General features: G+C 72.9%; 60 protein-coding genes (2 of these 60 running past the window's edge). 43 read left to right on the forward strand and 17 right to left on the reverse strand.

The window, feature by feature from the left end; genetic code table 11:
• A protein-coding gene (locus ACE3Q3_RS00290) for an FxsA family protein (protein ID WP_374440055.1) crosses the window boundary here: on the reverse strand, positions 1-459 show its 5' portion. Its footprint begins 48 nt before the window's first position; the window shows 459 of its 507 coding nt (coding positions 1-459); its start codon is at positions 457-459; its stop codon lies beyond the left edge, outside the window.
• A 109-nt stretch (positions 460-568) separates the two neighbouring features.
• Between ACE3Q3_RS00290 and ACE3Q3_RS00295 the strand changes: the two genes are divergently transcribed.
• From ACE3Q3_RS00295 to ACE3Q3_RS00345, 11 genes are all read left to right on the forward strand, one after another.
• Positions 569-1,288: a Tim44/TimA family putative adaptor protein gene (locus ACE3Q3_RS00295; protein WP_374440058.1), complete on the forward strand. Its 720-nt coding sequence runs from the start codon at positions 569-571 to the stop codon at positions 1,286-1,288.
• A 4-nt stretch (positions 1,289-1,292) separates the two neighbouring features.
• Positions 1,293-2,507: a murein transglycosylase A gene (locus tag ACE3Q3_RS00300; protein ID WP_374440061.1), complete on the forward strand. Its 1,215-nt coding sequence runs from the start codon at positions 1,293-1,295 to the stop codon at positions 2,505-2,507.
• 54 nt (positions 2,508-2,561) lie between these two features.
• Positions 2,562-3,341, forward strand: coding sequence for a (Fe-S)-binding protein (locus tag ACE3Q3_RS00305; protein ID WP_374440063.1), 780 nt, complete (start codon positions 2,562-2,564; stop codon positions 3,339-3,341).
• 5 nt (positions 3,342-3,346) lie between these two features.
• Positions 3,347-4,765, forward strand: coding sequence for a LutB/LldF family L-lactate oxidation iron-sulfur protein (locus ACE3Q3_RS00310; protein ID WP_374440065.1), 1,419 nt, complete (start codon positions 3,347-3,349; stop codon positions 4,763-4,765).
• Complete coding sequence (locus tag ACE3Q3_RS00315) at positions 4,762-5,505, forward strand: lactate utilization protein C (protein WP_374440068.1); 744 nt, start codon at positions 4,762-4,764, stop codon at positions 5,503-5,505. Before ACE3Q3_RS00310 ends, ACE3Q3_RS00315 begins: the two co-directional genes overlap by 4 nt.
• Before the next feature lie 79 nt (positions 5,506-5,584).
• The gene (locus ACE3Q3_RS00320) at positions 5,585-6,031 is read left to right on the forward strand and encodes a Smr/MutS family protein (RefSeq protein ID WP_374440071.1); all 447 of its coding nucleotides are present in this window, start codon (positions 5,585-5,587) and stop codon (positions 6,029-6,031) included.
• A 23-nt stretch (positions 6,032-6,054) separates the two neighbouring features.
• A complete protein-coding gene (locus ACE3Q3_RS00325) occupies positions 6,055-6,522 on the forward strand; it encodes a PqqD family protein (RefSeq protein WP_374440073.1) in 468 nt (155 codons plus the stop codon).
• Positions 6,519-7,577 carry a hypothetical protein gene (locus ACE3Q3_RS00330; protein WP_374440076.1) on the forward strand — a complete coding sequence of 353 codons (1,059 nt, stop codon included), beginning with the start codon at positions 6,519-6,521 and terminating at the stop codon, positions 7,575-7,577. Before ACE3Q3_RS00325 ends, ACE3Q3_RS00330 begins: the two co-directional genes overlap by 4 nt.
• Entirely contained in the window at positions 7,574-8,338 is a 765-nt protein-coding gene (locus tag ACE3Q3_RS00335) for a glycosyltransferase family 2 protein (protein ID WP_374440078.1), read from the forward strand. Before ACE3Q3_RS00330 ends, ACE3Q3_RS00335 begins: the two co-directional genes overlap by 4 nt.
• On the forward strand, positions 8,335-9,051 hold the full coding sequence (locus ACE3Q3_RS00340) for a glycosyltransferase family 2 protein (RefSeq protein WP_374440081.1): 717 nt from the start codon (positions 8,335-8,337) through the stop codon (positions 9,049-9,051). The genes ACE3Q3_RS00335 and ACE3Q3_RS00340 overlap by 4 nt, the downstream gene beginning before the upstream one ends.
• Entirely contained in the window at positions 9,048-9,473 is a 426-nt protein-coding gene (locus ACE3Q3_RS00345) for a helix-turn-helix domain-containing protein (RefSeq protein ID WP_374440084.1), read from the forward strand. Before ACE3Q3_RS00340 ends, ACE3Q3_RS00345 begins: the two co-directional genes overlap by 4 nt.
• A 136-nt stretch (positions 9,474-9,609) precedes the next feature.
• Here ACE3Q3_RS00345 and ACE3Q3_RS00350 read toward each other — a convergent pair whose 3' ends face one another.
• From ACE3Q3_RS00350 to hslV, 3 genes are read right to left on the reverse strand one after another with little or no spacing between them, the layout of a single operon-like run.
• Positions 9,610-10,116 (reverse strand): hypothetical protein, encoded by a 507-nt coding sequence (locus ACE3Q3_RS00350; RefSeq protein WP_374440086.1) that lies wholly within the window; start codon positions 10,114-10,116, stop codon positions 9,610-9,612.
• A 20-nt stretch (positions 10,117-10,136) separates the two neighbouring features.
• A complete protein-coding gene (gene hslU, locus ACE3Q3_RS00355) occupies positions 10,137-11,453 on the reverse strand; it encodes an ATP-dependent protease ATPase subunit HslU (protein WP_374440089.1) in 1,317 nt (438 codons plus the stop codon).
• Complete coding sequence (gene hslV, locus ACE3Q3_RS00360) at positions 11,450-11,998, reverse strand: ATP-dependent protease subunit HslV (protein WP_374440092.1); 549 nt, start codon at positions 11,996-11,998, stop codon at positions 11,450-11,452. The genes hslU and hslV overlap by 4 nt, the downstream gene beginning before the upstream one ends.
• A 203-nt stretch (positions 11,999-12,201) precedes the next feature.
• Here hslV and hisB point away from each other — a divergent pair, with 203 nt between their 5' ends.
• The 14 genes from hisB to ACE3Q3_RS00430 all read left to right on the forward strand — a co-directional run bounded on the left by hisB (position 12,202) and on the right by ACE3Q3_RS00430 (position 22,175).
• On the forward strand, positions 12,202-12,789 hold the full coding sequence (hisB, locus tag ACE3Q3_RS00365; RefSeq protein WP_374440095.1) for an imidazoleglycerol-phosphate dehydratase HisB: 588 nt from the start codon (positions 12,202-12,204) through the stop codon (positions 12,787-12,789).
• Positions 12,790-12,793: 4 nt separating this feature from the next.
• Positions 12,794-13,165 carry a hypothetical protein gene (locus ACE3Q3_RS00370; RefSeq protein ID WP_374440098.1) on the forward strand — a complete coding sequence of 124 codons (372 nt, stop codon included), beginning with the start codon at positions 12,794-12,796 and terminating at the stop codon, positions 13,163-13,165.
• Positions 13,162-13,803, forward strand: coding sequence for an imidazole glycerol phosphate synthase subunit HisH (hisH, locus tag ACE3Q3_RS00375; RefSeq protein ID WP_374440100.1), 642 nt, complete (start codon positions 13,162-13,164; stop codon positions 13,801-13,803). Before ACE3Q3_RS00370 ends, hisH begins: the two co-directional genes overlap by 4 nt.
• The gene (locus ACE3Q3_RS00380) at positions 13,791-14,339 is read left to right on the forward strand and encodes an N-acetyltransferase family protein (RefSeq protein ID WP_374440103.1); all 549 of its coding nucleotides are present in this window, start codon (positions 13,791-13,793) and stop codon (positions 14,337-14,339) included. The genes hisH and ACE3Q3_RS00380 overlap by 13 nt, the downstream gene beginning before the upstream one ends.
• Positions 14,336-15,055: a 1-(5-phosphoribosyl)-5-[(5-phosphoribosylamino)methylideneamino]imidazole-4-carboxamide isomerase gene (hisA, locus tag ACE3Q3_RS00385; protein ID WP_374440106.1), complete on the forward strand. Its 720-nt coding sequence runs from the start codon at positions 14,336-14,338 to the stop codon at positions 15,053-15,055. The genes ACE3Q3_RS00380 and hisA overlap by 4 nt, the downstream gene beginning before the upstream one ends.
• 22 nt (positions 15,056-15,077) lie before the next feature.
• Positions 15,078-15,836, forward strand: coding sequence for an imidazole glycerol phosphate synthase subunit HisF (gene hisF, locus ACE3Q3_RS00390; RefSeq protein ID WP_374440108.1), 759 nt, complete (start codon positions 15,078-15,080; stop codon positions 15,834-15,836).
• Positions 15,833-16,162 (forward strand): phosphoribosyl-ATP diphosphatase, encoded by a 330-nt coding sequence (locus tag ACE3Q3_RS00395; protein ID WP_374440110.1) that lies wholly within the window; start codon positions 15,833-15,835, stop codon positions 16,160-16,162. The genes hisF and ACE3Q3_RS00395 overlap by 4 nt, the downstream gene beginning before the upstream one ends.
• Positions 16,163-16,209: 47 nt before the next feature.
• Positions 16,210-16,578: a histidine triad nucleotide-binding protein gene (locus tag ACE3Q3_RS00400; RefSeq protein WP_374440113.1), complete on the forward strand. Its 369-nt coding sequence runs from the start codon at positions 16,210-16,212 to the stop codon at positions 16,576-16,578.
• Between the two features lie 24 nt (positions 16,579-16,602).
• Entirely contained in the window at positions 16,603-18,156 is a 1,554-nt protein-coding gene (murJ, locus tag ACE3Q3_RS00405) for a murein biosynthesis integral membrane protein MurJ (RefSeq protein WP_374440115.1), read from the forward strand.
• Positions 18,157-18,210: 54 nt separating this feature from the next.
• Positions 18,211-19,221: a tryptophan--tRNA ligase gene (trpS, locus tag ACE3Q3_RS00410; RefSeq protein WP_374440118.1), complete on the forward strand. Its 1,011-nt coding sequence runs from the start codon at positions 18,211-18,213 to the stop codon at positions 19,219-19,221.
• 123 nt (positions 19,222-19,344) lie between these two features.
• Complete coding sequence (locus ACE3Q3_RS00415) at positions 19,345-20,262, forward strand: sulfite exporter TauE/SafE family protein (protein ID WP_374440120.1); 918 nt, start codon at positions 19,345-19,347, stop codon at positions 20,260-20,262.
• 8 nt (positions 20,263-20,270) lie between these two features.
• Positions 20,271-21,023, forward strand: coding sequence for a TIGR02186 family protein (locus ACE3Q3_RS00420; RefSeq protein ID WP_374440123.1), 753 nt, complete (start codon positions 20,271-20,273; stop codon positions 21,021-21,023).
• Positions 21,024-21,048: 25 nt separating this feature from the next.
• Positions 21,049-21,510: a universal stress protein gene (locus ACE3Q3_RS00425; protein WP_374440126.1), complete on the forward strand. Its 462-nt coding sequence runs from the start codon at positions 21,049-21,051 to the stop codon at positions 21,508-21,510.
• A 113-nt stretch (positions 21,511-21,623) separates the two neighbouring features.
• The gene (locus tag ACE3Q3_RS00430; protein WP_374440128.1) at positions 21,624-22,175 is read left to right on the forward strand and encodes a NifU family protein; all 552 of its coding nucleotides are present in this window, start codon (positions 21,624-21,626) and stop codon (positions 22,173-22,175) included.
• A 14-nt stretch (positions 22,176-22,189) separates the two neighbouring features.
• On the opposite strand, the gene ddpX is transcribed toward ACE3Q3_RS00430, so the two are convergent.
• Positions 22,190-22,738, reverse strand: a complete 549-nt coding sequence (ddpX, locus tag ACE3Q3_RS00435; RefSeq protein WP_374440131.1) for a D-alanyl-D-alanine dipeptidase — start codon at positions 22,736-22,738, stop codon at positions 22,190-22,192.
• A gap of 60 nt (positions 22,739-22,798) precedes the next feature.
• Between ddpX and tsaB the strand changes: the two genes are divergently transcribed.
• From tsaB to ACE3Q3_RS00505, 14 genes are all read left to right on the forward strand, one after another.
• A complete protein-coding gene (gene tsaB / locus ACE3Q3_RS00440; protein WP_374440134.1) occupies positions 22,799-23,470 on the forward strand; it encodes a tRNA (adenosine(37)-N6)-threonylcarbamoyltransferase complex dimerization subunit type 1 TsaB in 672 nt (223 codons plus the stop codon).
• Entirely contained in the window at positions 23,467-23,982 is a 516-nt protein-coding gene (locus ACE3Q3_RS00445; protein WP_374440137.1) for a GNAT family N-acetyltransferase, read from the forward strand. Before tsaB ends, ACE3Q3_RS00445 begins: the two co-directional genes overlap by 4 nt.
• A gap of 29 nt (positions 23,983-24,011) precedes the next feature.
• Positions 24,012-24,434: a Fur family transcriptional regulator gene (locus ACE3Q3_RS00450; protein ID WP_374440139.1), complete on the forward strand. Its 423-nt coding sequence runs from the start codon at positions 24,012-24,014 to the stop codon at positions 24,432-24,434.
• 114 nt (positions 24,435-24,548) lie between these two features.
• Positions 24,549-25,307, forward strand: coding sequence for a GNAT family N-acetyltransferase (locus ACE3Q3_RS00455; protein WP_374440142.1), 759 nt, complete (start codon positions 24,549-24,551; stop codon positions 25,305-25,307).
• A gap of 4 nt (positions 25,308-25,311) precedes the next feature.
• Positions 25,312-26,148 (forward strand): lysophospholipid acyltransferase family protein, encoded by an 837-nt coding sequence (locus ACE3Q3_RS00460; protein ID WP_374440144.1) that lies wholly within the window; start codon positions 25,312-25,314, stop codon positions 26,146-26,148.
• 133 nt (positions 26,149-26,281) lie between these two features.
• Positions 26,282-27,697 (forward strand): tRNA (N6-isopentenyl adenosine(37)-C2)-methylthiotransferase MiaB, encoded by a 1,416-nt coding sequence (gene miaB, locus ACE3Q3_RS00465; protein ID WP_374440146.1) that lies wholly within the window; start codon positions 26,282-26,284, stop codon positions 27,695-27,697.
• Complete coding sequence (locus ACE3Q3_RS00470) at positions 27,694-28,689, forward strand: PhoH family protein (RefSeq protein ID WP_374440149.1); 996 nt, start codon at positions 27,694-27,696, stop codon at positions 28,687-28,689. The genes miaB and ACE3Q3_RS00470 overlap by 4 nt, the downstream gene beginning before the upstream one ends.
• 11 nt (positions 28,690-28,700) lie before the next feature.
• On the forward strand, positions 28,701-29,162 hold the full coding sequence (gene ybeY, locus ACE3Q3_RS00475) for an rRNA maturation RNase YbeY (RefSeq protein ID WP_374440151.1): 462 nt from the start codon (positions 28,701-28,703) through the stop codon (positions 29,160-29,162).
• 2 nt (positions 29,163-29,164) lie between these two features.
• Complete coding sequence (locus ACE3Q3_RS00480; protein WP_374440273.1) at positions 29,165-30,070, forward strand: hemolysin family protein; 906 nt, start codon at positions 29,165-29,167, stop codon at positions 30,068-30,070.
• Positions 30,067-31,662, forward strand: a complete 1,596-nt coding sequence (gene lnt, locus ACE3Q3_RS00485; RefSeq protein WP_374440153.1) for an apolipoprotein N-acyltransferase — start codon at positions 30,067-30,069, stop codon at positions 31,660-31,662. Before ACE3Q3_RS00480 ends, lnt begins: the two co-directional genes overlap by 4 nt.
• Positions 31,663-31,744: 82 nt before the next feature.
• Positions 31,745-32,218, forward strand: a complete 474-nt coding sequence (locus ACE3Q3_RS00490) for a helix-turn-helix domain-containing protein (protein WP_374440276.1) — start codon at positions 31,745-31,747, stop codon at positions 32,216-32,218.
• A gap of 76 nt (positions 32,219-32,294) precedes the next feature.
• The gene (metK, locus tag ACE3Q3_RS00495; RefSeq protein WP_374440156.1) at positions 32,295-33,461 is read left to right on the forward strand and encodes a methionine adenosyltransferase; all 1,167 of its coding nucleotides are present in this window, start codon (positions 32,295-32,297) and stop codon (positions 33,459-33,461) included.
• Positions 33,461-33,616, forward strand: coding sequence for a hypothetical protein (locus tag ACE3Q3_RS00500; RefSeq protein ID WP_374440159.1), 156 nt, complete (start codon positions 33,461-33,463; stop codon positions 33,614-33,616). The genes metK and ACE3Q3_RS00500 overlap by 1 nt, the downstream gene beginning before the upstream one ends.
• 65 nt (positions 33,617-33,681) lie before the next feature.
• Positions 33,682-34,764 (forward strand): MbnP family copper-binding protein, encoded by a 1,083-nt coding sequence (locus ACE3Q3_RS00505; RefSeq protein WP_374440162.1) that lies wholly within the window; start codon positions 33,682-33,684, stop codon positions 34,762-34,764.
• 12 nt (positions 34,765-34,776) lie between these two features.
• On the opposite strand, the gene ACE3Q3_RS00510 is transcribed toward ACE3Q3_RS00505, so the two are convergent.
• The 11 genes from ACE3Q3_RS00510 to ACE3Q3_RS00560 all read right to left on the reverse strand — a co-directional run bounded on the left by ACE3Q3_RS00510 (position 34,777) and on the right by ACE3Q3_RS00560 (position 49,171).
• The gene (locus ACE3Q3_RS00510; protein ID WP_374440165.1) at positions 34,777-36,741 is read right to left on the reverse strand and encodes a glycosyltransferase; all 1,965 of its coding nucleotides are present in this window, start codon (positions 36,739-36,741) and stop codon (positions 34,777-34,779) included.
• A gap of 11 nt (positions 36,742-36,752) precedes the next feature.
• Positions 36,753-38,546 carry a DNA mismatch repair endonuclease MutL gene (gene mutL / locus ACE3Q3_RS00515; RefSeq protein ID WP_374440167.1) on the reverse strand — a complete coding sequence of 598 codons (1,794 nt, stop codon included), beginning with the start codon at positions 38,544-38,546 and terminating at the stop codon, positions 36,753-36,755.
• 19 nt (positions 38,547-38,565) lie between these two features.
• Complete coding sequence (locus ACE3Q3_RS00520; protein WP_374440170.1) at positions 38,566-39,864, reverse strand: glucose-6-phosphate isomerase; 1,299 nt, start codon at positions 39,862-39,864, stop codon at positions 38,566-38,568.
• A 36-nt stretch (positions 39,865-39,900) separates the two neighbouring features.
• Positions 39,901-41,262 carry a M16 family metallopeptidase gene (locus ACE3Q3_RS00525; RefSeq protein ID WP_374440172.1) on the reverse strand — a complete coding sequence of 454 codons (1,362 nt, stop codon included), beginning with the start codon at positions 41,260-41,262 and terminating at the stop codon, positions 39,901-39,903.
• A gap of 17 nt (positions 41,263-41,279) precedes the next feature.
• Positions 41,280-42,659 carry a M16 family metallopeptidase gene (locus ACE3Q3_RS00530; protein ID WP_374440175.1) on the reverse strand — a complete coding sequence of 460 codons (1,380 nt, stop codon included), beginning with the start codon at positions 42,657-42,659 and terminating at the stop codon, positions 41,280-41,282.
• Between the two features lie 68 nt (positions 42,660-42,727).
• Entirely contained in the window at positions 42,728-43,276 is a 549-nt protein-coding gene (locus ACE3Q3_RS00535) for a DUF3035 domain-containing protein (protein ID WP_374440178.1), read from the reverse strand.
• A gap of 67 nt (positions 43,277-43,343) precedes the next feature.
• Positions 43,344-43,835, reverse strand: a complete 492-nt coding sequence (gene lspA / locus ACE3Q3_RS00540) for a signal peptidase II (RefSeq protein ID WP_374440181.1) — start codon at positions 43,833-43,835, stop codon at positions 43,344-43,346.
• Positions 43,832-46,711, reverse strand: a complete 2,880-nt coding sequence (gene ileS / locus ACE3Q3_RS00545; RefSeq protein WP_374440184.1) for an isoleucine--tRNA ligase — start codon at positions 46,709-46,711, stop codon at positions 43,832-43,834. Before ileS ends, lspA begins: the two co-directional genes overlap by 4 nt.
• A 37-nt stretch (positions 46,712-46,748) precedes the next feature.
• Positions 46,749-47,693: a bifunctional riboflavin kinase/FAD synthetase gene (locus ACE3Q3_RS00550; protein ID WP_374440187.1), complete on the reverse strand. Its 945-nt coding sequence runs from the start codon at positions 47,691-47,693 to the stop codon at positions 46,749-46,751.
• Positions 47,694-47,737: 44 nt separating this feature from the next.
• On the reverse strand, positions 47,738-48,190 hold the full coding sequence (locus ACE3Q3_RS00555; RefSeq protein ID WP_374440190.1) for a MaoC family dehydratase: 453 nt from the start codon (positions 48,188-48,190) through the stop codon (positions 47,738-47,740).
• A gap of 63 nt (positions 48,191-48,253) precedes the next feature.
• Positions 48,254-49,171: a LysR substrate-binding domain-containing protein gene (locus ACE3Q3_RS00560; protein WP_374440193.1), complete on the reverse strand. Its 918-nt coding sequence runs from the start codon at positions 49,169-49,171 to the stop codon at positions 48,254-48,256.
• Positions 49,172-49,271: 100 nt separating this feature from the next.
• On the opposite strand from ACE3Q3_RS00560, the gene ACE3Q3_RS00565 reads away from it, so the two are divergent.
• Entirely contained in the window at positions 49,272-50,021 is a 750-nt protein-coding gene (locus ACE3Q3_RS00565) for a TSUP family transporter (RefSeq protein WP_374440196.1), read from the forward strand.
• A 22-nt stretch (positions 50,022-50,043) separates the two neighbouring features.
• Positions 50,044-50,289, forward strand: a complete 246-nt coding sequence (locus ACE3Q3_RS00570) for a hypothetical protein (protein ID WP_374440199.1) — start codon at positions 50,044-50,046, stop codon at positions 50,287-50,289.
• Positions 50,290-50,299: 10 nt separating this feature from the next.
• Here ACE3Q3_RS00570 and ACE3Q3_RS00575 read toward each other — a convergent pair whose 3' ends face one another.
• Complete coding sequence (locus tag ACE3Q3_RS00575) at positions 50,300-51,742, reverse strand: amidase (protein ID WP_374440202.1); 1,443 nt, start codon at positions 51,740-51,742, stop codon at positions 50,300-50,302.
• Positions 51,743-51,853: 111 nt separating this feature from the next.
• Between ACE3Q3_RS00575 and ACE3Q3_RS00580 the strand changes: the two genes are divergently transcribed.
• Together ACE3Q3_RS00580 and ACE3Q3_RS00585 are read left to right on the forward strand one after the other, a co-directional pair.
• Positions 51,854-53,320: a hypothetical protein gene (locus ACE3Q3_RS00580; RefSeq protein ID WP_374440205.1), complete on the forward strand. Its 1,467-nt coding sequence runs from the start codon at positions 51,854-51,856 to the stop codon at positions 53,318-53,320.
• Positions 53,321-53,388: 68 nt separating this feature from the next.
• Positions 53,389-53,754: the 5' end (the start) of an aminotransferase gene (locus ACE3Q3_RS00585; protein WP_374440208.1), read on the forward strand. It continues 807 nt past the right edge of the window; the window shows 366 of its 1,173 coding nt (coding positions 1-366); its start codon is at positions 53,389-53,391; its stop codon lies beyond the right edge, outside the window.

The raw sequence follows: 53,754 nt of genomic DNA on the forward strand, positions 1-53,754 counted from the left end.
CGGCGGACCTGCCGGCGGCCGGCGCTCCGGCGCCGCCCCGTCGTCCACGATCACCGCATCGCCGTCGATGATCGGTCCCGGGCCGAAGCCGGGTCCGGCCGGGACCGGGCGGAATCGGCGGCCGATGGCCGCGCCGATGCGCCGGCGGACCGGCGGCAGCAGCAACGACAGGCCGAGGAGATCGGTGAGGAAGCCCGGAACCAGGAGCAGCATTCCGGCCAGGACCATCGTCGCGCCGCGCAGCATGGCCGCAACCGGCACGGCTGCCACCCCGTCCCCCGGCCGCAGCTGACGCAGCGCCGCCACCCCGCGCCCGCGGATGAGGAGAATGCCGAGAAGCGCCGCCGCCACGGTCGCCGCCAGCGTCGCCGCGACCCCGATGAGGTCGCCGACGACGAGGAACAAGGCGATCTCGATCAGCGGAATGGACAGGATAAGGAACGGAACCGTGGCGCGCATGCTTGCCTAGTCTGAGCCATGGTCCTATCTACACTGGATCGGGCCGTGTGCAAGCCATTGGGCGCGGGAGCCCGGACACACGGCATCCGGCGTCCCCGAGGCGGGTTCGATGAACAGCGGCTTCCAGCTCTTCGACATCATTCTCTTCGCGATGATCGCGGCCTTCCTGGTCCTGCGACTGCGCAGCGTGCTCGGCCGCCGTACCGGCAACGAGCGGCCGCCGCGGGACCTCTTCGGCTCCCGCCGCCGCGCCGAGGTCGACGACGGCAAGGTCGTGCCGCTGCCGCCGCGAGGCGACGGTGCCCGCGACGACGGGCCGGTGGCGGAGGCCGAGCGCGAGGGCGACATCGCGGCGCCGCGCGAGACCATGCCGAACAGCCCGGCCGCCGGGGCGGCCCAGATCCGGGCGGTCGATCCGAACTTCGATGCGGACAGCTTCGCCGAGGGCGCCCGTGCGGCGTTCGAGATGATCGTCGGAGCATTCGCCGCCGGCGACGTCCAGACGCTGCGGCCGTTGCTCAACGACGCGGTGTTCCAGCGCTTCTCGGACGCGGTGCGCGAGCGCGAACTGCAGAAGCAGACGCTGGAGACGACAATCGTGGCGATCAAGGCCGCCGACCTGCACGAGGCCCACCTCGAAGGCCGGACCGCCTTCGTCACCGTCCGCTTCGTCTCCGACCAGATCAACGTCGTTCGCGACGCTTCCGGAAAGGTCGTCGACGGTGAGCCCGGTCAGACCGTGGAACTGGTCGATCTCTGGACCTTTGCCCGCGACACCCGGTCGCGGGACCCGAACTGGCTGCTCGTCGCGACCGCGACGCCGCAATAGCCGCATGTTCCGGATGCCGCTGCGGCGGATCGCTGCCGCCGCGACGATGCTGCTGCTCGCCGCCTGCGCCGCGGAACACCCGCCCGCTCCCGGGCCGGCGGCGCCGCCGGCCGAGGCCCCGGCCCCGGTCCTCCGCCTGGCGCCGGCGCGCTTTTCCGACCTGCCGGGGTGGACGAGCGATCACCACGCCGCCGCCCTGCCCGCGCTCGCCCGCTCGTGCCAGCGGCTGGTGGCGGGCGAGCCCGGTCGTCCGGTCGGCCCGGACGGGCTGGCGGGACGGGTCGCCGACTGGACGCTGATCTGTGCCGCCGCGGCCCAGGTTGCGCCGGGCGATGCGGCGGCCCGGCATTTCTTCGAGACGCGCTTCCGGCCGTGGCGGGCCTTCGACGGCGAGCAGCCCGAGGGTCTCTTCACCGGCTACTACGAGCCGCTGCTGGCCGGCGCTCGCTCCCGCGGCGGGCGCTTCGCGGTTCCGCTGCTGCGCCGGCCGCCGGACCTCGTCGAGGTCGATCTCGGGCAGTTCCGTCCGGCACTGCGCGGGCAGCGCATCGCCGGCCGGATCGAGGGCGGACGCCTCCGCCCCTATGCGGACCGTGCCCAGATCGAGGGCGGCGCGCTTGCCGGGCGCGGCCTGGAACTGCTCTGGGTCGACGACCCGGTCGACGCCTTCTTCCTCCAGATTCAGGGATCGGGGCGGGTCCGCCTCGCCGACGGAACCGTGGTCCGGGTCGGCTACGACGGCCAGAACGGCCACGCCTATGTCCCGATCGGGCGGCTCCTGGCCGAGCGCGGGGAAATCCCGCGCGAAGAGGTGAGCATGCCGAGCATCCGCCGCTGGCTCGCCGCCCATCCGGCCGAGGGACGCCGGCTGATGCACGAGAACCCGTCCTACGTCTTCTTCCGCGAACTGAAGGGCGATGGGCCGCTCGGTGCGCAGGGCGTACCGCTGACCCCGGGCCGGAGCCTCGCGGTCGACCCCAGCTTCGTCGCCTACGGGGTGCCGGTCTGGCTCGACGCCGAGGATCCGCTGTCCACCCAGGCGCGGGTCCGGCGGCTGATGGTCGCCCAGGACACCGGCGGCGCCATTCGCGGGCCGGTGCGCGGCGACGTCTTCTGGGGCTTCGGCAAGGAGGCGTCCGAGCGGGCCGGACTGATGAAGTCGCGGGGCGGCTACTGGCTGCTGTTGCCGCGGGACGTCCAGCCGCCGCAGGCCCGCTGACGCAGCGGGCGCCCGTTGACCCCTGTTCCGGCGACGCCCATTCTCCGCACCCTGATGGACACTCCCCCCAACGCCGCGCCCTGCCGGGTCGGCCTCCTCGTCACCTGCCTCGTCGACCTCTTCCGGCCGACGGTCGGCTTTGCCGCCGTGAAGCTGCTGGAGGCGGCCGGCTGCACCGTCGTCGTGCCGCCGCAGACCTGCTGCGGCCAGCCGGCCTACAATTCCGGCGACCGGGAGAAGGCCAAGCGCGTCGCGCGCCAGGTCATCGCCGCCTTCGCCGACGTCGACTATGTGGTGGCGCCGTCCGGCTCCTGCGGCGGCATGCTGCACGAGCACTACCCGGAGCTCTTCGCCGACGAGCCGGAGATGGCGCTCGCCGCCCAGCACCTCGCCAAGCGCAGCCACGAACTGGTCTCGTTTCTCGTCGACGTCCGCGGCATGGGCCGGGTCGACGCCCGGTTCGAGGGCGTCGTGACCTATCACGATTCCTGTTCGGGGCTGCGTGAGCTGGGGGTGAAGGAGCAGCCCCGCCGGCTCCTGCGCTCGGTCGGCGGGCTCACCATCACCGAGCTTCCGGGAGCGGAAACCTGCTGCGGCTTCGGCGGCACCTTCTGCGTCAAGTATCCCGCGATCTCCGACCGCATGGTCACCGACAAGGCGGAGGATGTCCGGCGCACCGGCGCCGGCACGCTGCTCGCCGGGGACATGGGCTGCCTGCTCAACATGGCGGGGAAACTGTCGCGGCTCGGCGTGCCGGTGGCCGTGCGCCATGTCGCCGAAGTGCTGGCCGACATGGCCGATCGCCCCCCCATCGGCGCCCCGGACCGGAGCTGAGCGCCATGCAGTCGACCTCGCACGCCTTCAAGGAGAACGCGCAGCGCGCCCTCCACGACCCGCGGCTGCAGCGGGCGATGGAGAACCTCCGGCACGGGTTCCAGGAGCGGCGCCGCGTCGCGGCCGCGGCCCTGCCGGAGTTCGAGCGCCTGCGCGACGTCGCGCGCGACATCAAGAACCACACCCTGGCCAACCTCGACTGGTACCTGGAGCGCTACGAGGAGAAGGTCCTGGCGAGCGGCGGCCGCGTCCATTGGTGCCGCACCGCGGCCGAGGCCCGCGAGACGATCCTCGGCATCTGCCGCGCGGCCGGGGCGCGGACCGTGACCAAGGGCAAGTCGATGATCGCCGAGGAGATCGCGCTCAACGATTTTCTCGAGGAGAAGGGGATCGAGCCGGTCGAGACCGACCTCGGCGAGTACATCATCCAGCTCCGCAAGGAGCCGCCCAGCCACATCATCGCGCCCGCCGTCCACCTCAACCAGGACGATGTCGAGGAGACGTTCCGCAGGAGCCACGTCGACCTGCCGGCGGACCGGTCGCTCGGCGAGGCGCGCGAACTCTGCGACGAGGCGCGTACGATCCTGCGCTCGAAGTTCCTCGCCGCCGACGTCGGGATCACCGGCGCCAACTTCCTCGTCGCCGAGACCGGCTCGTCGATCATCGTCACCAACGAGGGCAACGGCGACCTGACCCAGACCCTGCCGAAGGTCCACATCGTGCTGGCCAGCCTCGAGAAGGTGGTGCCGACGCTGGAGGACGTGTCGACGATCCTGCGCCTGCTGGCGCGCTCGGCGACCGGCCAGGAATTCTCCTCCTACACCACCGTCTCGACCGGACCGCGCCGGCCGGGCGACCTCGACGGGCCCGAGGCGTATCACGTCGTCCTCCTCGACAACGGCCGCAGCGCCATGCTCGGGACCGAGTTCCAGGACATGCTGCGCTGCATCCGCTGCTCGGCCTGCATGAACCATTGCCCGGTCTATTCCGCCGTCGGCGGCCATGCCTACGGCTGGGTCTATCCGGGCCCGATGGGTGCGGTCCTGACCCCGGGCCTGATCGGCGTCGACGAGGCGGGGCATCTTCCCAACGCCTCCACCTTCTGCGGCCGCTGCGAGAGCGTCTGCCCGATGAAGATCCCGCTGCCGAAGATGATGCGCCACTGGCGCGAACGGCAGGTCGAGCGCGGCCTCGGCCCGGCGGCCGCGCGCTGGGGGCTCGGGGCCTGGGCCTTCCTCGCCGCGCGGCCGGCGCTCTACGGGCTGGCCGCCCGGCTCGGAGCCGGCATCCTGGGGCGCCTCGGGCGGGGCAAGGGACGGTTCGCCTCCCTGCCGCTCGCCGGCGGCTGGACCGGCGTTCGCGACATGCCGGCACCCGAGGGGCGCACCTTCCAGGCGCAGTGGGCCGAGCGGGGCCGGCGATGACGACCTCCACTCCGGGCGGCGACGCCCGCAGCCAGATGCTGGGCGCGCTCCGCCGTGCGCTCGGCCGCGGCGCCCTCGACGCCGCGGCGGCGGCGCCGCTGGCACGCCGCCTGGCGGACCATCCGGCGAACCTCATCCCGGCCCGGACCGCCCGCCCACCCGCGGCCGTGGTCGATCTCTTCGTCCAGATGGCGGAGGCGGTCAGCACCACGGTCGACCGGGTCGGCGATCCGGCGGCCGTGCCGGGCGCGGTGGCCGAATATCTCGCCCGCTACAACCTGCCCGGCGAGATCGTGATGTCGCCCGACACTTCGCTGGACGCATTCCCCTGGGCCGACCGCCCCCTCCTGACGATCCATCGCGGCCGGTCCCAGGGCGACGACCCGGTTTCGGTGACGCCGGCCTTCGCCGGCATCGCCGAGACGGGCACGCTGATGCTGGCGTCGGACGCGAGCCGGCCGACGACCCTCAACTTCCTGCCCGACACCCACATCGTCGTGCTCTATGCCGACCAGGTGGTCGGCCCCTACGAGGAGGCGTGGAACCGGCTCCGCGCGGCCCAGGCGGCGGCGGGCGGCGGGCTGCCGCGCACCGTCAACTTCGTGACCGGCCCGTCGCGCACCGGCGACATCGAGCAGAAGATCCAGCTCGGCGCGCACGGGCCGCGCCGTCTCCATATCGTCCTGGTCGAGCGACGCGGCAATCCGGGCGACGCATCGGCCGATGGTGCGCGACCGTGAGCTCTGGCGACGTGCGGTCGCCGATGTCGTCCCGCTGAAGCGCGGTGCGCCGCGCCCGGCGACGGGAGCGGCGCCGGCCATGGCAACCCCCGCGGCTCCGCCGGCCGCAGGCGAGGCGCCGGGCGCTTCCCCCATCCGTCCCTCGCCGCCCGGCCCGGACGCACGCCGCAGGGGGCGGCTCGACGCCGGCGCGGCGGTCGATGTCGACGCCCGCACGGCCGAGCGGCTGAAGCGCGGCCGGGTGCCGATCGACGGTCGGCTCGACCTCCATGGCCTGACCCAGGCGGAGGCGCATGTCGCGCTGGTCGGGGCCGTGCGCTCCGGCGCGGCGCAGGGCCGGCGCTGCCTCCTCGTCATCACCGGGCGCGGCGACTGGGGCGGCACGGAGCGCGGGGTGCTGCGGCGCATGGTCCCGCGCTGGCTCAACGAGCCGGCCATCCGGCCGCATGTCCTGGCGTTCGCCGAGGCGCAGCCGCGGGACGGGGGCGGCGGCGCCCTCTATGTGCTGCTCCGGCGGCGGCGCTAGTGTAGGGTCGCTGCAACGACGGCATGCCGGACCCCAGGGAAACGATGTACCTCTCCGACGACACTAGGCTGACGGCCCGCGGCAACCCGATCGTCCACGAGACCCTGGACGGCGAGGCCGTCATCATCAACCTGCATTCCGGCACCTACTACAGTCTCCAGGGCGTGGGGGCGGTCCTGTGGCAGGCACTGGTCGCGTCGACGACGGTCGCGGCACTCGGCCGCCGCTTCGCGGAGGAGACCAGCCTGACGCCGGAGGCCATCGGACCGGCGCTGGAGCGGTTCGTCGCCGGCCTCTACGACGAGGCGCTGATCGCCGTCGAACCGCCGCCGTCGGGCCGCCCGTCCGACGCCGACCTTGTCCCCGGCGACATCGCCGAGGCGCTGGCGCTGCAACGCTTCACCGACGTCCAGGAGCTTCTGGCGCTCGACCCCGTCCACGATGTCGACGAGGTGGGCTGGCCCGTCAAGGCGCCCACGACCGGGCTGTGACGGCGGTCGGGCTGCCGCCCGCCGGGACGCGGGCGGCCCTCGAACGGTTCTTCGCCGACGCGCTCGCGGTGGCCGAACGGGCGACGCAGACGCAGGGCCGGATCGCGCGCCGCTACCGGCTCGGGCGCGACGCATTCCGGCTCGTCGCCGCCGGGGCCGAGGCCGCAGCCGTCTTCGCGGCCACCTTCTCGCACATCCGCCTTGCCGACGCCGGCGAGGCCGGGCTCGAGATCCATGCCTGGAGCGAGGATGCCGGCCCGCTGCCGCCGGCGCCATGGCCGGCGGAGGCCTATGGCCAGCGGGGCGGAATCGATCTGGGCGACGGGCGGTTCTCGGCCTTCTACCAGCTCGGTGCCGACACGCTGTCGCTGCTCGACCGCGCGCGCGGCATAGCCCTCTACCATATGCGGCGCAGCCCGCCCTACTGGGAGCGGAGCTTTCCGTTCCGGCCGATCCTGCACGCCTGGCTGGCCGACACCGGTCTGCAGCCGGTCCATGCCGGCGCGGTCGGCCGGCCGGGCGCCGGCGTGCTGGTGACCGGACCGAGCGGCTCGGGCAAGACCACGACGACGATCGCCTGCCTGGAGGGCGGGCTGTCCTATGCCGGCGACGATTATGTCCTGGTCGATGCCGGGCCGCGGCCCACCGTCTACAGCCTCTATGGCGGGGCCAAGCTGACGGACGACGCCCTGCGGCGCTTTCCGCGGCTGGCGGCCCATGTCTGGAACCCGGAGCGCGCGCCGGGCGAGAAGGCGCTGGTCTTCGGCGAAGCGGGTTTCCCGGACGCCCTGGTGGCGGAGATGCCGATCCGCGCCATCCTGGTGCCGCGCGTGACCGGCCGGCGCGACACGACGATCCGGCGGGTGCCGTCCGCGGTCGGCATCCGGGCGCTGGCGCCGACCACCCTGGCGCACCTGCCGGGCCATGGCGGCGGCACCCTCGCCAAGCTGACCCGCCTGTGCGCGGCGGTGCCCTGCTTCGAGCTGGCGGCGGGGACCGACCTGCCGCAGCTGCCGGCCGCCGTCGACCGGCTGCTGGAGGAGATCGGACGATGACGCCCCGGGTCGAGGTCGTCGTCCCCGTCTTCGACGGCGCCCGGCACCTGACGGCGGCCGTGGAACGGATCGAGGCACAGGGGGTGGCGCGGCTCGGCATTCTCGTGGTCGACGACGGCTCGACCGATGCGACGCCCGAGATCTGCGACCGCCTCGCCCACGACGGTCGCATCCGCTGGACCCGGACGGCCAATGGCGGTCCCGCCGCGGCGCGCAATGTCGGCCTCGGGATGGCGCGCGCGCCGATCGTCGCCTTCCTCGATGTCGACGATGAGTGGCCGGCCGGCCGGCTGGCCTGGACGCTCGACTATCTGGAGGCGCGCCCGGGCCTCGACGGTCTCGTCGGCCAGGTGCAGATCGTCACCGACTCGCCGGAGGCCGAGGCGGCCTGGACGGCGATCGGCATGCCGATGTATCCGGCCTTCTTCCCCCAGGTCGGCGCGGGGCTGTTCCGGCGCGAACTCTTCGATCGGATCGGCGGCTTCGCCGTCGATCTCCGCTACGCCGAGGACATCGACTGGTATTTCCGCTGGTTCGAGAGCGAACCGGCGGTCGAGACGATGCGCCGCGTCATGCTCTTCTATCACCTGCACGACGCCAACATGACCCGCCACCGCGCCGCCACCCGGCAGGGGTTCGCCGCGGCGATCGCGCGCTCGCTGCTGCGACGCAGGCGCCGCGCGAACCCGCCTCCGGCCCTGCCGGCCTTCGAGGATTTCCTGGTCGAGCCGCCCGTGGCCGATGCCGGCAGGGCGGCATGACGGGCAGCATGACGGGCGGCATCTCGGTCGTCATCCCGATGCGCGACGGCGCGCGCTACGTCACGGCCGCGCTCGATAGCATCGCGGCGCAGGACCCGGCGGTGGCGCGCGTGATCGTCGTCGACGACGGGTCGGTCGACGACGGCCCGCAGATCGCCGCCAGCCACCCGCTGCGTCCCGAACTGGTGTCGATTCCACCGTCGGGCATCGGCGCCGCGCGCAATTGCGGCATCGCGCGGGTCGATACGGAATTCGTCGCGTTCCTGGATGCGGACGACCTGTGGACGCCCGACCATTGCCGCCTTCTCCTCGCCGCGCTGACGGGGGATTCGACGCTGGCGATGGCATTCGGCCATGCCGAGCAGTTTCTCAGCCCCGACGTTCCGGAGGAGACGGCCGCCCGGCTGCACGTGCCCGAGCGACCGATGCCCGCGCTCGTCACCGGCGCGATGCTGGCCCGCCGCGCCGTCTTCGATCGGGTCGGGCTCTTCGATCCCGGAATACGGGTCGCCGAGTTCGTCCACTGGCTGCTGGCGGCCGAGCACCGGGGCGAGCGCTACCGCGTCCTTCCGGACGTCGTGCTGCGCCGGCGCCATCACGGCGCCAATGTCGGGCGCCTGCGCGAGGACGACCGGCGGCTCGACTTCGTGCGGGTGATCCGGGAGCACCTCCACCGGCGGCGCGCCTCGATGGCCGGCGATCCCGAGCCATGACCCCGTTCGGCGAGGCGGTGCGACGGCTGCGGGCGGAGCGCGGCATCACCCTCAAGGCGATGGCGGCCGATCTCGAGATCTCGGCGGCCTACCTGTCCGCGCTCGAGCACGGGCGGAAGGGCCGCCCGAGCCGCGCGCTGCTCGTACAGATCTGCGAGTATTTCGGGATCATCTGGGACGATGCCGAGGCGCTGGAGCGCGCCGCGCGCCTGTCGCATCCCCGCGTCGTCGTCGACACGGCGGGCCTCGCCCCGCGCGCGACCGAACTCGCCAACCGCCTCGCGCGCAGCATGCGGCACCTCTCCCCGGCGACCGTCGAGGCGATGCACCGCCTGCTGGATTCCGCCGAGGATGCGCGCCCCCGGCCCCCGCGGCGGCGGCGCAGCGCGCCGCTGGCCGCGCCGGCGCCGGAACCGACCTGATCCCAAGTCCGGTCGTTTCTCCGTCCCGAGCGCGCCGCGCCGCGCGCCGTCGAGGGACGCCGGAGCCGCTGGACCGCCGTCCGCGGGACCCAGCGCGCTCCAGGAAAGAGTGTCGATCCGCCGGACAGGGTATGAGTCAGATCGGCTTGCCGCGGTCGAAGGACCACATGGGCGTGGGGGTGAGGCCGCTTCCCTCGAGCGTCACGCGGGCGGGCGGGACCGGGGTCTCGGTCGCCGAGCCGTCGTGGGCGCGGACGGTGAAGGACGCCGGCGGTTCGTAGTCGACCGCCACCGGGACCGGGCTGCCGCGGCTGCGCCAGATCGCCCGCACCCTGCCGCCGCTGCCGTCCGCCTTCACCTCCTCGACGAGGAGGTTGTAGCTCGTGGCGGCACCTTCGCAGGCGATCGCGTCGGCCTGGAGGACGAAGCGCCCGTCCCCGGTCGGGCTGCGCCACAGCGTCCGTTCCGTGCAGCCGAGCCAGCCCGACACGAGCCCGGCCGCGAAGGCGGCGACGATCGCGACCGGCGGCAGCAGCGCGATGCCGGCACCGATGCGGTTCCACGGCCGCGGCAGGCGTCGGCCGGCGAGCCAGGCCAGCAGCAGGCTGCCGGCGATGACCAGCAGGGCAGCCGGCAGCAGCATCGACGGACCGACCGTCGCCGCTAGAGGATGAACTTCGAGAGATCGGCGTTCTTGGCCAGTTCGCCGACCTGCTGGCGGACATAGGCCGCGTCGACCGTGACGCTCGACCCCGGGTGATCGGCGGCGGTGAAGCTGACCTCCTCCAGCAACCGCTCCATCACCGTGTGCAGGCGTCGCGCGCCGATGTTCTCGACCGTGGCGTTGATCTCGACGGCGAGGTCGGCGAGCGCGTCGATGCCGTCCTCGGTGAACTCGAGCGTGACCTCCTCGGTCTTCAGCAGCGCCTTGTACTGGGTGATGAGGCAGGCATCGGGCTCGGTCAGGATGCGCCGGAAGTCGTCGCGCGCCAGCGCCTTCAGGTTGACCCGGATGGGCAGGCGACCCTGCAGCTCCGGCAGGAGGTCGGACGGCTTGGCGATGTGGAAGGCGCCCGACGCGATGAACAGCACATGGTCGGTCTTCACCGGCCCGTGCTTGGTCGAGACGGTGGTGCCCTCGATCAGCGGCAGCAGGTCGCGCTGCACGCCCTCGCGGCTGACGTCGCCGCCGACGCGCTCGCCGGAGCGGGCGCAGATCTTGTCGATCTCGTCGAGGAAGACGATGCCGTTCTCCTCGACCGCCCGGATCGCCTCCTTCACGACGCGTTCCTGGTCGAGCAGCTTCTCGACCTCCTCCTTCATCAGCACCTCGTGGGACTGCGCCACGGTCATGCGGCGCGGCTTGGTGCGTCCGCCCATCGCCTTGCCGAAGATGTCGCCGAGGTTGAGCATGCCGACGCTGGCCCCGGGCATGCCCGGGACCTCGAAGGTCGGAAGCTGGCCGAACGGGCCCGAATCCGTGACCTGCAGCTCGATCTCGCGATCGTCGATCTGGCCTTCGCGCAGCATCTTGCGGAACTTCTGCCGCGTCTCGGCGCTGGCGTTGTCGCCGACCAGCGCATCCAGCACCCGCTCCTCGGCCCGCAGTTCCGCCTTCGACTCGACCTCGCGCCGGAGGCGTTCCTTGGTCATCTGGATGGCGATCTCGACGAGGTCGCGGACGATCTGCTCGACGTCGCGGCCGACATAGCCGACCTCGGTGAACTTGGTCGCCTCGACCTTGAGGAAGGGGGCCTGGGCGAGCCGCGCCAGCCGGCGGGCGATCTCGGTCTTGCCGACGCCGGTCGGTCCGATCATCAGGATGTTCTTCGGCAGCACCTCCTCGCGCAGCTCCTCGGGGAGCTGCTGGCGCCGCCAGCGGTTGCGCAGCGCGATGGCGACGGCGCGCTTGGCGTCGTTCTGGCCGACGATGTGGCGGTCGAGCTCGGAGACGATCTCGCGGGGGGAGAAGGCGGTCATAGGGTTTCGACGATGATCTTGTCGTTGGTGTAGACGCAGATTTCGGCGGCGATGGCGAGCGAGCGGCGGGCGATCGCCTCGGCGTCCATGTCGGCGCGGTCGGCGAGCGCGCGGGCCGCGGCGAGCGCGAACGAACCGCCCGAACCGATGGCGATGATGCCGTCCTCGGGCTCCAGCACGTCGCCGTTGCCCGACAGCAGCAGCGAGACGTTGCGGTCGGCGACCGCCATCATCGCCTCCAGCCGGCGCAGGTAGCGGTCGGTCCGCCAGTCCTTCGCCAGCTCGACGCAGGCCCGGGCGAGCTGCGAGGGGTGCGACTCCAGCTTCGCCTCCAGGCGCTCGAAGAGCGTGAAGGCGTCGGCGGTGGCGCCGGCGAAGCCGGCGACGATGTCGCCGCCGCCGATGCGGCGGACCTTGCGGGCGTTCGACTTCATCACCGTCTGGCCCATCGAGACCTGGCCGTCGCCGGCCATGGCGACGCGACCGTCCTTGCGGACGCAGAGAATGGTTGTGCCGTGCCAGGCGGGGACGTCGCGGTCGGTCATTCGTCTCGTGGGGTTGTGCGCACCGGGCCCGGACGGAGCCGGGCCGCGTGGCCGCGGAAGGTTCGCGCAAGAGGATGGGGCGCGCCGTCGCCGCGATCAAGGGCACGAACGGCCGCGGGCGGGTGGCGCCGGTCGGCGCTTCGGGCTATAGAACCGCGAAATCCCCGACCACCCGCACCAGAGCCACCAACCGAGGACGCCCCATGCGCCGCGCCACCGTGGAGCGGAACACCAAGGAAACGCGGATCGCCGTCACCGTCGATCTCGACGGCACCGGCGCCGCCGATGTCGCGACCGGCATCGGCTTCCTCGACCACATGCTGGACCAGCTCGCGCGACACGGCCTGTTCGACATCCGCGTCCGGGCCGAAGGCGACCTCCACATCGACTTCCACCACACGACCGAGGACACCGGCATCGCCCTGGGGCAGGCCTTCGCCCAGGCGATGGGCGACCGCCGCGGCATCTCGCGCTGGGGCGACGCGCTCATCCCCATGGACGAGACGCTGACCCGGGTCGCGCTCGACGCGTCCAACCGGCCCTATCTCGTCTGGAAGGTGGTCTTCACCCGCCCCAAGTTGGGGGACATGGACACCGAGCTCTTCAAGGAATGGTTCCAGGCCTTCGCGCAGAACGCCGGCCTCACCCTCCATGTCGAGAATCTCTACGGCGAGAACAACCACCACATCGTGGAAAGCTGCTTCAAGGGTCTGGCCCGGGCGCTGCGCGCCGCGCTCGCGCTCGATCCCCGGCAGGCGGGCTCGGTCCCGTCGACCAAGGGCGTCCTCTAGTCCGATGCGGGTCTATTCCATCCATGTCCGCGCCGACGACGTGGTCGCCGTGCGCGAAGGCTTCGCCTGGTCCGCGCTGCCGGTGCCGCTGCTGTGGACCCTCGCCCGGCGCATGTGGCTGTGGAGCGCCGTCGTGCTCGCCGTCGACCTGGCCTTCGCCGCCGCCTTCGCGCGCCACTGGTTCGATCCGGTCGAGCTGGCGATGATCGCGTTCGCCTTCCGCTTCCTGTTCGCCGCCGAGGCGCACGACCTGCTGCGGCGCGCGCTCTACTGGCGCGGCTATCTCGAGGAGGGAATGGCCACCGGGCGCGACGCCGACAGCGCGCTGCGGCGCTGGGCCGACCGCCGCGGCGGCTGGGATTCGGCCTTCGCATGACGATCGCGGTCGTCGACTACGGCTCCGGCAACCTGCGCTCGGCCGCCAAGGCCCTGGCGCGGGCGGCGCGGGATTCGGGGGATTCGCGGCCGGTCGCGGTGACGGCCGATCCGGACGCGGTGCGGCGGGCCGACCATGTCGTCCTGCCGGGGGTCGGAGCCTTCGGCGACTGCCGCCGCGGCCTCGGCGCCGTGCCGGGCATGATCGAGGCGCTGGAGGAGGCCGTGCATCACGGCGGGCGGCCGTTCCTCGGCATCTGCGTCGGCATGCAGCTGATGGCGGATCGCGGAATCGAATACGGGGTCCACCCCGGCCTGGGCTGGATCGCCGGCGAAGTGCGGGTGATCGAGCCCTCCGACCCGTCGCTCAAGATCCCGCACATGGGGTGGAACGAACTGGGTCCGGTGGCGCCGCATCCGGTGCTGCGCCGCCTGGACCGGGGCGAGCACGTCTATTTCGTCCACAGCTACGCCATCCGGCCGGATCGGCCGTCCGACCTGCTGGCCACGACCGACTATGGCGGCCCGATCGCGGCGATCGTCGGCCACGACAACCTGATCGGCACCCAGTTCCATCCGGAGAAGAGCCAGGCCGCCGGCCTGCGCCTTCTCGCCGACTTCCTGGCATGGCGGCCGTGACCGCGACCGGGCTCGCCGCCAGCACCTCCGTCGAGGAGATGACCCGCTTCGCGCGCGGCGACCTCGCCGACCTCTGCGACGCCGCCGAGGCGGCGATCCGCGCCGGCGGCGGCTTCGGCTGGCTCAATCCGCCGCCGCGCCAGGTCATGGAGACCTACTGGAAGGGGGTTCTCCTCGTTCCCGAGCGGCGGCTCTTCGTCGGCCGGCTCGACGGCGTCATCGCCGCTTCGGCGCAGATGCTCCGGCCGTCGCGCCACAACGAGGTGCAGGCGCACGCGGCGACCATGACGACGCATTTCGTCGCGCCCTGGGCGCGCGGGCATGGCCTCGCCCGCCAGCTCGTGGTCACGGTCTGCGACGCGGCCCGCGCCGAGGGGTTCCGTCTCGTGAACCTCGATGTCCGCGAGACCCAGACCGCCGCCATCGCACACTACGAATCGCTCGGGTTCGTGCATTGGGGCACACACCCGCTCTATGCCATCGTCGACGGCACGCCGGTGGCCGGCCGCTACTACTACAAGAGGCTCGACCGGTGATCCTCTATCCCGCGATCGACCTCAAGGACGGCCGTTGCGTCCGCCTGCTGCGCGGCGCGATGGACCAGGCGACGGTCTACAACGACGATCCCGCCGCGCAGGCCGCGAGCTTCGCCGCGGCCGGCTTCTCCTGGCTGCACCTGGTCGACCTGGACGGCGCGCTGCATGGCCGGGCGGTCAACGGCGCCGCGGTGGCCGCGATCCTGGCGGCCGTCGACCTGCCGGTCCAGCTCGGCGGTGGCATCCGCGACATGGCGGCGATCGAACGCTGGCTCGCGGCCGGGGTCCGACGCGTCATCCTCGGCACGGTGGCGCTGCGCGATCCCGACCTCGTGCGGGCGGCCGGCCGCCGCTTCCCGGGCCGGATCGCCGTCGGCATCGATGCCCGCGGCGGCCGCGTCGCCGTCGAAGGCTGGGTCGAGACGGCCGAGACGACGGCGCTCGATCTCGCCCGCCGCGTCGAGGACGCCGGCGTCGCCGCGCTGGTCTACACGGACATCGACCGCGACGGCACGCTCTCCGGCGTCAACGTCGCGGCGACGGCCGATCTCGCCCGCGCCGTCTCGATCCCGGTCATCGCCTCGGGCGGCGTCGCCGGCGTGGCCGACATCCATGCGGTGCGCGCGACCGGAGTGATCGCCGGGGTCGTCGTCGGCCGGGCGCTCTATGACGGCCGCCTCACCGCGGCCGATGCGCTGGCCGCGCTCGCGGCCTGAGCCACATCGGACGAGCCGCGCCATGCTGAAGGCCCGCATCATCCCCTGCCTCGACGTCAAGGACGGCCGCGTCGTCAAGGGCGTCCAGTTCGTCGATCTCGTCGACGCCGGCGACCCCGTCGAACAGGCCCGCGTCTATGATCGGGCCGGCGCGGACGAGCTCTGCTTCCTCGACATCACCGCGAGCCACGAGGATCGCCGGACGATCTTCGACGTCGTCTCGCGCACCGCCGACGAGTGCTTCATGCCGCTCACCGTCGGCGGCGGCGTCCGCACGCTGACCGACATCCGCGAGCTGCTGCTGGCCGGCGCCGACAAGGTCTCGATCAACACCGCCGCCGTCCAGCGACCGGAGTTCGTGGCCGAGGGGGCGGAGAAGTTCGGGGTCCAGTGCATCGTCGTCGCCATCGACGCCAAGGCCGTGGCGCCCGGCCGATGGGAGGTCTTCACCCATGGTGGCCGCCGCCCGACCGGGCTCGATGCCGTGGAATGGGCGCGCCGAATGGTGGAACTGGGCGCCGGCGAACTGCTGCTGACCTCGATGGATCGCGACGGCACCGGGCAGGGCTTCGACATCGGCCTCACGCGTGCGGTATCGGACGCGGTCCGCGTGCCGGTGATCGCGTCGGGCGGGGTCGGCAATCTCGACCATCTCGTCGCCGGTATCCGCGACGGCCACGCCTCGGCGGTGCTGGCCGCGTCGATCTTCCATTTCGGGACCTACACCATCGCCGAGGCGAAGGCGCGGATGGCCGAGGCCGGCATCCCGATGCGGCCATGACGGTGGATGCGCGGGTGCTGGAGCGCCTGTTCGCGACCGTCGAGGCGCGGCGCGGCGCCGATCCGGACAGCTCCTACACGGCACGGCTCCTCGCCAAGGGGCCGGCGGCCGTCGCCAAGAAGGTCGGCGAGGAAGCGGTCGAGACGGTCCTGGAGGCGATGCAGGCGCGGCCCGACCGCCTCGCCGCGGAGAGCGCGGACCTGCTCTATCATCTGCTCGTGCTGTGGGCCGCCTGCGGCGTCCGGCCGGACGACGTGTGGGCCGTCCTGGCAGCCCGCGAGGGCCGGTCCGGCATTGCGGAGAAGGCCTCCCGACCGCCCGAGTGAGGGGGCGGCCGGGGGACCGGGACCAACGGCGACGGGGACCAACGGCGATGAGCTACGACGATTCCAACATCTTCGCCCGCATCCTGCGCGGCGAGATCCCGTGCCGGAAGGTGTTCGAGGACGACCACGTCCTGGCGTTCGAGGACATCCGGCCGCTGGCGCCGACCCATGTCCTCGTCATCCCCAAGGGGCGCTACGTCTCCGCCCAGGATTTCTCCGAGACGGCGAGCGAGGCCGAGATCGTCGCCTTCGTCCGCGCCGTCGGGCGCATCGCCCGCGAGCGCGGCATCGACGCCAGCGGCCATCGCATCCTCGCCAACCACGGGGCCGACGGGCGCCAGGAGGTCCCGCACTTCCACCTCCATCTCGTGGGTGGCCGCGACCTCGGCCGGATGCTGCCGTCGGCCCGGGAATAGGCCTCCCGGAGGGAGGCGCGATCGATGGCGCTGCTGCACCGGGTGGCGACGGTCGGCGGGCTGACCGCCGTCAGCCGGGTGCTCGGCTTCGCCCGCGAGGTGCTGACCGCCGCCTTCCTCGGCGCCGGGCCGGTGGCGGACGCCTTCGTCGTCGCCCTGCGGCTGCCGAACCTCTTCCGCTCCCTCTTCGCCGAAGGCGCGTTCAGCGCCGCCTTCGTGCCGCTCTTCGCCGGGCGGGCGGCCCGAGACGGCCGGGAGGCGGCGCGAATCTTCGCCGAGGACGCGCTGTCCTTCCTGCTCGGGGCGATCCTGCTCCTCGTCGTCGCGGCCGAGCTCGCCATGCCGTGGGTGGTCCGGGCGATCGCGCCCGGCTTCGCCGACGAGCCCGGACGCTTCGCCCTCGCCGTCGAACTGACGCGGATCACCTTTCCCTACCTCGCCTTCATATCGCTGGTCGCCCTCTATGGCGGGGTGCTCAACGCCCTCGACCGGTTCGCGGCCCAGGCGTCGGCGCCGATCCTCCTCAACCTGTCCCTGATCGCGGCGCTGCTCCTGTTCGCGGACCAGTTTCCGACGCCCGGACACGCGCTCGCCTGGGGCGTCGCGGTCGCCGGCATCCTCCAGTTCCTCTGGCTCGCCCTGGCGGCGGCGCGGGCCGGCATCCCGCTCGGGCTGCCGCGCCCGCGGCTGACGCCCGAGACGGTGCGGCTGCTGCGGCTGATGGCGCCCGGCGTCGTCGGCGCCGGCATCACCCAGATCAACCTGCTGGTCTCGACGATGCTGGCGTCGCTCCTGCCCGCCGGATCGATCGCCCATCTCTACTATGCCGACCGCCTGAACCAGCTTCCGCTCGGCATCGTCGGCATCGCCGTGGCGACGGTGATCCTGCCGCAGCTCGCCCGCGAGCTGCGCTCCGCCACCCCGGAGACGGCGCACGGCACGCACGGACAGGGGATGGCCCTGGCGCTGGTCGTCACCCTGCCGGCGGCGCTGGCGCTGGCCGTGCTGGCGGAGCCGATCGTGCGCACCCTCTACGAGCGCGGCCGGTTCGATGCGGGCGACACGACGGCGACGGCGGCCGCACTCGTCGCCTATGCCGCGGGCCTGCCGGCCTTCGTGCTCGGCCGCGTCGCCGTGGTCGGCTTCTTCGCCCGCGAGGACACGGCGACGCCGGTGCGCATCGCCGCCCTCTCCTTCGTCGTCAATGCCGGTCTCACCCTGCTGCTGATGGGCCCGCTCGGCCATGTCGGCGTGGCGCTGGCGACGACGGCGGCCGGCTGGCTCTCGCTGGCGGTGATGCTGGCGGTCCTGGGCCGGCGCGGGCAGTTCCGGCCCGACCGCGCCCTGCTGGCGCGCCTGCCGCGGATCCTGGCGGCGGCGATCGCGATGGCCGCCGCGCTGTGGGTCGCCGATCGGCTGCTGGAACCCTGGCTGGTGGGGCTCGGCTCGGCCGCCCGGTTCGGCGGACTGGCGCTCCTGGTGGCGGCCGGCCTGGCGGCCTATGGCATCGCCGCGCTCGCCACCGGCGCGGCGCGACCCTCGGAACTGCGACAGCTTCTGCGGCGGCGCCGCGCTTGACCCCGGCTGCGGGCAGGGGCGATAACCGCCGGCCTTCCCCCGGGATCAGCCGCAATGAACCGAATCTTCTCCGGCATCCAGCCGACCGGCAACCTGCACCTCGGCAACTATCTCGGTGCCATCCGCAACTGGGTCGTGCTGCAGAACGATTTCGACTGCATCTTCTGCATCGTCGACCTGCACGCGATCACCCTGCCCCAGGATCCGGCCGCGCTGCGCTCGAGCACCCGGGAGGTGGCGGCCGCCTACATCGCCGCCGGCGTCGATCCGGAGCGCTGCACGATCTTCAACCAGAGCACGGTCGCGGGCCATTCCCAGCTCGCCTGGGTGCTCGGCTGCATGACGCCGCTCGGCTGGCTCAACCGCATGACCCAGTTCAAGGAGAAGGCGGGCAAGCAGCGCGACATGGCGGGGCTCGGCCTCTATTCCTATCCGGTGCTGATGGCGGCCGACATCCTGCTCTACAAGGCGACGCACGTCCCGGTCGGCGAGGACCAGAAGCAGCATCTCGAACTGGCCCGGGACATCGCCGGCGCCTTCAACCGCAACTATGGGATCGAGTATTTCCCGCTGCCCGAGCCGCAGATCTTCGGCACCGCGACGCGGGTGATGAGCCTGCGCGACGGCACCAAGAAGATGAGCAAGTCCGATCCGTCGGACTATTCGCGCATCAACATGACCGACGACGCCGACACCGTCGCGCTCAAGATCCGCCGCGCCAAGACCGATCCGCTGCCGCTGCCGGACAGCATAGAGGGGCTGGCCGGACGGCCGGAGGCGGAAAACCTGATCGACATCTATGCGGCGCTCGCCGGGATCGGCCGCGAGGCGACGATGGCCGAGTTCGCGGGTGCGCAATTCTCGGCCTTCAAGGAGCGGCTGGCCGATCTCGCGGTCTCGGTGCTGGGGCCGATCGGGGCGGAGATGAAGCGGCTGGTGGCGGCGCCGGACCACATGGACGCGATCCTGGCGCGCGGGGCCGAACGGGCCGACGCCATCGCGGCGCCACACCTGGCGGAGGTCTACGACATCGTCGGGATGTTGCGCCCGCAACACGCCCGCTAGCCCCGGCAGGGCAGACCTAGCCTTAGACCCTTCCGCCCGCGGGGGCTTGAGCGTAGCCTGCGAGTCGGGTCCGGCCCCAGACCGGACCCGATTCTATTTTCCGGCCGGGCCAAAAACCGGACAATGACCGTCTATCTTCCGATCGCCGAAATGTCCGTCAGCATCTTCCTGCTGATCGGCCTCGGTGCGGGGGTGGGATTCCTCGGCGGAGTCTTCGGGGTGGGCGGTGGTTTCCTGATGACGCCGTTCCTGATCTTCATCGGCGTCCCGCCGGCCGTCGCCGTGGCTTCCACGGCCAACCAGGTGATCGCCGGCGGCGTCACCAGCGCCTATGCCCACTGGCGCCGGCGCACCATCGATCTGCGGATGGCCGGGGTGGTGGTGGCAGGCGGCTTCGTCGGCTCGGTGGCGGGCGTGTTGCTGTTCGGTCTGCTGCGCCGGTTCGGGCAGATCGACCTCTTCATTTCGCTGAGCTATGTCGTGCTGCTCGGTACGGTCGGCATCCTGATGGCGATCGAGGCGACCCGGACGCTGATGCGGCGCCGGCACGCCGCCGCCGGCCGCCGCCGGCTGCACGAGCATTTCTGGATGCACGGGCTGCCCTTCAAGGTGCGGTTCCCGCGCTCGCGCCTCTATATCAGCGTGCTGATGCCGCTCCTCCTCAGCTTCGGCATCGGCATCCTGTCGGGCGTGATGGGCGTCGGCGGCGGCTTCGTCATGGTGCCGGCGATGATCTACCTGCTCGGCATGCCGACCCAGGTGGTTCCCGGCACCGCCCAGGTGCAGATCGTCTTCGTCGCCGCCAGCGCCACCCTGCTGCAGGCGATCCAGCACCAGACGGTCGATGCCCTGCTCGCCTTCATCCTGCTCATCGGCGGCGTCGTCGGCTCGCATTTCGGATCGGTCATGAGTGCCCGCCTGCGCGGCGAGCAGCTGCGGGGCCTGCTCGCCCTGCTGCTGCTGGCGGTCGCCGGCAAACTGCTCGTCGACCTCCTCCTGACCCCGGGCGACCTCTTCACCGTCGTCACCCAGCGGCAATAGCCGGACAGATGGTCCCGGCCGCCGCCGCCCTGCGCTTCCTCCTCCTGGTGCTCCTCTGGGTGCCGATGGCGCGGCCGGCCGCGGCCGACCCGCTCACCGCCGACGTCTCGACCCATCTGATCGCGATCACCACCGGCTTCACCGGCAGCGACGTCGTGCTGTTCGGCGCCACCGACGGCCCGGGCGACATCGTCGTCCTGGTGCGCGGGCCCGAAGGGCAGGCGACCGTCCGGCGCAAGGGCCGGGTGGCGGGATTCTGGGTCAATGTCGAAAGCGTGCGCTTCGAGCGGGTCCCGGCCTATTTCGCGATCGCGGCGACGCGCCCGGTCACGGAGTTCACCAGCCCGGCCGTGCGCCAGCGCGAGCAGTTCGGCACCACCTTCCTGCGCTTCGACGCCCGCCGCGAACCGTCGCCCGACGTCGCCAGCCGGTTCCGCGAGGCGCTGATCCGGCGCAAGATCGACGAGGGGCTCTATTCCCGGGACCAGGGGCAGGTGCGGTTCCTCGGCGAGCGCCTGTTCCGCGCCAACATCCGCTTTCCGGCCAACGTCCCGACCGGCACCTACACGGTCGACGTGTTCCTCGTCCGCGACGGCGAGGTGGTCGCCGCCCAGGCGACGCCGCTCGTCGTCAGCAAGATCGGGGTCGGCGCCGACATGGCGGACATCGCGCACCGCTATGCTGCGCTCTACGGCATCATTGCCGTGCTGGTCGCGGCGGTGGCAGGATGGCTGGCCGGTATCATCTTCCGCCGCAACTGACGCGATGAGCGAAGCCGCCGCTGCCATGCCGCGCATCTTTCTGGTGGTCGTCGACGAAAGCGAGGAGTCGGTCGTGGCCCTGCGCTACGCCTGCCGGCGCGCCCGCCGCACCGGTGGGCGGGTCGCGCTCCTCTACGTCGTCGACACCGACGACGACGGCCAGTGGATGGGCGTCAAGGAACTGATGCGCGAGGAGAAGCGGGCCGAGGCGGAGGCCCTGATCTCCAAGGCCGCGGCCGAGGTCGAGCCGCTCGCCGGCGCCCTGCCGATCATCTACATCCGCGAGGGCCGCCGGCGCGACGCCCTGCTCCAGCTCATCGACGAGGATCCCTCGATCTCGATCCTGGTGCTGGCCGCCTCGACCTCCCCGGACGGGCCGGGGCCGCTCATCAGCTACCTTGCCGGCAAGTACTCCCATCGCCTGAAGATCCCGGTCACCATCGTGCCGGGCTCGCTCACCGACGCGCAGATCGCCGCCCTCGCCTGACCGGGGCAGGGGGCTGGGCAAGACCCCGACGGCAGCATGGTTGATCGGGGGCGGGCGACCGCCCAGATTGGGGGTCGGGTCAAGAATTTCCGGCGCCTCCGGGAGAAGCCATCATGTTCATCCAGACCGAAACCACGCCGAACCCGGCCACCCTCAAGTTCCTGCCGGGCCGGGAGGTCATGTCCTCCGGCACCGCGGACTTCGCCGACCGCAGCGCGGCCGCCCGCTCGCCGCTGGCCGAGCGCCTGTTCGAGGTCGAGGGCGTGGCCGGCGTCTTCCTCGGCAGCGACTTCGTCACGGTGACGAAGACCGCCGCGAAGGACTGGTATGTCCTGAAGCCGGCGATCCTCGGCACCATCATGGAGCACTTCACCTCCGGTCGGCCGGTGCTGCTGCCGGCGGAGGGCGCAGCGCCGGCCGAGGCCGGCGACGACGACGAGATCGTGGTCCAGATCAAGGAACTGCTCGACACCCGGGTCCGTCCGGCGGTGGCCCAGGACGGCGGCGACATCGTCTTCCACGGGTTCGAGGACGGCGTCGTCTACCTGCACATGCAGGGCTCGTGCGCCGGCTGCCCGAGTTCGACGGCGACCCTGAAGAGCGGCATCGAGAACATGCTGCGGCACTACATTCCCGAAGTGCAGGAAGTCCGCGCCGTCATGTGAACCGGGCGGCCGCCCTACATCAGGGGCGGCCCCATCGCGCCGTCGGCGATCAGCGGGAACCGCCGGGCGTCGAAGAGCTGGTAGTGCCACCACTCCTTGCGATAGTGGTCCCAGCCGGCCGCGGTCATGATGCCGAGCAGGAGGAGGCGGTTGCGCTGGGCCTCGACCGGTACGTCGGACCGGCCGTGGTGCGACTGGTCGACGACGGCGTCGAAGCCGGTCCCCATCGCGAGCTCGCGGCCCGAGCCGTCGACCAGCGTCAGATCGATCGCCACGCCGCGCGAATGGGGCGACCCACGGCGCGGGTCGGCCACGAAGGTCGGGTCGGGACAGGCCTCCCAGAGGCGCCATTGCGCCTCCGGCGGCCGGTAGGCATCGAATATCTTGAGGCGGAGGCCGAGGCCGGCGGCGATCTCGCTCGCCGCGTGCAGCCGCTCGGCGGCCGCCGCGTGCAGTAGGCAGACGGGATTGCGGTAGATCGGGGCGCCGGAGAGGTTGTCCGGCGTGGCGTAGGCGAGCTGGACGACGATGCCGGCGCGGGCGGCATCCACGGGAACGAGCATGACGGATCCGTGGTCGGGAATGGAGAAGGGCTTGGCTAGCATCGAACGCTTCGGCGCACCATGGGGCTGACCCTGCTGGCGCTCGATTCGGCCGGGGCCGCCTGTTCGGCGGCCCTGTGGCGGGACGGCCGCGTGGTCGCCGCGCGCCGTCTTGCGACCGAGCGCGGCCATGCGCAGCACCTGGCGCCGCTGGTGGCGGCGGTCCTGGACGCGCCCGGCGGCCGGGTGCCGCTCGACGGCGTCGTCGCGACGACCGGACCCGGCAGCTTCACCGGCCTGCGCGTCGGCCTCGCGCTCGCCCAGGGCGTGGCGCTGGCGGCCGGCGTGCCGGCCTGGGGCGTATCGAGCTTCCGCGTCCATGCCGAGGCGGCGGGCGCCGCGCCCGGCCGGCCGCTGCTGGTCGCGCTCGACAGCCGTCGCGCGGAACTGTTCCTGCAATGGTTCCCGCCGGGCGGGGCCGAGGCGCCCTTCATGGCGACGCCGGCCGCCGCCGCGGAGCGCCTGCGCCGGACCCTGCGCGGACCGGTCGCCCTCGCCGGCGACGCCGCCGGCCTGCTCGCCGCCGCCCTGGCCGCGGTTGGCGTCCAGTTCGAGGTGCTGCGCGCCGATCCGGCCGATGCGGCCGACGTCGCCGCGACCGCCGCCGCCATGCTGGCGGCCGGCGAGGCGATGCCGCCGGCGCGGCCGAGCTACCTCCGGCCGCCCGACGTCACCGTCGCGGCGCCGGCGTGAGGATCCTCGCCATCGGCCCCGGCGACGGCGCATGGCTCGCCGCCCTGCATCGCGCCTGCTTCCCCGACGATGCTTGGGACGCCGATGCCTGGGCGAGCCTGCTCGCCCAGCCCGGCGTCCGCGGCGCTGCTCTGGTCGAGGCGGACGAGCCGATCGGCTTCGTGCTCGTGCGGCATGCCGCCGACGAGGCGGAGATCCTGACGATCGGCGTCGCGCCCGGCCGCCGGCGGGCGGGCTGCGGACGGCGACTGCTCGACCATGCCGTGGCCGGCCTTCCCGCCGACGTCGCCACCGTCCATCTCGAGGTCGCGGTCGACAATCCCGCCGCGCTCGCCCTCTATGGCCGGTCCGGCTTCGCACCGGTCGGGCGCCGCCGGGGCTACTACCGGCGCCGGGACGGCTCGGTGGATGCCTTGATGTTAAGTCTCGTTCGCGCTAATGGTTTGTCCGGCAACTGGAAATCCGACGCTGGTCCGGGCAACCATGGTCGCGAAACCCCTGAGCGGGTATAGTCATGGATCGACCGAAAACGGAGAGCCCGGTGCCCTCGCGTATCGAACGCCTTTGCATCGACAAGGGCCTGAAGATGACCGAACAGCGGCGCATCATCGCGCAGGTGCTGTCGGAATCGACGGACCACCCCGACGTGGAGTCCGTCCACCGCCGGTCGACCGAGATTGACCCGCGGATTTCGATCGCCACCGTGTACCGCACGGTGCGGCTGTTCGAGGAGGCGAACATCCTCAACCGCCACGATTTCGGTGACGGGCGTGCGCGCTACGAGGAGACGCCCGACGAGCACCACGACCATCTCATCGACGTGGAGAGCGGCCGGGTGATCGAGTTCCACAACGAGGAGATCGAGGCGTTGCAGGAGCGGATCGCCGCCAGCCTGGGCTTCAAGCTGGTCGGACATCGGCTGGAGCTCTACGGCGTTCCGCTGGACCGCGCGAAGAAGCGCTGATCCGGATCTCCGATGACCGCCGAGACGAGTTCCGCCGGGCCTGTCCCGCCCGCTCCCGCCGAGGCGGCCGAAGGTCCGGGCGGGGACGGAGCGCTCTCCATCCGATCCGGCGCGATGGAGGTGCGGCTGGCGCGGACAGCGGCGGAGATCGACGCCTCGCAGGCGCTGCGCTACCGCGTCTTCTACGAGGAGATGGCGGCCCGGCCGACGCCGGAGATGGCGCGCCGCGCGCGCGACTTCGACGATTTCGACCCCCTGTGCGACCACCTCCTGGTCATCGACCACGGCCGCGGCGAGGGGGCCTCGTCGGTGGTCGGCACCTACCGGCTGATCCGGCGGACGGTGGCGGCGCAGCATGGCGGCTTCTACTCGGCCGCCGAATACGACATCGCCAAGCTGGAGCGGCTGCCCGGGGAGATTCTCGAGCTCGGCCGATCCTGCGTCGATGCCGGCTACCGGACCCGCCCGACGATGCAGCTCCTGTGGCGCGGCATCGCGGAGTACGTGTTCCATCACCGCATCTCGCTGATGTTCGGCTGCGCCAGCCTGCCCGGCACCGACCCGGCCACGCTCGCGCTGCCCCTCTCCTACCTCTACTACCATCATCTCGCGCCCGAGCCGCTGCGGCCGCGGGCGCTCGAGGACCGCTATGTCGACATGCGGCTGCTGCCGCCGGAGGCGGTCGAGCCGCTCCGGGCGCTGGCCGTCCTGCCGCCGCTGGTGAAGGGCTATCTGCGCCTCGGCGGCTTCGTCGGCGACGGGGCGGTGGTGGACGAGCAGTTCAACACCACGGACATCTGCATCGTCGTCAAGACCGACCTCGTCACCGACAAGTACTACAAGCACTACGAGCGCCGCTCGCGAGAGGGTTGAGGGCATGGGGTCCCCGGTCCTGGCCGCGGTACGGCTCACGCTCTACCTGCTCTTCACCCTGCCGCTGATGCCGGTGCAGTGGCTGGCGATCCGCACGAGCCGCCGCACGGCCGTCGGCCTGCCCCTCTTCTACCATCGCGTCTGCCTGCGCATCCTCGGCATGCGGGTCGAGCGGCACGGCGAGCGCGCGCCGCATCATCCGACGCTGTTCGTCGTCAACCATTGCTCCTACCTCGACATCGCCGTGCTGGGCTCGCTGATCGGCGGCAGCTTCGTCGCCAAGGCCGAGGTGGCGGGCTGGCCGCTCTTCGGCTGGCTGGCGAAGCTGCAGCGGACGGTCTTCGTCGACCGCCAGCGGCGGACCGGCGCCTCCGAGCAGCGGGACGAGATCGCCGGCCGGCTGGCCGCGGGCGACGACCTGATCCTGTTCCCGGAAGGCACGAGCAGCGACGGCAACCGCGTCCTGCCGTTCAAGACCGCGCTCTTCGCCGTCGCCGAGCGGCGGGTGGAGGGGCGCCCGCTCACCATCCAGCCGGTGACGATCGCCTATGTCCGGCTCGATGGCATCCCGCTCGGGCACGGCCTGCGACCCTTCTATGCCTGGTACGGGGACATGGATCTCGGCGGCCATCTGTGGAGGCTGGCGGGGCTCGGCGACTGCACCGTCTCGGTCGAGTTCCACCCGCCGGTGACCATCGAGGAGTTCGGGTCGCGCAAGGCGCTCGCCGCCCATTGCCGGTCGGCCGTGGTGGCCGGCATGGACCGGGCGCTCGCCGGCCGCTGGCCCGCGGCCACGGCGCCGGCACCGGCACCGGCGCGGGGAGATCCGGCGACCGCGTGACGATGCGGCCGCCGGCGCCTCGCGGAAGCGTCACTTGACAGCCCCCGGCGCGGTGCTAGGGTCGCGGCGGCCCCGGTCCCAGGAGGATCGCTCGCGTGGGACGCTTGGTCCGCGCGAACGGGGCGATACGGCATTGACCAGGAAGCTGCACCTCAAGACCTACGGCTGCCAGATGAACGTCTACGACTCCGCCCGCATGGCGGACGTCCTGGCGCCGCTCGGCTATGCGCTCACCGATGACGCGGACGAGGCCGATCTCGTCATCCTCAATACCTGCCATATCCGCGAGAAGGCGGGCGAGAAGGTCTATTCCGAACTCGGTCGCCTGCGCCCCCTGAAGGCGGCCCGGCAGGCCGAGGGCGGCGACCTGCTGCTCGCCGTCGCCGGCTGCGTCGCCCAGGCCGAGGGGGCGGAGGTCGTGCGCCGCGCCCCGCACGTCGACATCGTCGTCGGGCCGCAGTCCTATCACCAGCTGCCGGAACTGATCGCCCGGGCGACCCGCGCCGCATCCGGGCCGGCGTCCGGCCCGGGACGCGGCATCGTCGCGACCGATTTCCCGGCCGAGCCGAAGTTCGACGCCCTGCCGCAGCCGTCGGAGGCGCAGGACGTGTCGGTGTTCCTGGCCGTCCAGGAAGGGTGCGACAAGTTCTGCACCTTCTGCGTCGTGCCGTACACGCGCGGCGCCGAGTATTCCCGCCCCGCCGCCGACATCCTCGCCGAGGCCCGCCGGCTGGTGGCGCTGGGCGCGCGCGAGATCACGCTGCTCGGCCAGAACGTCAACGCCTGGCACGGCGACGGCCCCGAGGGGCGTTCGTGGGGCTTCGGCCGGCTCGTCCGCGCGCTGGCCGACGGCGTGCCCGGGCTGGCGCGGATCCGCTACACGACCTCCCATCCGCTCGACATGGACGACGACCTGATCGCGGCCCATGGCGAGGTTCCGGCGCTCATGCCGTTCCTGCACCTGCCGGTCCAGTCGGGATCGGACGATGTTCTGGCGCGGATGAACCGGCGCCATACCGCCCGCCAGTACGAGGCGATCGTCGACCGGCTGCGCCGGGCGCGGCCCGACATCGCGCTGTCATCCGACTTCATCGTCGGGTTCCCGGGCGAGAGCGACCGCGACTTCGCCGAGACGCTGGCGCTGATCGAGCGGGTCGGCTTCGCCCAGGCCTTCTCGTTCAAGTACAGCCCGCGGCCGGGGACGCCCGCGGCCGGCGAGCCCCGGCAGATCGGCGAGCCGGAAAAGCAGGCGCGGCTGGCCGCGGTGCAGGATCTGCTGCGGCGCCAGCAGGACGAATTCAACCGCCGCACGGTCGGCCGCCGCGTCGCGGTCCTGTTCGAGAAGCCGGGGCGTCACCCCGGCCAGCTCGTCGGGCGGACCCCGTGGCTGCAGTCGGTGCACGCCGAGGGCAAGGTCCGGCTGATCGGCGCCGAGGTCGAGGTCGAGATCACCGGCGTCAGACCCAACAGTCTCGCCGGCCGGGTGGTGACGCAGCCCCCCGGGGACGGTCCGGCCATGGCCGCCTCGGCCGTTGGCGCCGCCGCATGACCGATGCGCCGGCGGCCGCGCCCACCCACCTGGAATTCCCCGACAATGCCCTGCTGCCGCTGCTCTACGGCGAGCACGATCGCAACCTGGCGCGGATCGAAGCGGCGCTCGGCGTCCATATCGTGTCGCGCGGCAACCAGCTGGTCGTCACCGGCGAGCCGGCCGCCGCCGCCGCCGCCCGGGCGGCCCTCGAGTCGCTCTATCGCCGGCTGGAGCGCGGCATGACCGTGGAACCGGGCGAGGTCGACGCCGCGGTGCGCCTTGGCACCGAATCCATCTCCGGCGGCGCCCCGGCATGGTCGGACGACCTCACGATCCGCACCCGCAAGCGGCCGATCACGCCGCGGTCGCCGACCCAGGCGACCTACATCCGGGCGCTGCGGACCAACTCGCTGGTGTTCGGGCTCGGTCCGGCCGGCACCGGGAAGACCTATCTCGCGGTCGCCTGCGCCGTCGACCGGCTGATCGCCGGGGAGGTCGACCGCATCATCCTGTCGCGCCCGGCCGTCGAAGCGGGGGAACGGCTCGGATTCCTGCCGGGCGACCTGCGCGAAAAGGTCGATCCCTATCTGCGACCGCTCTACGACGCCCTGCACGACATGCTGCCTGGCGACCAGATCGCCAAGCGGATGGCGTCGGGCGAGATCGAGGTGGCGCCGCTCGCCTTCATGCGCGGCCGGACGCTGGCAGACGCCTTCGTCATCCTCGACGAGGCCCAGAACACGACGCCGAGCCAGATGAAGATGTTCCTGACCCGGCTCGGCGCCAATGCCCGCATGGCGGTGACCGGCGACCTCTCCCAGATCGACCTCCCGGCGGGAACCCCCTCCGGCCTGACCGACGCGGTCGAGACGCTGGCCGACGTCGAGGGGATCGGCTTCGTCCGCTTCAGCGACGCCGACGTGGTGCGGCATCCGCTGGTCGCCCGCATCGTGCGCGCCTACGACGCCCGGGACGCGACCGCGCCGCCGGCGCGCCGTCCGGGCCGCTAGGGGGCCGGGCGATGGGCGTCCGCATCGGCATCCGCATTCCCCACCGGGCGTGGCGCGATGCGCTGCCCGATCCGCGGGGGGTGGTGCGGCGCGCCGTCCGGGCGGCGCTGGCCGTCGCCCCGCCGCCCGCGGGCGACACGGAGATGGCGGTGGCGCTGGCCGACGACGCCCTGCTGCGCCGGCTCAACCACGAGTATCGCGGGCTCGACAAGCCGACCAACGTCCTGTCGTTCGCGGCGGGCGAGGCGGCACTGCTGGGCGATGTCGCGATCGCCTACGAGACGACCGCCGCGGAAGCCGCCGCCGCCGGCAAGAGCCTCGGCGACCACCTCTCCCACCTGGTCGTCCATGGCACGCTGCACCTGTTGGGATTCGATCACGAAACCATGGAGGATGCGGCCGAGATGGAGCCGCTGGAAGTTCGGGCGCTGGCCGCCCTGGGCATCGCCGACCCCTACGAGGAGGCGGCGTGACGATGAGCGACGGCGACAGTCGATCTAGTCCTTTCGTCGGCGGAGCCCGGCCGCGGCTGCGGCGCCTGCGCGACTGGTGGCGCGGCAAGCGCGGCCCGCAGCCGGCCGAGAACGGGCTCGGCCCGTCGATCGCCGAACTGATCGAGGAGCGGGCCCAGGAGGAGGGCCCGGTCGACACCCACGAGCGGACGCTGATCGCCAATGTCCTGCGTCTGCGCGACGAGACGGCCCGAGATGTCGCCGTGCCGCGGGCGGACATCGTCGCCGTCGACGCCGCGATCGGCTTCGACGCCCTCGTCCGGCGCTTCGCCGAGGAGCAGCATTCGCGCCTGCCGGTCTATCGCGGGACGCTCGACGAGGTCATCGGCATGGTCCACGTCAAGGACGTGCTCGGCTTCCTCGATGCGGGCAAGTCGCCGCGCATCGAGAATTTCGTGCGCCGGGTCCTGTTCGTCGCGCCGTCGACCCGCGTCCTCGACCTCCTGCAGCAGATGCGGCTGTCGCGCATCCACATGGCGCTGGTGGTCGACGAGTTCGGCGGCATCGACGGGCTCGTCACCATCGAGGACCTGGTCGAGGAGATCGTCGGCGAGATCGACGACGAGCACGACGTCGTCACCACCCCGCCCGAGATCGTCGAGCGGCCCGACGGCAGCTTCCTCGTCGACGGCCGCGCATCGCCCCACGACGTCGAGGCGCGGACCGGCATCCCGCTCGGTGCGGCGGCCGAGGAGGAGGACGTCGACACGGTCGGCGGGCTCGTCGCGTCCTTCGCCGGCCGGGTCCCGGTGCGCGGGGAGGTCGTCCGCCACGATTCGGGCGCCGAGTTCGAGATTCTCGAGGCCGACCCGCGGCGCATCCGGCGGCTGCGCCTGCGCCGCGCGCCGTCGGAGCCGGCCGGCTCTTGACGGCGGCCGCGCGCGAGGCCGGCATCGGGCGGCTCGCCGCCCGCCTTCGCGGGCTGGCCGGATGGCGCCGCTGGGCGGCGAGCTTCGGCCTCGGCGCGCTCGCGTCCCTGGCCCTGCCGCCGGCCTACCTGCTGCCGGCGCTGGCCGTCGCGTTCACGGGGCTGATCTGGCTGCTCGACGGGGCAGGGCGGCCGCGATCGGCCTTCTGGCTCGGCTGGTGGTTCGGCTTCGGCTACCTCACGGTCGGCCTCTACTGGATCGCAGCCGCGCTCTTCGTCGACATCGCCCGGTTCTGGTGGCTGCTGCCCTTCACCGTCACCGGCCTGCCGGCATTGCTCGCCGGCGCGACGGGCCTGGCGACCTGGCTCGCCTGGGCGCTGAAGGTCCGGGGATGGTACCGGGTGCTGGGGCTCGCGGCTGCCTGGGGCTTCGGCGAATGGGTGCGGGTCTGGGCCCTGTCGGGCTTCCCCTGGAACCTGGTCGGCCAGGTCTGGGGCGTCGCCGACGCCAGCCTGCAGGCGGCCGCGATCCTCGGCGTGCAGGGCCTGGGGATGCTGGCGGTGTTCGTCGCGGCCGCGCCGGCGACGCTCGCCGACGCTCCGGGCGGCGTCCGCCGCTGGGCGCCGACCGCGGCGGCCGTCGCCACCGTCCTGGCGATCGCCGGCCTCGGGCTGGTGCGCCTGTCGGGCGCGCCGGTCGAGATGGTGCCGGACGTGCGCCTGCGTCTCGTCCAGGCCTCCATCCCCCAGATCCTCAAGTGGAACCCGGCCGCCCGGGACGGCATCTTCCAGCGTCATCTCGACCTGTCCCAGGGACCGGGTTTCGACCGCGTGACCCACGTCGTCTGGCCGGAGACCGCGGGCCCGTCCTTCCTCGACCGCGACCCCTCACGCCGGGCCGCCATCGCCACCGTGGCGCCGCCGGGCGGGCTGGTCCTGACCGGAACCAACCGGACAACGCCACAGCCGACCGATCCGCCGATGGTGTGGAACGCGATGCAGGCGATCGACCCGACCGGCCGGGTCGTCGCCGGCTACGACAAGGCGCATCTCGTGCCGTTCGGCGAGTATCTGCCGCTGCGGGCCATTCTCGGGCGCCTCGGCATGTCCAAGGTGACGGCGGGCACGATCGACTTCTCGGCCGGCCCCGGGCCACGGACGCTGGATCTCGACGGTCTGCCGCCGGTCGGGCCGCTCATCTGCTACGAGGTCATCTTTCCGGGCGCCGTCGTCGATCCGGCGCGCCGTCCGGAATGGCTCCTCAACCTGACCAACGACGGCTGGTACGGCCGCACCGCCGGGCCGCACCAGCACCTGGAGATCGCCCGCGCCCGTGCGGTCGAGGAAGGGCTGCCGCTGGTGCGCTCGGCCAACAACGGCATTTCCGCGGTCTTCGACGCCTACGGCCGCGAGCAGGGGCGGCTCGAGCTCGACGCCGCCGGCGTCCTGGACAGCGAACTGCCGCGTCCGCTGGCGCCGACGCCCTTCGCCCGGCTCGGTCAGGCGGTCCCGCTGGCCATGATCGCGCTCGGCCTCGCCGGGGCACTGTTCGGCCGCCGTCGCCGGGGGCCGGGCCGTCCATTACAGGATTGACATCTCGCGGGCGTTGACGGTCGGTCGCTGCTGCCATACCTACACCAGCAAGTTGTCCTCCTTCCCCGTTTTCAGGAACATCATGGCAGAATCCGTTCGCGGCCCGCGCAAGGGCCCCACCCGCAGCAAGGCCGAGGCGCCGGACCCGATCGACGTCCATGTCGGTCAGCGCGTGCGCAAGCGCCGCGTCGAACTCGGAATGAGCCAGGAAAAGCTCGGCGCTGCGCTCGGCCTGACCTTCCAGCAGGTCCAGAAGTACGAGCGGGGGGCCAACCGGATCGGCGCCAGCCGGCTGTTCGACCTTTCGCGGGTGCTCGAAGTGCCGATCGCCTATTTCTTCGAGGAGATGCCGGACGCCGCGCTCGGCCCGACCTCGCGCGCCCGCCGCGGCCTGTCCGCCTCCACGGCCGCGCCCTACGAGCCCGATCCGATGGCCAAGCGCGAGACGATGGATCTCGTCCGTGCCTATTACCGCATCCCGGACAACGGCGTGCGCAAGCGTCTCTTCGAATTGACCAAGTCGTTGGCGGTCGCCGACCAGACGCCGTCGATTTGACCGAAACCGCTTGACGGAACCGGCGGGGGTCGGCACCAACTCAGGGCTGTCCTTCCCCAAGACGAGGCGTCGTCCCGTGCCCCGCGGTTCCTATCTCTTCACCAGCGAGTCGGTCGCCGAAGGCCATCCCGACAAGGTCTGCGACCGGATTTCCGACGCGATCGTCGATCTCTATCTCGGCCACGACCCCCAGGCGCGGGTCGCCGTCGAGACGCTCGCGACGACCAACCACATCGTGCTCGCGGGCGAGGTGCGCGGCCCCGCCGCGATCACGCCCGCGACGCTCGAGGAGACGGCGCGGGCCGCGGTCCGGGACATCGGATACGAGCAGGAGGGCTTCCACTGGAAGCACGCCAAGGTCGATGTCCTCGTCCATGCCCAGTCGGCCGACATCGCGGTCGGCGTCGATGCCGCCGGGAACAAGGACGAGGGTGCCGGCGACCAGGGCATCATGTTCGGCTATGCCTGCCGCGAGACCGAGACCCTGATGCCGGCGCCGATCCACTATGCGCACGCCATCCTGCGGTCGCTGGCCGAGGCGCGCCATTCGGGCGCGGCACCCGGCCTCGGGCCCGACGCCAAGAGCCAGGTGACCCTGCTCTACGAGAACGGGCGGCCGGTCCGCGCCACCTCGATCGTCGTCTCGACGCAGCACGCCGCCCATCTCGAGCAGGCGGAGGTGCGCGAGATCGTCCGCCCGCACGTCCTGAACTGCCTGCCGAAGGGCTGGATGTGCAGCGAGGACGAGTTCTACGTGAACCCGACCGGCCGCTTCGTCATCGGCGGCCCGGACGGCGACTGCGGCCTGACCGGGCGCAAGATCATCGTCGACACCTACGGCGGCGCGGCGCCGCACGGCGGTGGGGCCTTCTCGGGCAAGGATCCGACCAAGGTCGACCGTTCGGCGGCCTACGCCGCCCGCTACCTGGCGAAGAACGTCGTCGCCGCCGGCCTCGCCGACCGCTGCGCCATCCAGGTGTCCTACGCGATCGGCGTCTCCAAGCCGCTGTCCGTCTATGTCGACACCTACGGCACCGGCATGGAGCACGAGGAACGTCTGGCCACCATCCTGCCTTCCATCGTCGACCTGTCGCCGCGCGGCATCCGGGAGCGCCTGGGCCTCAACCGCCCGATCTATGCCCGGACGGCCGCCTACGGGCATTTCGGGCGGGCGCCCGATCCCGACGGCGGCTTCTCGTGGGAGCGCCTCGACCTGGTGGAGGCGATCAAGGGAGCGTTGTGATGGCGAATGCGCTGCGCGGTGCCCTGCTGCTGGTCCTGACGTTCGCCGCCATGTCCGGCGCGGCCTGCACGCCGCGCTTCGACATGGTGGGCGAGGAGGCGACCGGCGACCCGGTCGCCAACAAGCGGGTCGGCCAGGAGCCGCGGGCGCAGTAGCCCCCATCCAGCGATTCCGCCGGCCACGGCGGCCGGCGCCGTCTGCAGCGATACCGGAGAAAGCGATGATTCGCGCCCTTCCCTCGATCGCGCTCGGTGGCCTCGCCGTCCTGCTGGCCGCCTGCGGGACGCCGCCCCCGACCGGCGATCTCACGGGCGAGGCGTCGGTCACGCTCGATCCGGCGACACAGCAGGCGCGGTGGCGGACGCCCGGCTACGTCCCGGCCTCGTCCGGCGTATCGGGCGAGGGCATCCACACGATCCGCTTCGCCGCTGTCGTCGGCGACGCGCCGTTCCGTTGTGGCGCCAGCTACGGCGGCATCGGCGTCACCGGCTCGACCATCCTCCCGACCGATTTCCGCTTCTTCGTGTCGGAGGTCGCACTGATCGACGAGGCCGGCCGCCAGGTGCCGATGAACCTCGCCCAGGACGGGCGCTGGCAGCACCAGAACGTCGCCCTGCTCGATTTCGAAGACGGTCAGGGGCCGTGTGCCGGGGGCACGCCGGACCTGCGGCAGTCGGTCACCGGCGCGGTGCCTTATGGCCGCTATCGCGGCATCGCCTTCACGCTCGGCGTTCCCGCCCCGCTCAATGTCGGCGCGCCGGCGCTCCCGGCATCGCCGCTCAACGATCCGAACCTGGCGTGGCCCGCCCCGGGGGGATTCCGCTTCCTCAAGCTCGACATGGCGACCTCCGGCCAGCCGCTCGGTTCCTACGGGGTGGTTCCCTCGACCGTGCCGGCGCCGCTGCCCGCCTATCCGGGGACGTTTGCCTATCCCGTCATTCCCGCCTACCCGACCGTGACGGGGCCCGTCGGCGCGCTGCCCTACGGGTTCCCGGTGCATATCGGCGGGGCCGAGTGCACGGGCTACGGCCCGGGCCCCTATACCCCGCCCGGCTGCGGCTTTCCGACCCGCCTCCGCGTCACCCTGCCGGAGTTCGACACCGACCGGAACGTCGTCGTCGCCGATCTGCGCGCCCTTCTCGTGACGTCCAACGTCGACGTCAACACGCCCGGGACGCCGGCTGGCTGCCAGTCGACCTACGGCGACCCGGACTGCGCCGGCGTGGCGGCGATGCTGGGCCTCGCCATGCCGGGGGGCTACACGCCGCCGCAATCCGTCTTCCGGGTCGGCGTCCAGCCCTGACCGGGGTCGCCGTCAGATCGCCGGGTGGACGACGCGCAGGCCCGGCAGTCCGACGCAGATATGGCCCATGTCGCGCGCCAGCGCGGCCAGCCCCTCGGTCTCGAGGTAGCCGCGGTAGGGGGCGGCCGGAAACACCAGCCCGTCGCGGTGGAGATCGCCGCGCACCAGCAGGACCGTGCCACCGACGCCATGGACCTCGACCGGCCCGGCGTCGGCCGGGAAATCGCCAAGGTGGCGCCGGCCGACCGGATGGAGCGGCAGGCAGACGCCGTCGGCCAGGTTTCGCGGATCCTCCAGCGGCGCGCCGTCCGCACCCGCCGGCAGGACGAACGTGTTGAGGTCGTAGGTCCGCCCGTCGGGCAGCACGCAGTGCGGCACGACGACGTCGTGGCCGGCGGCGACAAGCCGCTCGACGAGGTCGGGCGGATAGTCGCAGACATCGGCGTCGATCCAGAGCACCCAGTCCTCGTCCCGGAGCGCGGCGGAGAGCAGGCGGTTGCGGGACCGGGCGAGCGTCGCGCGGCGCTCGCGCTGGACGCTCGCCTGGTAGCGCGGGCCGGGCGGCAGCCGGTAGCCGAAATCGTGCCGCACCATGGTCACCCGCCGGAAGCGCGCCTCGAGCATGGGGCGCCGCGCCTGCAGACGGCCCCAGGTGTCGTCGGTGCTGTCGCTGTCGAGCAGACCGATCGACAGGCGTGCGGGATCGAGGTCCAGCCGCTCGAGCAATGCGAAATAGCGGTCGAGGTAGCGGGCCGCATTCTTGACCGGGGTCGCCACCAGGATCGACGGCCCGTCGGGCCGTCCGGCCGCTGCCGGCCGCGCCGGTGCCGGCGCAGCGATCCGTCCCTCGGCCTCCAGGAGCGCGAGGCGGGCGGCGATGCGGGCACCCACGGCTTCGGGCGCCAGGAGCTCGCGGACCTGCCGCGCGCCCCGCGCGGCGCGGGCCTGGACCCGCTCCGGATGCGCCAGCACCTGCCGCATCAGGTCGGCGGCGTGGGTGATGCTCGCCTCGGCCCATCGGACGCCCCGGCGGAAGGGCGGGCTGTCCTTGGCCAGGGCGACCAGATCGTAGGCGACGAGCCCGGCCGTGGCCGGCGACATGAAGTCGAGGTTGCCGGAATGGGCGGTCGCGATCACCGGCCGGCCCGCCGCCATCGCCTCCGCCATCGCCAGCCCGAGCGCCTCGGCGCGGTGCAGCGAGACGAAGCAGCCGCACGCCCGCACCAGCGCCGCCATCTCGGCATCGGACATGGTGCCGTTCAGGACATGGACGTCCGGCCGGCCGGGGGCCAGGCGTTCCAGCGCCATGCGGTCGCGGGGCAGCAGCCCGCGCGTCTTCAGCACGAGGCGGACCTGGGGTTGCGGTCGCGGGAAGGCGGCCAGGAAGGCCCGGATCACGCCCGCCGGATTCTTGCGGTCGAGATTGCTGCGGGCGTCGAAGACGGAAAGGAACGTGAACGGACCCGGCGGAAGGCCGAAGCGCTCGAGGTCCAAGTCCGCGTGCGCCGGCGTTGGTGCCAGGGCCGGCGGCAGCGGCAGGACCGGAACGTCGACGAACGGCGCCACGCAGGCGGCGCCATAGGCGCTGGGCGTCCAGATCTCGTCGAACAGCGGGCACATGCGGCGCCATGCCTCGGGCAGCCCGTCCGGGGCTTCCCAGCTCCAGTAGCCGATCGTGTAGGCGCGACAGCCGGCGCTGGGACCGGGATAGGTGCCGTCGCCGAGGCAGCGGCGGAGGACGTCCGGGTTGGTGGCGACGAGCGCGACCGGCCGGCCGAGCTCGCTGGCGGTCGGCAGCGGCGACCGCGAACTGCCGGAGGCGGGCCAGGGCAGGTCGACCATCGTCGCGGGCAGCCCGGCGGCGGCGATGGCCGCGGCGAAGCCGCGGCCGGCCGACCCGAGCCCGATCGGCGCGGACAGGTGCGCGTAGAGCGCGAGCCCGGGGAGCGCGGGTCCGGGAGGGGCGGGTCCGGGCATCGGGGGAACCGTCAGCGGCGGCCGAACAGGCGCTCGATGTCGGCCCGCTTCAACTCGACATAGGTCGGCCGGCCATGGTTGCACTGGCCGCTGTTCGGCGTCGCCTCCATCTGGCGCAGCAGCGCGTTCATCTCGTCCGCCGACAGCCGGCGACCGGCCCGCACGCTGCCATGGCAGGCGAGCGTGCCCGACACCTGATCGAGGCGCTCGCGCAGCGAGAAGGTCTGGCCGAGTTCGGCCAGTTCGTCGGCGAGGTCGCGGATCAGCCCCGGAACGTCGGTGTCGCCCAGCATGGCGGGGATCTCGCGCACGACGACCGCGCCCGGTCCGAACCCCTCGACGACGAGACCGAGCTCGGCCAGTTCGGCGCCGCGCCGGACCAGCCGGTCCGTCGCCGCCGCCTCCAGCTCGACCACGACCGGCAGCAGCAGCGTCTGGCGTCCGACCCCGCTCGCGGCGAGCGCCGCCTTCATGCGCTCGTGGACGAGACGCTCGTGCGCCGCGTGCTGGTCGACCAGGACCAGGCCGTCCGCGGTCTCGGCGACGATGTAGGTGTTGAAGAGCTGCCCGCGGGCGGCCCCGAGCGGGCGGTCCGCGGATGGGGCGGCGGTGGCCGCCGCCACCGGTGCGGCCGGCGGCAGGTCGAGACCGAGGCGCGGGCCGGTGCCGTCGGGGGCCTGGAAGGCCGCAAGCGCCTCGGCCAGGCCGGGCCGGTACGGCGCAGCCGGCGGGCCGGGCGCCCCCGGCGTCGTCGCCATCGGTCGGAAGGCGCCGAGGGCGGCCGCGCTGACGGTGGTGCTGGCGCGGTGGCCGGCGGCGGCGAGCGCATGCCTGAGCGCGCCGACCACGAGGCCGCGGACCAGGCCGCTGTCGCGGAACCGCACCTCGGTCTTGGCCGGGTGGACGTTGACGTCGACGCCGTCGGCGGGGACATCGAGGAAGAGCGCCACCGCCGGGTGCCGGTCGCGGGCGAGGACGTCGGCATAGGCGCCGCGCACGGCACCGAAGAGGAGCCTGTCGCGCACCGGCCGGCCGTTGACGAAGAGGTACTGCTCCGCCGACGTCGCCCGGTGATAGGTCGGCAGGCCGGCGAAGCCGGAGAGCCGCAGGCCTTCGCGCTCGGCGGCGACCGTCAGCGCGTTGTCGCGGAAGCCCTGGCCCAGCACCTGGCCCAGCCGGGCGAGCCGGCCCTCGGGGCCGTCGCCGCCGGCGGCGAGGCGCAGCAGGGCACGGCCGTCCTCGGCGACCGCGAAGGCGACGCCGGGGTGGGCCATCGCCAGACGGCGGACGGCGTCCAGCGCGTGCTCGCGCTCGGTCCTGGGCGACTTCAGGAACTTGAGGCGGGCGGGCGTCGCGTAGAAGAGGTCGCGGACCTCGACCCGGGTGCCCGGCGGATGGGCGGCCGGCCGGGGCGGCGTCTTGTCGCCGCCTTCGACGCGGATCGTCCACGCCTGGTCGGCGCCGGGCGGCCGGCTGGTGATCGCGAGCCGCGCGACCGCCCCGATCGACGGCAGGGCCTCGCCGCGAAATCCCAGCGTCGAGACCCGTTCGAGGTCGTCGTCCGGGAGTTTTGAGGTGGCATGGCGCTCGACCGCCAGCTCGAGGTCGGCCGGCTGCATGCCGCTGCCGTCGTCGACGACGACGATCAGCGACTGGCCGCCGTCGCCGAGCGTCACCGAGACCTGGCGGGCGCCGGCGTCGAGCGCGTTCTCGACCAGTTCCTTGACCGCCGCGGCCGGCCGCTCGATCACCTCCCCCGCGGCGATGCGGTTGACGACGACCGACGGCAGCAGGCGGACGGCCATGGGGCGGCGGTCCCGGCCCTCAGGACTGGGCGAGATAGTCGCGGGCGAGCTTCTTGCCCTCTTCCACCGCCGGCTGGTCGAAGGCGTCGATGCCGAGGAGGTCGGCGGCGAAGATCGTTTCCAGCATGAAATGCATGAAGAGCGCCCCGAGCGCGCGCTCGTCGAGACGCTCCAGACGGATGACCCGGGTCGGCCGGCCGTTGCGGATCAGCGTCTCCGCCGTCGCCCGCTGCTCGGCGTCGAGCAGGTCGCCCATGCGCCGGCCCTTGAGGTAGCCGAGCGCCGGGTCGCGGGCGAAGGTCGCCGCCGCCCGATCGCCCTTGCCGGCGACCGCCAGCGTGACCAGGGTGAAGATCTTGTCGGCCGGGCCGGCGAGGTAGAGCTGGAGCTGGCTGTGCTGGTCGACCGTGCCCATGGCGCGGATCGGCGTCGTCCCGTGGCCGCCCTTGCCCAGGCTCTCCGCCCAGAGCTGGCGGAACCACAGCCCGAAATGGGCCAGCCGGTCGACATAGGGCATGAGGACCGTGGTCGCCCGCCCGGCCGCGGCATGGGCGAGATTGACGGCGGCGCCGCGCAGCGGCGCGCAATCCTCCGGCCGTTCCGCCGCCAGCGCGGCATCGAGCACGGCCGCGGCGCCGGCACGGACCCGGGCAGCGTCGAGCCCGGCGATCAGCGTCGGCAGCAGGCCGACCAGCGACAGCACCGAGAAGCGGCCGCCGACGCCGGGATCGTGGTCGAGGATGGTGGCGCCGAGGCGGGTCGCGAGCCGCCGCAGCGGATTGTCGGCGGGCTCGGTGACGACCACCAGGCGCTCCGCCACGCCCATGCGGCCGACCGCCTTCTCCAGCCGCGGCAGCAGGGTCAGGAGCTGCATCAGCGTCTCGGCGGTGCCGCCGGACTTGGAGATGGCGAGGATGCGGGTACGGGCGAAGTCGACGCGGTCGGCGAGTGCCGCGAAGGTCGCGGGGTCGATATTGTCGAGGAAGCGGATGCGGGGCGTCCCCTTGGGCGGGCCGAAGCCCTGGTCCGCCAGCGCGTTGATGGTCTGGCCGCCAAGGCTCGATCCGCCGGTACCCAGCACCAGCACGTCCGCGGTCTTGCGGCGCATGGCCCGCGCCAGCGTCTCCAGCCCCGGCAGGTCGTCGCGCCGGCCGGGCAGGGCGAGCAGCGGCAGCGTGCCCTCCGCCCGCATCGCCCGGACCCGCGCCAGGGCACCGCCCTTGCCGGCCAGACCGGCGGCGAAGGCGGCGGCATCGATGCCCGACCGGCCGACGCGAGCGGCGAAGAGCGCGGAATCGTCGATGGTGAAGGGGATCATGGCGGCGGGTCCGGCCTCTGTCGTCGATCGTCCGTCTCAGGGGGCGGCGGGCGCGTCGCGCGTCGCCGCCAGGTTCTCCGGCTCGCCGACGACCGTGAAGAGAAGACGGGCCGGGTCGAAGAGCCGCTGGGCCGCGCGCCTGGCATCGGCGAGCGTCACGCGCTGGAACCGCTCGGCCCGCCGGTCCATGTAGTCGATGCCGAGCCCGTCGCGCTGCAGGCTGACCAGGAAGCCGGCGATCCGGCCCGTCGAATCGAGGTTGAGGGCGAAGGAATCGATGACCGAGCGCTTGGCGTTGTCGAGCTCGGCCGCGGTCGGCCCCTCGGCGGCCATGCGCGCGAACTCGCTGCGGATCATCGCGATCGAACGCGCGACCGCGGCGTTGGCGGTGCCGACGCTGCCCTGCACCACCCCGGTCGCGTCGAGCGTGCCGAGGCCGGTGGAAACCGAATAGGCGAGCCCCGCCTTCTCCCGCACCTCGCGCATCAGACGGGCGCTGAAGCCGCCGCCGCCGAGGATGTAGTTCACGAGGTGCGCCGCCTCGAAGTCGGGATCGCTGCGCTTCAGGCCGGGGGCGCCGAAGACGACGACGCTCTGGTTCTGCTGGCGCCGCACCACCAGGACGTCGCCGGCCCCGGCCGCGGCCACCGCCGGCACGGGCGCGAGCGCGGCCTTCGCCGGCAGGGTCCCGAGCAGCGCATCGAGCAGGGGCGCCAGCGCGGCGCCGTCGATGTCGCCGACCACCCCGATCTTGACCCCGTCCCTTGCCACCTGCGCCCGCCAGACGGCACGGAGGTCGTCGGCGCCGATGGCGGCGATGCTGGCCCGGGTGCCGTCGCCCGTGCGGCCGTAGGGATGGTCGGGAAAGGCCGCGCGCCACCACAGGTCGCGGGCGATGTCCCCGGGCGAAGTCGCGGCCCGGGCGATCGCGGAAAGCTGGCGCTCCTTGGCGCGGTCGATGGCATCGGCGTCGAAGCGCGGCTGCGTCAGGGCCAGCCGGAACATCGCCAGCGCGTCCTCGCGATAGCGCGTCAGGGTGCGGAACGAGACGTTCAGCGAGTCGCGGCCGGCGGAGACCGACAGGTTGGTCGCCAAGTCCTCCAGCCGGGCCCGGAACGTTTCGGCGTCGAATTCGCCGGCGCCCTCGGTCAGGAGCTGGGCCATCAGGTCGCTGGCCCCCTCCCTGCCGGCGCGGTCCTGGGCGGTGCCGCCCGGAAAGGAGAGGCTGATCGCGAGGATGGGCAGCGACCGGTCGGGCAGGAACCAGGCCTCGATGCCGCCGGGGCTGACGATGCGCTGGACGGCCGGCGCCCGGGCCGGCTGCGTCTGCTGGGCGAGCACCGCCGGTGCGGCCACCGCCAGCAGCAGCAGAACGAGCAGATGGCGGAGCCTCGGCATGCTGGGGGCGGTGCTCCCTAGGATCCCTGCGGGCGCTTCGGCAGCAGGATGCTGGTCGCCAGGTTCTCCGGCCGGAACACCGCCCGGGCGGCGGCCTCGACCTCGGCCACCGTCACCTTGCCGATCCGCTCCGGCCAGGCATCGACCTCGGCGAGGGGCAGGCCGATCGCCAGCGCGCTGCCGACGATCCGGGCCGGCCCCGACAGGCTGTCCCGGGCGTAGACGGCGGCGTCCTGGACGCGCCGGATGGCGCGGTCGACCTCGGCCTGGGTGACGCCCTTGGCGAGCACGCGCTCGACCTCGGCTCCGATCGCGGCCTCCACGGCCGGAACCGGCACGTCCTGCCGCGGCGTGGCGAAGAGGTTGAACGTCGCCGGCCCGCGCTGGTTGCTGTCGTAGCTGGTGCCGGCGGAGACGGCGAGGCTGCCTTCGAGCACGAGCGCCCGATTGAGCCGGCTCGACACGCCGCTGCCCATGACCACCGCCAGCACTTCCAGGGGATAGGCGTGCCTGGCGTCGCCGCTGAACAGGCTGGGCGCGACATAGGCGCGGTTGACGTAGGGCTGGCGCACCTTGTCGCTCGCCAGTTCGATGCGCGTCTCCGCCACCCGGGTCGGTTCCTGGACGACGTCGCGGTCCGGCAGCGGCCGGGCCGGGATGCGGCCGTAGGTGCGCTCGGCGAGCGGTTTCGCCTCGGCCATCGTCACCCGGCCGCCGACGACGACGATCGCGTTGTTGGGGGCATACCAGCGCTGGTAGAAGGCGCGCGCGTCCGCGTAGGACAGGCCGCGCATCTCGTGCTCCCAGCCGATGACCGGCAGGCGGTAGGGGTGGTTGAGGAAGAGCGCCGCCCGGGTCTGCTCGCGGAGCTGCGCCGAGGGGTTGTTGTCGGTGCGGGAGAAGCGCTCCTCGAGGATCACCCGCCGCTCGGATTCCACCTGCGCCTCGGAAAAGGAGAGGTTGGCCATGCGATCGGCCTCCATCTCCATCGCCAGCGGCAGCTTGTCGGCGGGCACGAACTGGTAGTAGCCGGTGAAGTCGTAGCTGGTGAAGGCGTTGTCGCGGCCGCCGTTGCTGGCGATCACCCGCGAGAAGGCGGCGTCCGGCACGCTGGGCGTGCCCTTGAACATCAGATGTTCGAGGAAATGGGCGATGCCGGACTTGCCCCGCGGCTCGTCGATCGAGCCGGCCTTGTAGAAGACGTAGTGGGCGACCGCCGGCATGTTCGGGTTGGCGACGACGACCAGGGTCAGGCCGTTCTCCAGCACCACCGCCTCGGGCGCCAGCCGTGCCGCCTCGTCGGCCGCCCGTGCCGCTCCGGCGGCGGCCAGCATCAGCGCCAGCAGCGCAGACAGGAACCATGCGGCCGGCCCCGCCCGCAACCGACGACTGCCCATCGTCACCCTCCCGGCGCGCGGCGGCGCCTGCCGCGACCGGCCGCCCGCCGCAGGCTGGACCAAGGTCGTCAGATGATGCCCTCGAAGAGGCCGCGCCGGCGGCGCCGGATGACGGCCGTCTCGCCCTCGGTGACCGGCTTGCCGAGCGCCTGGTTCTCGCGCAGGCGCTGGGCCTCCTTCTGCGGGTCGACGACGATGCCGGGCTGCGGCGCGCTGCGCCAGAAGGCCAGCCGCTCGACCAGCCCGCGCTCCGGCTGCTCGGCGCCGATGCCCTCGCGCGTCAGGGTCTCGCGGATGTTGGGGTCGGCGCGGTCGGCGCCGGCCTGGCGCAGCAGGGCGGTCTCGCCGCCGCTGGCGGCGGCCGGCAGGTCGCGCGTCGGCGTCGCGGCCGACGGCTCGACGCGGAACACCGTCTGCCGCGCCCGGTCGACGACCGCCTGCTCCTGCGGGCGCGGTGCGCCCGGCTGCGGCGGCCGCAGCGCGAAGTCGGGCGGCATGCTGAGCGGCGGCCGGGCGACGATGCGGAACTCGTCGGGCACCTGCTTGTCGAGCCCGATCTGCTGGCGGAGATTGCTGCACGCGCCCGTTCCCAGGGCGACGGCGGCCAGGACGGCCATGCCGGCGGCGTTCCTCGTCCTGGCGTTCCTCGTCCTCTGGCGCTTCGCTTGCTCGCTCATGGCGGACCTATGTATGCCCTTCCCGGCGGCGGAACAACCCGTCCGCCAACAACGCGACGACCCCGACGAATATGCCCGCATCGGCGACGTTGAAGGCGGGCCAGTGATACCCGGCGGCGTGGAAATCGAGAAAGTCGAAGACCGCGCCGAAGCGCACGCGGTCGACGACGTTGCCGATGGCGCCGCCGATGACGCAGCCGAGGCCGAGCGCCACCAGCCGGTCCGGCGTGCGGAAGAGCCAGACGGCGAGCGCCATCGAGACGACGACGGCCAGCCCGGCCAGCGCCCAGCGCACCATGTCGTCATGGCCGGCGAACATGCCGAAGCTGACGCCGCGGTTCCAGACGACGACGAGGTTGAGGAAGTCGGTCAGCGGCACGAACCGGCCGCGACCGAGCGGCCCCTCGACCTGGAGGAAGCCGAGCATCCAGTGCTTGCTCGCCTGGTCGGCGGCCAGGATCGCGGCCGCGACGGCAAGGCCGGCGCCGGCCCGGCTCATGCCGCCCGGCCCGCGGCCGGGCCATCCGCGACCGGGCCATCCGCGGCCGGGCCATCCGCGACCGCGTCGGCGCAGCGGGCGCAGAGGTCGTCATGGCCCGGCACCTGCCCGACCTCGGGCAGGATGCGCCAGCAGCGCTGGCACTTGCCGCCTTCGGCCAGCCGCGGCACGACGCCGACGCCCGGCACATCGTCCAGGCGGAAGGCCTCCGCCAGGGGTTCGCCCGAGACGATCTCGGCCGTGGAGGTGATGGCGATCTCGGCCAGCGACAGGCCGGCGAAGGCCGCGACCTGCTCGGGCGCGGCCTGCACCAGCGGGGCCGCCTGCAGGCTGGCACCGATCCGGCGCTGCGCCCGCTCCAGCTCGAGCGCGCCGGTGACGACGCGGCGCACATCCCGCACCGTCTGCCACTTCGCCGCCAGCGCCTCGTCGATCCATTCCGCGGGGATGTCCGGGAAGACGCGCAGATGCACGCTCGTCTCCGGCCCTTCGCCATGCCGGGCGAGCCAGGCCTCCTCGGCGGTGAAGCAGAGGATCGGGGCGAGCCACGCCGTCAGGCAGTCGAAGAGGCGGTCCATCACCGTGCGGCAGGCCCGCCGCCGCAGCGCATCCGGCCGGTCGCAGTAGAGCGAATCCTTGCGGATGTCGAAGTAGAAGGCCGACAGATCGACGGCGCAGAAATTGTGCAGGGTGGTGAAGATCGTGTGGAACTCGAAGTCGGCGCAGGCCTGACGGACGGTGCGGTCGGTCTCGGCCAGGCGGTGCAGCACCCAGCGCTCCAGCTCCGGCATCTCGGACGGCGCCACCACCTCGTCGGGGCCGAAGCCGTCGAGCGCGCCCAGCAGGTAGCGCAGCGTGTTGCGCAGCCGCCGGTACATCTCCGACTGGTGCTTCAGGATCTCCTTGCCGATGCGGAGGTCCTCGGAATAGTCGGCGCTGACCACCCACAGGCGCAGGATGTCGGCGCCGTACTCGTCGATCACCGTCTGCGGGGCGGTGACGTTGCCGAGCGACTTCGACATCTTGCGGCCCTGCTCGTCCATGACGAAGCCGTGCGTCAGCACCGCCTCGTAGGGCGCGCGGCCGCGGGTGCCGCAGGATTCGAGCAGCGAGGAATGGAACCAGCCGCGATGCTGGTCCGAGCCTTCGAGGTAGAGCGAGGCCGGCCAGGCCAGCTCGGGCCGCTGCTCCAGCACGAAGGCGTGGGTCGAGCCCGAGTCGAACCAGACGTCGACCACGTCCTTGACCTGCTCGTAGTCGGCGGCCTTGCGGCCGTTGCCGAGGAACCGCTCGGGCGGGCTCGTGTACCAGGCGTCCGCGCCCTCGGCCTCGAAGGCGGCGGCGATGCGGTCGACGACCGCCTGGTCGCGCAGCAGCTCGCCCGTCTTCTTCTCGACGAAGACCGCGATCGGCACGCCCCAGGCGCGCTGGCGCGAGATGCACCAGTCCGGCCGGGTCTCGATCATGCTGCGCAGGCGGTTCTGCCCCTGCGGCGGCACGAAGCGGGTCTCGTCGATGGCGGCGAGTGCCGTCTCCCGGAGGCCGTTGGTGGTCATCGAGATGAACCATTGCGGCGTGTTGCGGAAGATGAGCGGCGCCTTCGACCGCCACGAATGCGGGTAGGAGTGCAGGAGCGTGCCGCGGCCGAGCAGCGCGCCGGCTGCCGCCATCGCGGCGATCACGCTGTCGTCCGCATCGCCCTTCTTGCCGTAGGGCGTCAGCACCCGGCGGCCGGCGAAGAGCGGCACCTCGGGATAGTAGGAGCCGTCCTCGGACACCGTCTGCGGCGCCGTCACGCCATGCGCGAGGCAGAGCTCGTAGTCGTCGGCGCCGTGGCCGGGCGCGAGGTGGACGATGCCGGTGCCCTGGTCGGTGGTGACGAAGTCGCCCGCCAGCATCGGCACCGCGAAGTCGTAGCCCTGGCCGGCCAGCGGGTGGCGGCAGACGGTTCCGGCCAGCGCCGTTCCGGGCAGGGTGGCGAGCACGCGATGGCCGGTAATCCCGGTCTCGGCCGCGACCGCGGCGACCAGCGCTTCCGCCAGGACGAGGCGCTCGCCGGCCCGCGCGAGGCTGCCGTCGGCGACCTCGGTCACCTCGACCACGACATAGGGGATCTCGGCCCCGTAGGCGGTGGCGCGGTTGCCGGGCAGCGTCCAGGGCGTGGTCGTCCAGATGACGACGCTGGCACCCGCCAGCTCGGGCAGGTCGGACTGCGCGACCGGGAAGCGGATGAAGACGGTGTTCGAGGTGTGGTCGTGGTACTCGACCTCGGCCTCGGCCAGCGCGGTCTTCTCGACCACCGACCACAGCACGGGCTTGGAACCGCGGAAGAGGCCGCCATTCATCAGGAAGCGGCCGATCTCGCGCACGATCTGCGCCTCGGCCGGGTAGGCCATGGTCGTGTAGGGGCGGTCCCAGTCGCCCTCGACGCCGAGGCGGCGGAATTCCTCCTTCTGCACGCCGATCCAGTGCTCGGCGAACTCGCGGCACTCGCGGCGGAACTCGTCGATCGGCACCGCGTCCTTGTCCTGGCCGGCGGCGCGGTACTTCTCCTCGATCTTCCACTCGATCGGCAGGCCGTGGCAGTCCCAGCCGGGGACGTAGTTGGCGTCCTTGCCCAGCATCTGCTGCGAACGGTTGATCACGTCCTTCAGGATCTTGTTGAGGGCGTGGCCGATGTGCAGGTTGCCGTTGGCGTAGGGCGGGCCGTCGTGCAGGACGAACTTCTCGCGTCCCGCAGAGGTCCGGCGCAGCTGCCCGAACAGGTCGATGTCCGACCAGCGCTGCAGCAGCTTCGGCTCAAGCTGCGGCAGGCCGGCCCGCATGGGGAAGCCGGTCTGCGGCAGGAACACGGTCGCCTTGTAGTCCTTCGCCATCTTCGTCCTCGTCGCGTGGCCCTAGTCCGGGGCCGGGTCAAATGGTGGCGGCAGGTGCCGCGAGGAGCGCCCGGGCGTGGGCCGCGTCCTCGGCGATCTGGGCCGTGAGGGCGGCCAAACCATCAAATTTGCGCTCGCCGCGCAAGTATTCGCGCAACGCGACGCGCAGGTGCCGGCCATAGAGGTCGCCCGACCAGTCGAAGAGATGCACCTCCAGCCACAGCGACGTGCCGTCGATGGTCGGCCGGCGGCCGAAATTGGCGACCCCCTTCCAGACGGCGGCGCCCGGCTCGTCGAGCCGCGCCTCGACCGCATAGACCCCGACGGCCGGCCGCAGGCATTCGCCGAGCGCGATGTTGGCGGTGGGGAAGCCGATCGTCCGGCCCAGCCGCCGGCCGGGCTCGACCCGGCCCTCGATCTCCCAGGGGCGGCCCAGCAGCCGGGCCGCGTCCGCCGGCCGCCCGTCGGCGAGCAGCCGGCGGATGCGGCTCGACGAGACGACGGCGCCGTCGATCGAAACCGGCTCGGCCATGGTGACCCCGAAGCCGAGCGCCGCTCCGCGCTCGGCGAGCAGCGCCATGCTGCCGCCGCGGTCGTGTCCGAACGCGAAGTCGGCGCCGGCCACCACATGCCGCACCCCGAAGCCCCCGACCAGGACGTCGGCGACGAAGGTGTCGGCCGGCAGCCGGCTGAAGGCGCGGTCGAAGGGCAGCGCGTAGAGGACGTCGAGGCCCATCTCCTCCATGAGGCGGGCCTTGATGCGGAAGGGGGTCAGGCGGAAGGGCGGATCGCCGGGGCGGAAGAGCTGGCGCGGATGCGGCTCGAAGGTGAGGACGCCGGCCGGCGCCCGCAGCGACCGGGCGATCCGCGCTGCGGTCTCGATCACCGCCCGGTGGCCGCGATGGACGCCGTCGAAATTGCCGAGCGCCACCACCGCGCCCACCCGCGCCGCCCGCTCGTCCCAATGCCGGATGATGCGCATGCCGTCCTCGTCGCGGAGCCGGATCCGGCCGGGTTCCGGGGGCCTCAGGCCGGGCGCGACGGCACCATCAGGATGGCGTCGCCGTCGACCACCACCCGCTCGCCGACCCGGCAGGTCGCCTGCATGACGACGCGTTTGCGCGCCGGGTCGATCTCGGCCACGGTCACCCTCGTGTCGACCGTGTCGCCCGCCCGTACCGGCGCCTTGAAGCGCAGGTTCTGGGTGACGTAGACGGCGCCCGGCCCGGGCAGCATCGTGCCGAACACGGCCGAGATCAGGCTGGCGGTCAGGATGCCGTGGGCGATGCGGCCGCGGAACATCGTCCCCTGGGCATAGGCCTCGTTCAGGTGCAAGGGATTGGTGTCGCCGGAGACGCCGGCGAACAGCAGGATGTCGGCTTCCGTCACCGTCCGCTGGATGCGGGCGGACATGCCGACATGCAGGTCCTCCAGGAAGAAGCCCACCAGATTGTCGAGGCGTGGGGAAACCGGTTCCATCGATCGCCGTCCAATGTCCCAGGGCGCGAAGCGGCCGTCTTTGTGCGGCGCAAAACCGGGGGGTTATAGAAGCGGCGGCCCGATGCGGCAAGGACGAGCGGGCGCCGTGGCGGCGGTGCGGGCGGCGGTGACCAGCCAGGCGCGGAAGGCGGCGAAGGCGGCATCGCCATCGACGCCCGGGCGGTGCAGCAGATACCAGTGGCGGCCCATCGGCAGGCTGAGCGCGAACGGCGCCACCAGCCGCCCGGCCGCGAGGTCGTCGTCGACATAGGGGCGGATGCCCATGGCGACCCCGACCCCGTCAGCGGCCGCCTGCAGCGCCTGGCCGTAATATTCGAACTCGGGGCCGCGGGCCTGGAGGCGGGGCAGGCCCGCCGCCGCCAGCCACAGCGACCAGTCGTCGGGCGCATGGGCGACGCGCAGCAGGTTGCCGCCTGCAAGGTCGTGCGGGCCGGCGAGCCCGGCGGCCAGCGCCGGGGCGCAGACCGGCATCAGGTCGGCCGCGAAGAGCGGCTCGGCCACAAGGCCGGGCCATGCGCCGTCGCCGAGCGCGATGCCGCAGGTCCAGCCGTCGGCGAAGGGCACCGCCCGGCCGCCGGTCGCGAAGCGGACCTCGATGTCGGGCTCCAGGCGGCGGAATTCGGCGAGGCGCGGGATCAGCCAGCGCATCGCGAATGTCGGGCCGACCCCGATGGTCAGGGCCCGCGGCGCCCCGCCCGCGACCACCTCCGCCGTCAACGCGGCCAGCGAATCGAGAAGCGGCGTCAGCCCCGCTTGGTAGGTCCGTCCCGCGGCGGTCGCGGCCAGCCGGTTCGCGCGGCGCTCGAACAGGCGGGTGCCGAGCCGGGCCTCCAGCAGATGCACGAGCCGGCTGACCGCCGCCGCCGAGACGTGCAGCTCGGCCGCCGCGGCGGCGAAGCTTCCGGTGCGGGCGGCCGCCTCGAAGGCCTTGATGCCGTTGAGCGGGGGCAGGCGACGCATCGGCCTCCACCATCAGGAAAGCTGAGGGCGAGGCCAAGATAACTCGGTTTGCGCCGCCGCGTCAGGCGGTCGATAGCTGAAGCGGCCGGGAGGGCCGCCGATGACGCCGTTGCTGATGGTTCTGCTCTGCTTCGTGATGGTGGCGACGGCATTCCTGTCCGGCCTCTTCGGCATGGCGGGCGGCATGATCCTGATCGGCGTGCTGCTGGCGCTGCTGCCGGTGCCGGCGGCGATGGTGCTGCATGCGGTCACGCAGATGGCGTCGAACGGCTGGCGCGGCTGGCTGTGGCGCCGCCATGTCTACTGGCGGCCGGTCGCGGCCTACGCCGTGGGCGCGGTCGCCGCCCTCGTCGTCTGGTCGATCTGGCAGTACGTGCCGAGCAAGCCCGTCGCCTTCATCTTCCTCGGGCTGACGCCGTTCCTGCTGCGGCTGGCGCCGGCGGGCCTCGCCCCCGATCCCGACAGCCCGGCCCAGGGGGTGCTCTACGGGCTCGTCTGCATGTCGCTGATGCTGCTGACCGGCGTCTCGGGCCCGCTGATCGACAGCTTCTTCCTCGGCGGCCGGCTCGACCGGCGCCAGATCGTGGCGAGCAAGGCCGTCTGCCAGATCCTGAGCCACGGGCTGAAGTTCGCCTATTTCGGCGGCATGGTGGGCGAGGCCGGCACGCTCGATCCGGGGCTGGCGGTCGCCGCCATCCTCTGCTCGATGCTGGGCACCACCCTCGCCAAGCGCTACCTGGAGGGCATGAGCGACGCGCAGTACCGCCGCTGGGCCGGCCGGATCGTCGCCGCCATCGCCGGCTGGTTCCTGGTGCACGGCTCCTGGCTGTTGCTGACGACGCCCGCCTAGGGCGGAATACCGGAGGGAGGACATGGCCGTGGCAGATCCGATCGACCCCCTCGTGCTCGACCTCGTCGCCTGGGTCGCCGCCGGACCCAGATCCTACGAGGACGTGATCGACGCCTGGCGGACCTCATGCCCGCGCCTGACCGTGTGGGAGGAGGCGGTCGACCGCGGCCTCGTGGAACGCCGCCCCGTCGCCGGAGCCGGCGCCGTCGTGGCCGCGACCGAACTCGGCCGGCGCCGGCTCGCCGAGGCGGGCCGCGTCGCCGGCTGAGGGCCGCCCGTCAGGAGGGCGGCAGGACCGGGCCGGGCCGCGGGTCGATCGGCACCCGCGACGCCAGGCCCAGCGCCTCCTCGAGAAGCGCCGCCGCCGACAGCAGGCCGGCTTCGCCGTTGGCGCGCGCCACCATCTGCAGCCCGACCGGGCGGCCGTCGGCGAGAAAGCCCGCCGGCAGGGACAGGGAGGCGCAGCGCGTCAGCGTCACCGCATAGGTCATCGACAGCCAGTCGATGTAGTTGTCGAACTCGACTTGGCCGACCTTGCGCACGGAGATCGTGTCGACGTCGAAGGGCGGCACGATCACCGCCGGCGTCAGCAGCAGGTCGTAGGTCCGGAAGAACCGGCCGACCCGCTGCAGTAACGCCGAGCGCGCCCGCACCGCGCGGCCGATGGTGTCGGCATCGAGCGCCATGCCCTTCTCGATGTTCCAGATGACGTCGGGCTTCAACTGGTCGCGGCGGGTGCGCAGGAGCTCCGCCTTGTCGACGACGAAGAAGGCGGCGCGCAGCGTCTGGAAGATCTCGCGCGCGTCCGAGAGGTCGGGCGCCGCCCGGTCGACCGGGATGCCCATGGCCTCGAAGCGGCGGGCGGCCTGCTCGGCCACCGCCGCCACTTCGGGATGCACCGGCAGGAAGCCGAGGTCGGGCGAGTAGGCGACGCGGGCCGGCCGCACCGGATTGCGCACCGCGTCCTGGAAGGGCCTGGCCGGCAGCGGCAGCGACATCGGGTCCTCCGCCGCCTCGCCCGCCATCGCGTCCAGCATCAGGGCGACGTCGGCGACGTTGCGCGCCATCGGCCCCTCGATCGCCAGATCGTCGGCCTGGTTGGCGTTCGGCCCGCGGGCGACCCGGCCCGGCGAGGGCCGCATGCCGACGACCCCGCAGAAGCTGGCCGGGATGCGCAGGCTGCCGCCCAGGTCCGAGCCGCTGGCGAGCCAGACCTCGCCCGTCGCCAGCGCCACCGCCGAGCCGCCCGACGAGCCGCCGCAGGTCAGGCTGGTGTTCCAGGGATTGCGGGTCTTGCCGAAGACCGGGTTGAAGGTGTTGGCGCCGGCGCCGAACTCCGGGGTGTTGGACTTGGCGAGGACGACGGCGCCCCTGCGCTCCAGCGTCTCGACGACGATGTCGGAGCGGTCGGGCACATGGTCGGCGAAGATCGGCGAGCCCTGGGTCGAGCGCACGCCACGGACCGGCAGCAGGTCCTTGATCGCCACCGGCAGCCCGGCGAGCCAGCCCGGCGAATCCGCGTCGCCGCCGCGGCGCGCCAACTCGACCGCCGCCGCCCGCGCCCGCTCCGGACAGCGGGTCGGCAGGGCGTTGACCGCCGGCTCGACCTCGTCCATCCGCGCCAGCGCGGCATCGATCAGGTCGGCGGGCTGGAGCTCGCGCGACTTCAGGCGCCGCACCGCCTCGACGGCGGTCATGCGGGTCAGTTCGGAAAGGGGCATCGGACGGCGCTCCGGCAGGCGGGTGGGACGGGCAGTCGAGCAGCGCCCCGGGCGGCCGTCAACTGCCGGGCCGCGTTGCCGGTCTGCCCCGGCCTGTGCCACAGAGGCGCCATGGACGGGATGCTCGCTCGAACCCTGGCGGCGATCCGCCGGCGCGACTGGGACGCCGCCGCTGCCGCCGCGCTGGCGGCGACCGCGGCGGGCGGGGTCCTGCCGCGGCCCGCGGTGCCGATGATGACGCAGCTGGTCGGGGCGCTGCGCAAGAGCGGCCGGGCCGATGCCGCCGCGGTGCTCGCCGACCGGGTGATCGCCGGCGCCCCCGACGAGCCGGCGGCCTGGCTCGCCCGCTCCCACCTCGCCCAGCATCGCGGCGACCTCGCGGCCGCCATCGCCGACACCCGGGCGGCGATGGCGCGCTCGGCCGACCCGCGGCCGGCGCGCCCGCGGCTGGCCGACCTGCTCTACGAGGCGGGCGAGCTCGAGGCGGCGGCGGCCGAACTGCATGCCGCCCTCGGCCCCGAAGGCCGGGATCCGGTGCTCCTCGCGCGTTTGGCCGACGTGGCCGACGCCGCCGGGGACACGGCCGGCATGGCGGCGGCGCTCGACCGGGCGATGGCGATCCGGCGCGCCGGCGGCGTCGGTTCCCCGGCCCTGCTGATGGCACTCCTCCGGGCCGGCCGCCTCGCCGATGCCGTTCCCGACCTCGACCTGCGCTGGGCCGCCTCGGGGGCGCCGCCGCGGCCGTTCCGGCAGCCGGTCTGGGACGGCGGCCCCGCCACCGACCGGACGTTGCTGGTGTGGGGCGAGCAGGGGCTGGGCGAGGAGATCTGGACCGCGGCCCTGCTGCCGGACGTGCTGCCGCGGGTCGGCCGGCTGGTGGTCGAGTGCGCGCCGCGGCTGGCCGCGCTCTTCCGGCGCTCGTTCCCGGCCGCGACCGTCGTGCCGCGCGGCGCCCCGCCGCACCCCGCGGCCGACGCGGCCGAACTCCCGCCCGCCTGGGTCGGCCTGCTGGGGGCGCGGGCCGTGCGGCCCGGCCCGCACCCGCCCCACCTGCGGTCCGATCCCGCCGCGGCGGCGGCCCTCCGGGCCCGCTACCGGGCGCTCGGCGACGGACCCCTGATCGGCCTTTCCTGGCGCAGCGCCAACCGGCATGCGCCGACGGCCAAGTCGAGCCGGCTCGCCGACTGGGGGGCGATCCTCGGGCGGCCGGCGGTCTTCCTCGACCTCCAGTATGGCGACACCGATGCCGACCGGGCCGAGGCGGCGGCCGGCGGCTGGGTCGTCCATCGCGACCCGGCGGTCGATCCGCTGGGCGACCTCGACCACGTCGCCGCCCAGATGGCCGCGCTCGACGCGATCGTCACGGTCAGCAACACCACCGCCCATCTCGCCGGCGCACTCGGGGTCCCCTCGGCGGTGCTGCTGCCGCGCGGCCGCGGCCAGGTCTGGTGCTGGCTCGACGGCCGCACGCCCTGGTACGCGGGCCAGCGCATCTGCCGGCAGGAGCGGGCGGGCCGCTGGGAGGCGGCGATCGCCGGCGCAGCCGCCATGCTGGACGGCCTCTTTCCCGGGCCCTGAAGCCGGCTCGACAAGGCCGGCGGCGCCGGCGCATGGTGCCGCGACGCTTGCCGGACGAACCTGGATCCATGGCCTATCGCTTGAATTCCCTGCTCGGCGCCGTGGTCGAGCCGCCGATCGCCGAAGTGCATGGCTGGCTCGCCGGCCACACGCCGCCCCATCCGCTCATCGACATGGCGCAGGCGGTGCCGCGCCACGCGCCGCCGGTCGAGGCGACGCGCCATCTCCAGGAGCGGCTGGCCGACCCCGAGATCGTGCGCTACGCGCCGATCATCGGCCTGGAGCCGCTGCGCGCGGCCTTCGCCCGGCATCTCGTGGGCGCCTATGGCGGCCGCATCGCGGCCGAGAACGTCGCCATCACCGCCGGCTGCAACCAGGCATTCTGCCTCGCCCTGATGACGCTGGCCGAGGCCGGCGACGAGGTGATCCTGCCG

Source organism: Allostella sp., assembly GCF_041913585.1.
Lineage (GTDB): Bacteria > Pseudomonadota > Alphaproteobacteria > ATCC43930 > Allostellaceae > Allostella.

Excerpts from the sequence above, each read along its gene's own strand:
- ACE3Q3_RS00570 (WP_374440199.1), top strand. The coding sequence starts at position 50,044 with ATGGCCGTGGCAGATCCGATCGACCCCCTCGTGCTCGACCTCGTCGCC.
- trpS (WP_374440118.1), top strand. The coding sequence starts at position 18,211 with ATGAACCGAATCTTCTCCGGCATCCAGCCGACCGGCAACCTGCACCTC.
- hisB (WP_374440095.1), top strand. The coding sequence starts at position 12,202 with ATGCGCCGCGCCACCGTGGAGCGGAACACCAAGGAAACGCGGATCGCC.
- ACE3Q3_RS00480 (WP_374440273.1), top strand. The coding sequence starts at position 29,165 with ATGAGCGACGGCGACAGTCGATCTAGTCCTTTCGTCGGCGGAGCCCGG.
- ACE3Q3_RS00295 (WP_374440058.1), top strand. The coding sequence starts at position 569 with ATGAACAGCGGCTTCCAGCTCTTCGACATCATTCTCTTCGCGATGATC.
- ACE3Q3_RS00535 (WP_374440178.1), bottom strand. The coding sequence starts at position 43,276 with ATGGCCGTCCTGGCCGCCGTCGCCCTGGGAACGGGCGCGTGCAGCAAT.
- ACE3Q3_RS00470 (WP_374440149.1), top strand. The coding sequence starts at position 27,694 with ATGACCGATGCGCCGGCGGCCGCGCCCACCCACCTGGAATTCCCCGAC.
- ACE3Q3_RS00460 (WP_374440144.1), top strand. The coding sequence starts at position 25,312 with ATGGGGTCCCCGGTCCTGGCCGCGGTACGGCTCACGCTCTACCTGCTC.
- ACE3Q3_RS00400 (WP_374440113.1), top strand. The coding sequence starts at position 16,210 with ATGAGCTACGACGATTCCAACATCTTCGCCCGCATCCTGCGCGGCGAG.
- tsaB (WP_374440134.1), top strand. The coding sequence starts at position 22,799 with ATGGGGCTGACCCTGCTGGCGCTCGATTCGGCCGGGGCCGCCTGTTCG.
- ACE3Q3_RS00580 (WP_374440205.1), top strand. The coding sequence starts at position 51,854 with ATGGACGGGATGCTCGCTCGAACCCTGGCGGCGATCCGCCGGCGCGAC.
- ACE3Q3_RS00340 (WP_374440081.1), top strand. The coding sequence starts at position 8,335 with ATGACGGGCAGCATGACGGGCGGCATCTCGGTCGTCATCCCGATGCGC.
- hisH (WP_374440100.1), top strand. The coding sequence starts at position 13,162 with ATGACGATCGCGGTCGTCGACTACGGCTCCGGCAACCTGCGCTCGGCC.
- ACE3Q3_RS00310 (WP_374440065.1), top strand. The coding sequence starts at position 3,347 with ATGCAGTCGACCTCGCACGCCTTCAAGGAGAACGCGCAGCGCGCCCTC.
- hisF (WP_374440108.1), top strand. The coding sequence starts at position 15,078 with ATGCTGAAGGCCCGCATCATCCCCTGCCTCGACGTCAAGGACGGCCGC.
- lspA (WP_374440181.1), bottom strand. The coding sequence starts at position 43,835 with ATGAGCCGGGCCGGCGCCGGCCTTGCCGTCGCGGCCGCGATCCTGGCC.
- ACE3Q3_RS00380 (WP_374440103.1), top strand. The coding sequence starts at position 13,791 with ATGGCGGCCGTGACCGCGACCGGGCTCGCCGCCAGCACCTCCGTCGAG.
- ACE3Q3_RS00300 (WP_374440061.1), top strand. The coding sequence starts at position 1,293 with ATGTTCCGGATGCCGCTGCGGCGGATCGCTGCCGCCGCGACGATGCTG.
- ACE3Q3_RS00430 (WP_374440128.1), top strand. The coding sequence starts at position 21,624 with ATGTTCATCCAGACCGAAACCACGCCGAACCCGGCCACCCTCAAGTTC.
- ACE3Q3_RS00305 (WP_374440063.1), top strand. The coding sequence starts at position 2,562 with ATGGACACTCCCCCCAACGCCGCGCCCTGCCGGGTCGGCCTCCTCGTC.
- ileS (WP_374440184.1), bottom strand. The coding sequence starts at position 46,711 with ATGGCGAAGGACTACAAGGCGACCGTGTTCCTGCCGCAGACCGGCTTC.
- mutL (WP_374440167.1), bottom strand. The coding sequence starts at position 38,546 with ATGGCCGTCCGCCTGCTGCCGTCGGTCGTCGTCAACCGCATCGCCGCG.
- ACE3Q3_RS00575 (WP_374440202.1), bottom strand. The coding sequence starts at position 51,742 with ATGCCCCTTTCCGAACTGACCCGCATGACCGCCGTCGAGGCGGTGCGG.
- ACE3Q3_RS00520 (WP_374440170.1), bottom strand. The coding sequence starts at position 39,864 with ATGATCCCCTTCACCATCGACGATTCCGCGCTCTTCGCCGCTCGCGTC.
- ACE3Q3_RS00500 (WP_374440159.1), top strand. The coding sequence starts at position 33,461 with ATGGCGAATGCGCTGCGCGGTGCCCTGCTGCTGGTCCTGACGTTCGCC.
- ACE3Q3_RS00335 (WP_374440078.1), top strand. The coding sequence starts at position 7,574 with ATGACGCCCCGGGTCGAGGTCGTCGTCCCCGTCTTCGACGGCGCCCGG.
- ACE3Q3_RS00530 (WP_374440175.1), bottom strand. The coding sequence starts at position 42,659 with ATGGGCAGTCGTCGGTTGCGGGCGGGGCCGGCCGCATGGTTCCTGTCT.
- ACE3Q3_RS00525 (WP_374440172.1), bottom strand. The coding sequence starts at position 41,262 with ATGCCGAGGCTCCGCCATCTGCTCGTTCTGCTGCTGCTGGCGGTGGCC.
- ACE3Q3_RS00345 (WP_374440084.1), top strand. The coding sequence starts at position 9,048 with ATGACCCCGTTCGGCGAGGCGGTGCGACGGCTGCGGGCGGAGCGCGGC.
- ACE3Q3_RS00395 (WP_374440110.1), top strand. The coding sequence starts at position 15,833 with ATGACGGTGGATGCGCGGGTGCTGGAGCGCCTGTTCGCGACCGTCGAG.
- ACE3Q3_RS00555 (WP_374440190.1), bottom strand. The coding sequence starts at position 48,190 with ATGGAACCGGTTTCCCCACGCCTCGACAATCTGGTGGGCTTCTTCCTG.
- hslU (WP_374440089.1), bottom strand. The coding sequence starts at position 11,453 with ATGACCGCCTTCTCCCCCCGCGAGATCGTCTCCGAGCTCGACCGCCAC.
- ACE3Q3_RS00560 (WP_374440193.1), bottom strand. The coding sequence starts at position 49,171 with ATGCGTCGCCTGCCCCCGCTCAACGGCATCAAGGCCTTCGAGGCGGCC.
- ACE3Q3_RS00505 (WP_374440162.1), top strand. The coding sequence starts at position 33,682 with ATGATTCGCGCCCTTCCCTCGATCGCGCTCGGTGGCCTCGCCGTCCTG.
- ACE3Q3_RS00455 (WP_374440142.1), top strand. The coding sequence starts at position 24,549 with ATGGAGGTGCGGCTGGCGCGGACAGCGGCGGAGATCGACGCCTCGCAG.
- ACE3Q3_RS00315 (WP_374440068.1), top strand. The coding sequence starts at position 4,762 with ATGACGACCTCCACTCCGGGCGGCGACGCCCGCAGCCAGATGCTGGGC.
- ACE3Q3_RS00370 (WP_374440098.1), top strand. The coding sequence starts at position 12,794 with ATGCGGGTCTATTCCATCCATGTCCGCGCCGACGACGTGGTCGCCGTG.
- ACE3Q3_RS00510 (WP_374440165.1), bottom strand. The coding sequence starts at position 36,741 with ATGCCCGGACCCGCCCCTCCCGGACCCGCGCTCCCCGGGCTCGCGCTC.
- ddpX (WP_374440131.1), bottom strand. The coding sequence starts at position 22,738 with ATGCTCGTTCCCGTGGATGCCGCCCGCGCCGGCATCGTCGTCCAGCTC.
- ACE3Q3_RS00550 (WP_374440187.1), bottom strand. The coding sequence starts at position 47,693 with ATGCGCATCATCCGGCATTGGGACGAGCGGGCGGCGCGGGTGGGCGCG.
- ACE3Q3_RS00350 (WP_374440086.1), bottom strand. The coding sequence starts at position 10,116 with ATGCTGCTGCCGGCTGCCCTGCTGGTCATCGCCGGCAGCCTGCTGCTG.
- ACE3Q3_RS00565 (WP_374440196.1), top strand. The coding sequence starts at position 49,272 with ATGACGCCGTTGCTGATGGTTCTGCTCTGCTTCGTGATGGTGGCGACG.
- ACE3Q3_RS00425 (WP_374440126.1), top strand. The coding sequence starts at position 21,049 with ATGCCGCGCATCTTTCTGGTGGTCGTCGACGAAAGCGAGGAGTCGGTC.
- ACE3Q3_RS00325 (WP_374440073.1), top strand. The coding sequence starts at position 6,055 with ATGCCGGACCCCAGGGAAACGATGTACCTCTCCGACGACACTAGGCTG.
- hslV (WP_374440092.1), bottom strand. The coding sequence starts at position 11,998 with ATGACCGACCGCGACGTCCCCGCCTGGCACGGCACAACCATTCTCTGC.
- ACE3Q3_RS00415 (WP_374440120.1), top strand. The coding sequence starts at position 19,345 with ATGACCGTCTATCTTCCGATCGCCGAAATGTCCGTCAGCATCTTCCTG.
- ACE3Q3_RS00490 (WP_374440276.1), top strand. The coding sequence starts at position 31,745 with ATGGCAGAATCCGTTCGCGGCCCGCGCAAGGGCCCCACCCGCAGCAAG.
- murJ (WP_374440115.1), top strand. The coding sequence starts at position 16,603 with ATGGCGCTGCTGCACCGGGTGGCGACGGTCGGCGGGCTGACCGCCGTC.
- ACE3Q3_RS00420 (WP_374440123.1), top strand. The coding sequence starts at position 20,271 with ATGGTCCCGGCCGCCGCCGCCCTGCGCTTCCTCCTCCTGGTGCTCCTC.
- ACE3Q3_RS00320 (WP_374440071.1), top strand. The coding sequence starts at position 5,585 with ATGGCAACCCCCGCGGCTCCGCCGGCCGCAGGCGAGGCGCCGGGCGCT.
- ybeY (WP_374440151.1), top strand. The coding sequence starts at position 28,701 with ATGGGCGTCCGCATCGGCATCCGCATTCCCCACCGGGCGTGGCGCGAT.